This window comes from Dyella flava, assembly GCF_016904955.1.
GTDB classification, from domain to species: domain Bacteria; phylum Pseudomonadota; class Gammaproteobacteria; order Xanthomonadales; family Rhodanobacteraceae; genus Dyella_B; species Dyella_B flava.
Map to the genome: position 1 here is coordinate 1 of NZ_JADIKE010000030.1, position 57,054 is coordinate 57,054.

52 protein-coding genes and 1 pseudogene (1 of these 53 only partly in view) are annotated in these 57,054 nt (G+C 60.6%); 31 read left to right on the forward strand and 22 right to left on the reverse strand.

The features are described 5' to 3' along the window. Positions 1–461: 461 nt before the first annotated feature. The 3 genes from ISP19_RS05770 to ISP19_RS05780 all read right to left on the reverse strand — a co-directional run bounded on the left by ISP19_RS05770 (position 462) and on the right by ISP19_RS05780 (position 5,358). A complete protein-coding gene (locus ISP19_RS05770) occupies positions 462–671 on the reverse strand; it encodes a hypothetical protein (protein ID WP_204680410.1) in 210 nt (69 codons plus the stop codon). 420 nt (positions 672–1,091) lie between these two features. Further along, positions 1,092–2,540, reverse strand: coding sequence for a glycoside hydrolase family 125 protein (locus ISP19_RS05775; protein WP_204680411.1), 1,449 nt, complete (start codon positions 2,538–2,540; stop codon positions 1,092–1,094). 148 nt (positions 2,541–2,688) lie between these two features. Next, positions 2,689–5,358: a beta-mannosidase gene (locus ISP19_RS05780; RefSeq protein ID WP_204680412.1), complete on the reverse strand. Its 2,670-nt coding sequence runs from the start codon at positions 5,356–5,358 to the stop codon at positions 2,689–2,691. A 499-nt stretch (positions 5,359–5,857) separates the two neighbouring features. Between ISP19_RS05780 and ISP19_RS05785 the strand changes: the two genes are divergently transcribed. From ISP19_RS05785 to ISP19_RS05800, 4 genes are all read left to right on the forward strand, one after another. Next, on the forward strand, positions 5,858–6,232 hold the full coding sequence (locus tag ISP19_RS05785) for a BlaI/MecI/CopY family transcriptional regulator (RefSeq protein WP_204680413.1): 375 nt from the start codon (positions 5,858–5,860) through the stop codon (positions 6,230–6,232). Next, complete coding sequence (locus tag ISP19_RS05790) at positions 6,232–7,773, forward strand: M56 family metallopeptidase (protein WP_204680414.1); 1,542 nt, start codon at positions 6,232–6,234, stop codon at positions 7,771–7,773. The genes ISP19_RS05785 and ISP19_RS05790 overlap by 1 nt, the downstream gene beginning before the upstream one ends. A gap of 83 nt (positions 7,774–7,856) precedes the next feature. Then, positions 7,857–8,603, forward strand: a complete 747-nt coding sequence (locus ISP19_RS05795) for a dienelactone hydrolase family protein (RefSeq protein ID WP_204680415.1) — start codon at positions 7,857–7,859, stop codon at positions 8,601–8,603. 108 nt (positions 8,604–8,711) lie between these two features. Beyond that, entirely contained in the window at positions 8,712–9,098 is a 387-nt protein-coding gene (locus ISP19_RS05800; RefSeq protein WP_204680416.1) for a hypothetical protein, read from the forward strand. Positions 9,099–9,172: 74 nt separating this feature from the next. Here ISP19_RS05800 and ISP19_RS05805 read toward each other — a convergent pair whose 3' ends face one another. Then, a complete protein-coding gene (locus ISP19_RS05805; RefSeq protein ID WP_204680417.1) occupies positions 9,173–9,364 on the reverse strand; it encodes a DUF1737 domain-containing protein in 192 nt (63 codons plus the stop codon). A gap of 65 nt (positions 9,365–9,429) precedes the next feature. Continuing rightward, positions 9,430–10,044 carry a TetR/AcrR family transcriptional regulator gene (locus ISP19_RS05810; RefSeq protein ID WP_204680418.1) on the reverse strand — a complete coding sequence of 205 codons (615 nt, stop codon included), beginning with the start codon at positions 10,042–10,044 and terminating at the stop codon, positions 9,430–9,432. A gap of 85 nt (positions 10,045–10,129) precedes the next feature. Between ISP19_RS05810 and ISP19_RS05815 the strand changes: the two genes are divergently transcribed. The 6 genes from ISP19_RS05815 (at position 10,130) to ISP19_RS05840 (ending at position 19,898) form a co-directional block, all read left to right on the forward strand. Beyond that, on the forward strand, positions 10,130–11,209 hold the full coding sequence (locus tag ISP19_RS05815) for an MBL fold metallo-hydrolase (RefSeq protein WP_204680419.1): 1,080 nt from the start codon (positions 10,130–10,132) through the stop codon (positions 11,207–11,209). Between the two features lie 161 nt (positions 11,210–11,370). Beyond that, entirely contained in the window at positions 11,371–13,575 is a 2,205-nt protein-coding gene (locus ISP19_RS05820; RefSeq protein WP_204680420.1) for a sensor domain-containing diguanylate cyclase, read from the forward strand. A gap of 199 nt (positions 13,576–13,774) precedes the next feature. Beyond that, positions 13,775–14,866: an aromatic ring-hydroxylating oxygenase subunit alpha gene (locus ISP19_RS05825; protein WP_204680421.1), complete on the forward strand. Its 1,092-nt coding sequence runs from the start codon at positions 13,775–13,777 to the stop codon at positions 14,864–14,866. A gap of 272 nt (positions 14,867–15,138) precedes the next feature. Next, complete coding sequence (gene ahpC, locus ISP19_RS05830) at positions 15,139–15,702, forward strand: alkyl hydroperoxide reductase subunit C (protein ID WP_204680422.1); 564 nt, start codon at positions 15,139–15,141, stop codon at positions 15,700–15,702. Positions 15,703–15,854: 152 nt separating this feature from the next. Beyond that, positions 15,855–17,441 (forward strand): alkyl hydroperoxide reductase subunit F, encoded by a 1,587-nt coding sequence (gene ahpF / locus ISP19_RS05835; RefSeq protein ID WP_204680423.1) that lies wholly within the window; start codon positions 15,855–15,857, stop codon positions 17,439–17,441. A gap of 144 nt (positions 17,442–17,585) precedes the next feature. Then, positions 17,586–19,898 (forward strand): FdhF/YdeP family oxidoreductase, encoded by a 2,313-nt coding sequence (locus tag ISP19_RS05840; RefSeq protein WP_204680424.1) that lies wholly within the window; start codon positions 17,586–17,588, stop codon positions 19,896–19,898. Between the two features lie 5 nt (positions 19,899–19,903). Here ISP19_RS05840 and ISP19_RS05845 read toward each other — a convergent pair whose 3' ends face one another. The 3 genes from ISP19_RS05845 to ISP19_RS05855 form a co-directional block, all read right to left on the reverse strand. Continuing rightward, complete coding sequence (locus ISP19_RS05845; protein ID WP_204680425.1) at positions 19,904–20,269, reverse strand: cupin domain-containing protein; 366 nt, start codon at positions 20,267–20,269, stop codon at positions 19,904–19,906. 40 nt (positions 20,270–20,309) lie between these two features. After that, positions 20,310–20,855: a hypothetical protein gene (locus ISP19_RS05850; protein WP_204680426.1), complete on the reverse strand. Its 546-nt coding sequence runs from the start codon at positions 20,853–20,855 to the stop codon at positions 20,310–20,312. Positions 20,856–21,033: 178 nt separating this feature from the next. After that, entirely contained in the window at positions 21,034–21,942 is a 909-nt protein-coding gene (locus ISP19_RS05855) for a LysR family transcriptional regulator (protein ID WP_204680427.1), read from the reverse strand. Between the two features lie 85 nt (positions 21,943–22,027). On the opposite strand from ISP19_RS05855, the gene ISP19_RS05860 reads away from it, so the two are divergent. Then, positions 22,028–22,819, forward strand: coding sequence for an NAD(P)H-dependent oxidoreductase (locus tag ISP19_RS05860; protein ID WP_204680428.1), 792 nt, complete (start codon positions 22,028–22,030; stop codon positions 22,817–22,819). Positions 22,820–23,088: 269 nt separating this feature from the next. Continuing rightward, positions 23,089–24,192, forward strand: coding sequence for an aldose epimerase family protein (locus ISP19_RS05865; protein WP_204680429.1), 1,104 nt, complete (start codon positions 23,089–23,091; stop codon positions 24,190–24,192). Positions 24,193–24,259: 67 nt separating this feature from the next. Here ISP19_RS05865 and ISP19_RS05870 read toward each other — a convergent pair whose 3' ends face one another. From ISP19_RS05870 to ISP19_RS05880, 3 genes are all read right to left on the reverse strand, one after another. Then, a complete protein-coding gene (locus tag ISP19_RS05870; RefSeq protein ID WP_239556575.1) occupies positions 24,260–25,054 on the reverse strand; it encodes a FadR/GntR family transcriptional regulator in 795 nt (264 codons plus the stop codon). A gap of 238 nt (positions 25,055–25,292) precedes the next feature. Next, the gene (locus ISP19_RS05875) at positions 25,293–26,051 is read right to left on the reverse strand and encodes a hypothetical protein (RefSeq protein WP_204680430.1); all 759 of its coding nucleotides are present in this window, start codon (positions 26,049–26,051) and stop codon (positions 25,293–25,295) included. 331 nt (positions 26,052–26,382) lie between these two features. Next, a complete protein-coding gene (locus tag ISP19_RS05880) occupies positions 26,383–27,018 on the reverse strand; it encodes a CGNR zinc finger domain-containing protein (RefSeq protein WP_204680431.1) in 636 nt (211 codons plus the stop codon). Between the two features lie 155 nt (positions 27,019–27,173). Between ISP19_RS05880 and ISP19_RS05885 the strand changes: the two genes are divergently transcribed. The 3 genes from ISP19_RS05885 to ISP19_RS05895 all read left to right on the forward strand — a co-directional run bounded on the left by ISP19_RS05885 (position 27,174) and on the right by ISP19_RS05895 (position 29,588). Next, positions 27,174–27,866, forward strand: coding sequence for an alpha/beta fold hydrolase (locus tag ISP19_RS05885; RefSeq protein WP_204680432.1), 693 nt, complete (start codon positions 27,174–27,176; stop codon positions 27,864–27,866). Between the two features lie 64 nt (positions 27,867–27,930). Further along, positions 27,931–28,785, forward strand: a complete 855-nt coding sequence (locus ISP19_RS05890) for an alpha/beta fold hydrolase (RefSeq protein WP_204680433.1) — start codon at positions 27,931–27,933, stop codon at positions 28,783–28,785. Between the two features lie 32 nt (positions 28,786–28,817). Then, positions 28,818–29,588, forward strand: a complete 771-nt coding sequence (locus tag ISP19_RS05895) for an SDR family oxidoreductase (protein WP_204680434.1) — start codon at positions 28,818–28,820, stop codon at positions 29,586–29,588. Positions 29,589–29,700: 112 nt separating this feature from the next. Here the strand turns inward: ISP19_RS05895 and ISP19_RS05900 are convergent, their stop codons facing one another. After that, positions 29,701–30,501, reverse strand: a complete 801-nt coding sequence (locus ISP19_RS05900; RefSeq protein ID WP_204680435.1) for an SDR family NAD(P)-dependent oxidoreductase — start codon at positions 30,499–30,501, stop codon at positions 29,701–29,703. Positions 30,502–30,621: 120 nt separating this feature from the next. Here ISP19_RS05900 and ISP19_RS05905 point away from each other — a divergent pair, with 120 nt between their 5' ends. The 3 genes from ISP19_RS05905 (at position 30,622) to ISP19_RS05915 (ending at position 32,739) form a co-directional block, all read left to right on the forward strand. Continuing rightward, positions 30,622–31,584 (forward strand): GlxA family transcriptional regulator, encoded by a 963-nt coding sequence (locus ISP19_RS05905; RefSeq protein ID WP_204680436.1) that lies wholly within the window; start codon positions 30,622–30,624, stop codon positions 31,582–31,584. A gap of 60 nt (positions 31,585–31,644) precedes the next feature. Continuing rightward, on the forward strand, positions 31,645–31,860 hold the full coding sequence (locus ISP19_RS05910) for a hypothetical protein (RefSeq protein ID WP_204680437.1): 216 nt from the start codon (positions 31,645–31,647) through the stop codon (positions 31,858–31,860). A 99-nt stretch (positions 31,861–31,959) separates the two neighbouring features. Further along, positions 31,960–32,739, forward strand: coding sequence for a DoxX family membrane protein (locus tag ISP19_RS05915; protein ID WP_204680438.1), 780 nt, complete (start codon positions 31,960–31,962; stop codon positions 32,737–32,739). Positions 32,740–32,776: 37 nt separating this feature from the next. On the opposite strand, the gene ISP19_RS05920 is transcribed toward ISP19_RS05915, so the two are convergent. Together ISP19_RS05920 and ISP19_RS05925 are read right to left on the reverse strand one after the other, a co-directional pair. Beyond that, complete coding sequence (locus ISP19_RS05920; RefSeq protein ID WP_204680439.1) at positions 32,777–33,718, reverse strand: alpha/beta fold hydrolase; 942 nt, start codon at positions 33,716–33,718, stop codon at positions 32,777–32,779. Positions 33,719–34,157: 439 nt separating this feature from the next. Further along, complete coding sequence (locus ISP19_RS05925; protein ID WP_204680440.1) at positions 34,158–34,787, reverse strand: TetR/AcrR family transcriptional regulator; 630 nt, start codon at positions 34,785–34,787, stop codon at positions 34,158–34,160. Positions 34,788–34,879: 92 nt separating this feature from the next. Between ISP19_RS05925 and ISP19_RS05930 the strand changes: the two genes are divergently transcribed. Continuing rightward, on the forward strand, positions 34,880–35,545 hold the full coding sequence (locus tag ISP19_RS05930) for an O-methyltransferase (RefSeq protein ID WP_204680441.1): 666 nt from the start codon (positions 34,880–34,882) through the stop codon (positions 35,543–35,545). Between the two features lie 103 nt (positions 35,546–35,648). Beyond that, positions 35,649–36,845, forward strand: a complete 1,197-nt coding sequence (locus tag ISP19_RS05935) for an acyltransferase family protein (RefSeq protein ID WP_204680442.1) — start codon at positions 35,649–35,651, stop codon at positions 36,843–36,845. Positions 36,846–36,847: 2 nt separating this feature from the next. Here ISP19_RS05935 and ISP19_RS05940 read toward each other — a convergent pair whose 3' ends face one another. Continuing rightward, complete coding sequence (locus tag ISP19_RS05940; RefSeq protein ID WP_204680443.1) at positions 36,848–37,741, reverse strand: helix-turn-helix domain-containing protein; 894 nt, start codon at positions 37,739–37,741, stop codon at positions 36,848–36,850. A gap of 733 nt (positions 37,742–38,474) precedes the next feature. Between ISP19_RS05940 and ISP19_RS05945 the strand changes: the two genes are divergently transcribed. The 3 genes from ISP19_RS05945 (at position 38,475) to ISP19_RS05955 (ending at position 40,417) form a co-directional block, all read left to right on the forward strand. Beyond that, the gene (locus ISP19_RS05945; RefSeq protein WP_204680410.1) at positions 38,475–38,684 is read left to right on the forward strand and encodes a hypothetical protein; all 210 of its coding nucleotides are present in this window, start codon (positions 38,475–38,477) and stop codon (positions 38,682–38,684) included. Positions 38,685–39,346: 662 nt separating this feature from the next. Further along, entirely contained in the window at positions 39,347–39,811 is a 465-nt protein-coding gene (locus ISP19_RS05950) for a mobile mystery protein A (RefSeq protein ID WP_275577103.1), read from the forward strand. 6 nt (positions 39,812–39,817) lie between these two features. Continuing rightward, entirely contained in the window at positions 39,818–40,417 is a 600-nt protein-coding gene (locus tag ISP19_RS05955) for a mobile mystery protein B (protein WP_204680445.1), read from the forward strand. Positions 40,418–40,484: 67 nt separating this feature from the next. Here ISP19_RS05955 and ISP19_RS05960 read toward each other — a convergent pair whose 3' ends face one another. Next, entirely contained in the window at positions 40,485–41,318 is an 834-nt protein-coding gene (locus ISP19_RS05960) for a helix-turn-helix domain-containing protein (RefSeq protein ID WP_204680446.1), read from the reverse strand. Between the two features lie 44 nt (positions 41,319–41,362). Then, complete coding sequence (locus ISP19_RS05965) at positions 41,363–41,914, reverse strand: carboxymuconolactone decarboxylase family protein (RefSeq protein ID WP_204680447.1); 552 nt, start codon at positions 41,912–41,914, stop codon at positions 41,363–41,365. A 438-nt stretch (positions 41,915–42,352) separates the two neighbouring features. Between ISP19_RS05965 and ISP19_RS05970 the strand changes: the two genes are divergently transcribed. Genes ISP19_RS05970 through ISP19_RS05980 form a run of 3 tightly spaced genes read left to right on the forward strand, consistent with a single transcriptional unit; the run spans position 42,353 to position 45,262 of the window. Continuing rightward, positions 42,353–42,985, forward strand: coding sequence for a thymidylate synthase (locus ISP19_RS05970; RefSeq protein WP_204680448.1), 633 nt, complete (start codon positions 42,353–42,355; stop codon positions 42,983–42,985). Further along, complete coding sequence (locus ISP19_RS05975) at positions 42,966–43,667, forward strand: non-canonical purine NTP pyrophosphatase (RefSeq protein ID WP_204680449.1); 702 nt, start codon at positions 42,966–42,968, stop codon at positions 43,665–43,667. Before ISP19_RS05970 ends, ISP19_RS05975 begins: the two co-directional genes overlap by 20 nt. 32 nt (positions 43,668–43,699) lie before the next feature. Beyond that, positions 43,700–45,262, forward strand: a complete 1,563-nt coding sequence (locus ISP19_RS05980; protein WP_204680450.1) for an asparagine synthetase B family protein — start codon at positions 43,700–43,702, stop codon at positions 45,260–45,262. A gap of 227 nt (positions 45,263–45,489) precedes the next feature. On the opposite strand, the gene ISP19_RS05985 is transcribed toward ISP19_RS05980, so the two are convergent. The 4 genes and pseudogenes from ISP19_RS05985 to ISP19_RS06000 all read right to left on the reverse strand — a co-directional run. Beyond that, entirely contained in the window at positions 45,490–47,163 is a 1,674-nt protein-coding gene (locus ISP19_RS05985; protein ID WP_204680451.1) for an EAL domain-containing response regulator, read from the reverse strand. Beyond that, entirely contained in the window at positions 47,160–47,549 is a 390-nt protein-coding gene (locus ISP19_RS05990) for a response regulator (protein WP_204680452.1), read from the reverse strand. The genes ISP19_RS05985 and ISP19_RS05990 overlap by 4 nt, the downstream gene beginning before the upstream one ends. After that, complete coding sequence (locus ISP19_RS05995) at positions 47,546–50,506, reverse strand: response regulator (RefSeq protein WP_204680453.1); 2,961 nt, start codon at positions 50,504–50,506, stop codon at positions 47,546–47,548. Before ISP19_RS05995 ends, ISP19_RS05990 begins: the two co-directional genes overlap by 4 nt. A 293-nt stretch (positions 50,507–50,799) precedes the next feature. Further along, a pseudogene (locus tag ISP19_RS06000) lies at positions 50,800–51,201 on the reverse strand (class I SAM-dependent methyltransferase); the annotation flags it as partial. A gap of 21 nt (positions 51,202–51,222) precedes the next feature. On the opposite strand from ISP19_RS06000, the gene ISP19_RS06005 reads away from it, so the two are divergent. Beyond that, complete coding sequence (locus ISP19_RS06005; RefSeq protein WP_275577104.1) at positions 51,223–51,717, forward strand: carbonic anhydrase; 495 nt, start codon at positions 51,223–51,225, stop codon at positions 51,715–51,717. A 56-nt stretch (positions 51,718–51,773) separates the two neighbouring features. Here ISP19_RS06005 and ISP19_RS06010 read toward each other — a convergent pair whose 3' ends face one another. Beyond that, positions 51,774–52,631 (reverse strand): LysR family transcriptional regulator, encoded by an 858-nt coding sequence (locus ISP19_RS06010; protein ID WP_204680454.1) that lies wholly within the window; start codon positions 52,629–52,631, stop codon positions 51,774–51,776. Between the two features lie 247 nt (positions 52,632–52,878). Between ISP19_RS06010 and ISP19_RS06015 the strand changes: the two genes are divergently transcribed. The 4 genes in view from ISP19_RS06015 to ISP19_RS06030 are tightly spaced (each overlapping or abutting the next) and all read left to right on the forward strand, a layout consistent with a single transcriptional unit that may run on beyond the window. Continuing rightward, entirely contained in the window at positions 52,879–54,954 is a 2,076-nt protein-coding gene (locus ISP19_RS06015) for an FUSC family protein (RefSeq protein WP_204680455.1), read from the forward strand. Beyond that, the gene (locus ISP19_RS06020; protein ID WP_204680456.1) at positions 54,947–55,162 is read left to right on the forward strand and encodes a DUF1656 domain-containing protein; all 216 of its coding nucleotides are present in this window, start codon (positions 54,947–54,949) and stop codon (positions 55,160–55,162) included. Before ISP19_RS06015 ends, ISP19_RS06020 begins: the two co-directional genes overlap by 8 nt. Then, the gene (locus ISP19_RS06025) at positions 55,155–56,063 is read left to right on the forward strand and encodes an efflux RND transporter periplasmic adaptor subunit (protein ID WP_204680457.1); all 909 of its coding nucleotides are present in this window, start codon (positions 55,155–55,157) and stop codon (positions 56,061–56,063) included. The genes ISP19_RS06020 and ISP19_RS06025 overlap by 8 nt, the downstream gene beginning before the upstream one ends. After that, positions 56,057–57,054 carry the 5' portion of an efflux transporter outer membrane subunit gene (locus tag ISP19_RS06030; protein WP_204680458.1) on the forward strand. Its footprint extends 427 nt past the window's final position, so only the first 998 of its 1,425 coding nucleotides appear in the window; its start codon is at positions 56,057–56,059; its stop codon lies beyond the right edge, outside the window. Before ISP19_RS06025 ends, ISP19_RS06030 begins: the two co-directional genes overlap by 7 nt.

Below are 57,054 nucleotides of genomic sequence, written 5' to 3' on the forward strand. Positions count from 1 at the left end.
CGGTGGTGGTGGAGTCGCCGTGCTTGCCGATGTTCGACATTGTTTTTGTTCCCCGATTTGGCGAGGCAAGGCCTCTTGCGCGATCGGTTAAGCAAACAACGTAAGCGCTTGGAAGTCATCCGAAATGGTCTTCCATTGCTGTAGGTGGGCGCCGATTTTTTGTCGGGTCGTTGTGAGAAACCGGGTAGCCACTATTTGCATGCCGGTCGCGGCATTGGCGACTGGATCTAGTTCTGTAACCACCGACGCCCACACCAGGCGCCGGGCATGAAGACGCCTGCTGAAGCTTCATTAGCGGCATGACCTGCGCAGAAACCGCTGGGTCATTACAACTGATCACCTCGCGACCAACCACCTTCCTTCCAAAAAAACCGGCACGCTGTTCCTACGCAACGTGCCGAAAAAGGCGCAGTGTTGGTACCCAATGCACCAATGGCCACCCTCACACGAACACACGTGTCTTATCCACCCCGCGGTGGGGCGAGCGTGTCGACGTATTGACGCAGGAAGTAGAGGGCGGCGCTGAGGCCGTTGTATTGCATCAGGCTAAGCGGCACGCGGCCGCGGTGTTCGCCGATGGGGTCCGACGTGAGCGTGCTGCGTGAGTTCAGCACGTCTTCGATCGCCTGCATGGCGAGCTTGATGCCGGCCCGTTGGGGGGAGTGGAACAACCGCCTTTCCTGATCCGAACTCCGCAAAGGGAGCATGTCGTCGGTTGGCGGGGTGGATGGGGAAGCTCCGGTGCGAACCGAAGGGCACGGCTGTGCCGTATGATTTGGGGAGGCCATCATCAACTCCGTATAAGTTGGTTTTGGTTTAGCGGGTCGTGGGAGTTCCAGCTCTCACGATCCGCGCCTTCAAGCATTGCTGCCTGGGTCATCGACGTTCCGCAGTTCACGAGTGACGTTGATGACGGGGCCATACTAATGAGCGGTGCCACTCCGGCGTGTAGGATTTCTATGACATTTGGTGTGGGCCATGATGCTGTTGGATGCGAAGTGTGTTCTATATCGCAAAGACGCTGGGCCCCGGCCTGCGCCGGGGCGACGGTGATGTGGGCATCTCTGGGTGAGATTGCTGCGCGGGTGATGTCAGCGTAGAGCGCCGGGTCGCAGCAAATCGGGGTGCTGGTGCTGCACGTCCACGATTAATTCACCAAATAGCGAATTGGCCCAGGCAAACCAGCTGCGGGTGAAGTGCGTGGGATTGTCCTGATCGAAGGTTTCGTGCATGAAGCCGCTGCCGGCGTCGGTATCGCGCAGCCACTTCAGGCATTGGCGAATCTGCGCGGGATCGCTGCTGGTTTGCGCGTACATCATGATCGACATCGGCCAGATCATGCGCAGGCCTTCATGGGGGCCGCCGATGCCGTCGGCGGCGCGGCCGTGGAAGAAGTAGGGGTTGTGCGCGCTCCACACGCGGTTACGGGTGTTCTGGTAGAGCGGATCGTTGCGATCGCAGCAGCCGAGGTAGGGCAGGCCGAGCAGGCTGGGGATGTTGGCGTCGTCCATGAAGAGCTGGTTGCCGATGCCGTCGATTTCGTAGGCCCAGAATTCGCGGCCGTCGGCGTCGCGCATGCGGGCGTCGCGGTTGACGGCCTGTTCGACTTCGCTGGCGAGCGCTTCGCAGTCGGCGGCGAAGGCGTCGTCGTGATGGATGGCGCGGCTCATCTGTGCAAGCCGGCGCAGGCTCAACACGGCAAACAGGTTGGCCGGCACGAACAGCGGATAGACGCAAGCATCGTCGGACGGCCGGAACATGGAATGGATCATGCCGTTCGGACGGGTCGGGTTGCCGTAGCCGCCGAGCATCTGTGTTTCGGTGGGTACGTCGGAGGTGCGCTGGAAGTGATATGGCCCGTGGTCGTATTTGCGTTGCTGTTCGCGGAAGGTCTTCAGCACCAGATGCATGGCGGCGCGCCAATCATCGTCGTACGGCGCGGTGTCGCCGGTGGCTTGCCAATAACCGTGGGCGAGGCGGATCGGATAGCACAGCGAATCGATTTCCCATTTGCGCTCGCCGACGCCGGGTTTCATGTCGGTCACGTCATGACGCGCCCAGACCAGCGGCGGCGCATGCGGGTCGGGCATGAAGGCGTTGGCGTAGGGATCGATGCGGATGCAGCGCGCGTGGCGCTGGATCAGGCCGTGGAACAGCCGTTGCAGTTTGGGATCGTTTTTCGCCAGTGGGATGTACGGCACCACTTGCGCGGAAGAATCGCGCAGCCACATGGCGTCGATATCGCCGGTGATGACGAAGGTATCCGGCTTACCGTCGAGCGTGCCGAGTTCAACCGTGGTGTCGAGGGTGTTGGGGTAGCAGTTCTCGAACATCCAGGCGAGCTTGGGATCGCCGATCGCGGCTTTGACGCTGGCGAGTTGGCGTTCGACCGCCTCACTGACGAACTTGCGCTTGGCGAGGGGCGGGCGCTTGCTGATGTAGTTGCTCTGTGCCGAGGCGTTGCGCGGCAGCGCTGCACTGAACACGCTTGCACTGGCGGCGAGGCCAGACCATTTCAGGAAATCACGGCGCGTCGGCATGGTGCAAAGTTTCTCCTGCAATGGGACGTTCGGTCTCGCCGATATCCATCGTAGGCTGGGTTAGCGCAGCGTAACCCAGCAAATAGTGGTTCAAGGCAGGTGGTGGTTTCGTTGGGTTACGCTGCGCTAACCCAACCTACGGTTCGCATTACGGGTTGGTCATGACTTCGGCCAGGTTTTGCACTTGCATTGCGTGCTGTAACTGCTGGAGCGATGCCTTGCTGTGGATGGTCAAGGTGATGGTCTGGCCTGGCAGCAGATTGAACGCGTTATCCGACAGGTCTGCATCCAGTGCGCCGAAGGAAACCCAGACGTCACGTGCGAGTTGGTCGGTGCTGAGGGTTAGCGTGTAGCCATCGGCGCCTGCTTCCAGCTTGGCCTGGATATGCGGTGTCGGCAGTTGCAGGTTCTTGGCATCGTCGAAGAACACCAGATTCCGCGAGACGACCTGGTTGCCATCCAGCAGTTCGAACACGGCGAAGGTCGCGTGCGGATCAGCGCCGTTGAGCAACTGGGCGTCGGTATAGGTCGCGACCTTGTCGCTGCTGAGTGCTGGCACGGCGGCGGTTTCGCTGCGTTCGCTCAGTGTCTTGCCGGCGAAATCCATCACGCGCATGCGCCAGCTCAGGTTCGCCGGAGCGGTGCGGTCCGATACCAGCGACACGGTGGTCTGGCCGTTGCTGCGCAGCGCGGCGATCAACAGTGGCGCATAGAAACGGCGTGCGTGGAATTGCAGGGCTTTCCAGCGGCCGAAGTAATCGATGCTGGCCCAGGATGCGCCGGGCCACACATCGTTGAGCTGCCAATACAGCGAGCCCATAGCCTGCGGGCGCGAGGCGCGCAGATGTTCGGCGGCGAGCTGGATGCCGTGGGCCTGCATCACCTGGCTCAGATAGACAAACGACGAGAAATCCTTCGGCTGGCCGTAGCTGCGCGTGATGTACAGCAGCAGGCGCTTGTTGCCGTTGCCGCTGTCGTATTTCTGGTGCGCACGCATCACCGGCGACTCCGGCTGCATGTCGCCTGGTTCGGCGAAGGCGCGGATGGTGCGCATGTCCGGGAACGATTGCAGGCCGTATTCGGATTGGAAGCGCGGGGTGATGTTGAGGTATTCCTCGACCGGCTTGGCTTCGCCGGACCACACGTTCCAGTAGTGATAGTCGCCGTTATCCAGCACGTTGGCCGGACCTTCGTAATCGGTGCTGGGCGTGCTGGCCCAGTACGGCACGCCGTTGTCGTATTGGGTGACGACGTTGCGCAGCACGTTGCCGAACAGGTTGACCATGCCGGTGACGATGCGCTCGCGCTCATCCGGCGCAATGCCGGCTTTGAACGCTTCGCGATCCGACCAGGATTCCCAGCCGGTCTGCACTTCGTTGTTGCCGCACCAGAGCACGATGCTGGGATGATCGCGCAGGCGCTTCACTTGTTCGATCGCTTCCTGGCGGGTGTTGTCGACAAAGGCGGCATCGCTGGGCGGGATCGCGCCGCCGAACATGAAGTCCTGCCAGACCATGATGCCGAGCCGGTCGGCCATCTCGTAGAACGCATCGGGGAAGTAATAACCGCCTCCCCACAGCCGCACCATGTTCATGTTGGCATCGTGGGCCGATTGCAGGATGTGCTGCATCTGCGCATCGTCCACGCGGGTGGGGAAGCTGTCGAACGGAATCATGTCGGCGCCCTTGGCGAACACCGGGATGCCGTTGACCACGAAGGCGAAGCTGGTGCCCCATGCATCCTTCTCGCGGCGAAGCTCGACGGTACGCAGGCCGATCGCATGCTGGGCGCTGTACAGCTCGCCGCTGTCATCGCGGATGCTGGCTTTGAAGGTGTACATGTCCGGCGCGCCGTAGCCGGCCGGGAACCAACGTTTTGGATGAGCGATGCGCAGCGGCAGGCTGATGGTCTGCTTGCCGCTGTCAACGGTGACATCCTGTTCGACGTGCGCGGCGCTTTGCCCGTCCGGGCCGATCGCATCGACGCTGACGTGCACGGTCTCGCTGGTGTCGGCGTTGATCTCCAGCTGCGCGGCCACTTGTGCCGCTTCGCTGCTCAAGTAGGTTTGCTCGATGTGGAAATCGTCGACGCGCAGCGCGTTCCAGCTATCCAGGTGGACGTGCTGCCAGATGCCTTCGGTGACGATGCGCGGGCCCCAGTCCCAGCCGTATTGATAAGCGGCCTTGCGCACGTAGTTGGCGGTCTGCTTGCCCTTGGGTTCGTCGCCGAAGGCGGAGTCGAACTCGCCGGGCAAGGCATAGGGCTGTTTCAGCAACCAGGGTTGCAGCTTTTCAATCGGCGAATATAGACGCACTTCCAGCGTGTTCTGGCCTGCATGCAACACGCCTTTCACCGGCACCGACCAGCGCCGGAACATGTTGTCGGCGCTGATGACTTTATTGCCGTTGAGATAGACGTCGGCGAAGGTGTCGAGGCCGTCGAACACGAGATCGACATGACCGCGCTGCAAGGTGGCCACGTCGACGGTGAAGCTGGTCTGGTACTGCCAGTTGGACAGGCCGACCCATTGCACCTTGGCTTCGTTGTCGCGATAGAACGGATCGGGCAGCAGCTTGGCGGCGAGCAGGTCGGTTTGCACCGTGCCCGGGATGGTGGCGGTGTGCCAGTGCGTCGCGTCGCGATGATCCTTGGCGTGGGTGTCGCCATCGGCAAGCCGGAAACGCCAGTTACCGTCGAGCGATTGCGAGGTGGTCTGCGCCAGGGCGGTGTTCAGGGCAAGTGGCAGCAACAAGAGCGCGGCGATTTTCAGCGGGCGTAATGGATGGCGTGCGCCGATCAAGCTGATTCGTTCAAGCATGCTGCTGAGCCGTATGGAATGGATGGATGTTGATCGCGTCGTGGCTTGCACAGCCAGGGCGCGCCCCCGAGGATCGATGGCGGACATTTAGATCGATCTATATCGGGCCGACACTAACAGCAGGCATAGGGGATGCGCATGCCGCACTGCAATAGCTCAGCGTGTTGGCCACCAAGGATATCGAGCCGTTGGTCACGGCGCGTCGCGAAAGGCCAGGGCGCCTAGCTGGCGATGATGCGTTCCACTTTTGTGTGGTCACGTTGAGTTGGCATGCAGTCTTATTGCGAGATGCCTCACCGTCGTCCCGGCGAAGGCCGGGACCCAGTGACTTGATGCGGCAAAGACGCTGGGCCCCGGCCTTCGCCGGGGCGACGATCCACAAAAATGTAGAGATACCGCTGAGACCCAAACTTCCTTCCTACTAAAGTCATAGTTGACAACCCGCCCGATCACGCTACCATCTACTAAATCCATAGTAGTTGGCAGGAAGGCCGGTGCGATGAAGATCTCCCTTACTGATCGTGAGGCGGACGTCATGCAGGTGCTGTGGGATCACGGCCCTTCGGTCGTCGCCGAAGTGCGCGAGCGGCTGGACGATAAGCTTGCTTACACCACCGTGCTTACCGTGCTGCGCACGCTGGAAGCCAAAGGCTATGTGGGTCACGACGAAGAAGGCCGTGGCCACCGCTATTTCGCGAGCGTGAAGCAACAGGCGGCGCGCAAGAACGCTCTGCAACATCTGACCGACAAGTTGTTCAAGGGTTCGGCGGAGCTGTTGTTTTCGCATCTGGTCTCGGACCAGAAGCTCAGCCCCGAGCAGATCAAGCGCATGCGCGAATTACTGGCCGAACGATCGGACAAGGAGAAGCCGTAATGCTTGCCATGATGATCTATGTGTTGGTGGTGGGTGTCTTGCTCAGCATCGCGGCACTGATTGCCGAATACGCTGCCAGGCAGCGGGGCGGATCCCGGCGTTGGATATGGATGGTGACGATTGTCGCGTCGATCGCGCTGCCGCTGATTATTCCGTCGGTCACAGTCCAGGTGCCGGAACTGATCAAGCCGACGAACTCACCGCAGTCCATCGCGCTGCGCCAAGCCACCTCGGTAAAGATGCCGCCCGCCTTGCTGGATCTGGGCATGCCGCAACTGGATGCGACGCCACACCGGTTTGACGTGCTGTTTCATCGCATCTGGCTCGGCGCTTCGCTGGCCATGCTGGCGGCGCTGATCCTCAGCGGCGGCTTGTTGTACTCGCGCAAGCGCAGCTGGGCGACCGGCGCGCTTTGCAATACGCCGGTATTTATCGCGCCGGACGTGGGCCCGGCGGTGGTCGGCCTGTTGCGGCCACGCATCGTGGTGCCCGCGTGGCTGTTGCAGGAATCGGCCGCGCGCCAGCAGTTTGTATTGGCGCACGAGCAGTCGCATCTGGATGCGCGCGATCCGCAGATGCTCACCATCGCTCTGTGTCTGCTGCTTGCCATGCCGTGGAACCTGCCGTTGTGGTGGCAGCTGCGTCGTCTGCGCCGCGCGATTGAAGTGGATTGCGATGCGCGTGTCCTGCGCAGCGGACGGGACATGACGGGGTACTGCGAAACGCTGATTCAAGTCGGCCAGAACCAGTCCAGCTATATCGGTGCCGTGGCTGCCATGTCGGAGTCCGGATCGTTTCTTGAGCAGAGGATCAAAATCATGTTGCTGAAACCAGGGAAGTGGGCGCGTCTTTCGGCGCTGGCGATGGTTGTGGTGTCGGTCGGCACGGCGGCATTCGCTGCGCAAGTGACGCCTCCGGATAACACCGGCGCGACGGTGAGCGTAAGCCCTGCGGTGCTCACCAACTATGTGGGCTTCTACAAGTTCATGGGCCCGTATGCGGTGATGTCGATTACGCTGGATGGCTCTCAGCTTTCTGCGCAGCTGACCGGGCAGCGGGCTGTTCCGATCTATCCCAGCAGCAATACCGCGTTCTTCTACAAGGCGGTCAATGCGCATCTGGATTTTGTGGTGGATGCGCAAGGTCATCCTACTGCCCTGGTGTTGCATCAGAATGGTCGAGACGTCACGGCTCCGCGCATCGACGCGGCCGCCGCGCAGCAGATCCAGAACGCACTCGATAAGCGGGTGAGCGCGCAGCAGCCGTTGCCCGATAGCGAACAGGTTCTACAGATCGTGCTCTCGCCCAATGACGACTCGCCGCGCCTGGGCCCGGGGCTTGCAAAGGCGAGACGCGAGCAGCAAGCCGCCATCAGCGCCATGGATGCCAAGCTCGGCCCGGTGACGTCGCACGAGTTCATTGGAGTCAACCCCCAGGGATGGGACAAATATGTGGTGCGCCACGAAAATGGCACGGAGGAAGTGAGTTTTGTGCTCGACTCCGATGGCACCATCGTCGGCGCGTGGCGCAGCCAACAATAAGTACGGCCGGGTCTTCTTGTATATGAGGCCATCCTCATATATGGTGCGGGGCTGTTCTGTTCCCCGCATCTGGAGACCCCGCCATGCCCCGCATCGACGTAAGCATCAAGACCCGTGATGGAAGCTGCCCGGCTTCGCTGTTCACACCGGCCGGCGGCACGGGACCGTGGCCGGGCGTGATTTTGTATATGGATGCGCTGGGCATCCGTCCGGCCATGTGGGAGATGGCGCAGCGCCTGGCCGATGATGGTTATGCGGTGTTGCTGCCAGATCTTTTTTACCGCAGCGGTCCGTACGAAGTGATGGACCCGGCGCAGACCTTCGCCGATCCGGTCAAGCGCGAAAACCTGATGAAGCTGGTCGGCAGCCTCGATCGCGAGCGCACGGTCTCGGATGCCAAAGCCTTCATGGCTTTTCTTGCTTCGCGCTCGGAGGTGAAGGGTGATCGTTTCGGCGCCACCGGTTATTGCATGGGCGGCAAGCTCGCCTTGACCGCAGCGGGCGCTTATCCGGATCGCTTTGCGGCGATCGGTTCGTTCCATGCCGGTGGCTTGGTCACCGACCAGGCTGATAGCCCGCATCGTTTCGTCAAAGGCATCACCGGCCGCGTTTATGTGGCGGGTGCGGACCAGGATTCGCATTTCACCGACGAACAGAAAAAGCAGCTCGAAGCCACCCTGACGGAAGCGAAGGTGGATCACCTGGTGGAAACCTATCCCGGCGCACTGCATGGCTATGCGGTGCCGGATCATCCGGTGTTCAACCCGCAGGCCGCCGAACGCCATTGGCAGGCTTTGTCGAAACTGTTTGGCGAAAAGTTGGTTGCATGAAGCGCGCCTAACCAGGCCCAAGCCCCAGGCCGGTCTGGTCACAGCCATTTCAGGTTTCGCAGCAGACGATGGCTCCGCACTCCCACCCATCACCAGGAGGGTTCGCCCATGAAAAGCATGGCAAGTCTCGGTCTCGCAGCGGTTGTAGCCATGTTGCTTGCAGTGGCTGCACCGCGTGCAGAAGCGCAAGTGGCAGTTGGCGTAAACATCGGCCCGGCGCCGATTTGTCCGTACGGCTATTTCGATTACGCGCCTTACGCGTGTGCGCCGTATGGCTATTACGGTCCGGAATGGTTTGCCGGCGGCGTGTTTATCGGTGCGGGCCCGTGGTATCGCGGCCCGGCGCATTTCCGTGGCCACGTCGACAATCGCTTTGATGCGCGTGGCGGTTATCACGGGCCGTACCCGCAGCATGGCGAGGCGCCGGCACCGCATCCGGGCGGTTCGTTCCACGGCAACGAAATGCGCGATGGACGCGGCAACGTCGTGCATTGATGTCGTCTGCGTGATGTAAGCAAAGGGACCTGTGTTGCGCACAGGTCCCTTTTTTCTTGGCGCGTCGGCAGACGTCAGGACCCTTGTTCGGGCCAGACGATCGCTTGCGCGACCACGACATGCTCGCCGTTGAAGGTCGCGGCAGGCGATCCATACAGCTGATAGCCCAGATCCAGCGCTTCGGAGACACGACGACAAAATGCAGCATCATCCTTGCCGGTCAGCAGGCGATAACGCGGCAGGCCGTCAGGCGGTGACTTCGACATGGGAGTGTCCTGATGGGAAAGATCGCGGGCAGTGCATTCGGTACGCGGCAAGCCCGGATATTTGATCAGCTGTAGTACGCCAGGAACATATCCACCGTCGATTCGGCCACTTGCTTCTGCATGGCGGCGTCCAGCGGCGGCTGGCCCAGCATGATCTGCGGCCAGAGTCCAAAACCCTTGATCAGTGCCTGCAACTGCTGCGAGGCGAAGACGGGGTCGCTTACCTTCAGGCGTCCCGCCGCCGCGGCGGCACGAATCCATGCGGTGAGACCTGCTTCGCGCGCGCTCATGCGCATCATCATCTCGCGCGCTCGCTCAGGCGAATGAATACCGGCGGCGATTGCCACGCGGGCCAGCGATACAAAGGCTTCGTCGTTGATCAGGCGAAACTTTTGCATGGCGAGCGCCAGCAACTGGTCGCGCAGCGGGCGATCGGCGCGGTAAGCGAGGTCCTCGCCTCCGCCCACGGCTTCCCAAAGCTGATGCAGGATTTCCGCGAACAACACTTCTTTGCTGGGAAAGTGGTTGTAGACCGTGCGCTTGGAGGTGCCGGCACGGGCAGCGATCCGGTCCATGCTGGTGGCTTCGTAGCCACTGGCGCGGAATTCATCGATGGCGGCCTCGATGATCGCGCTGCGCTTGCGGTCGGTCAGGCGAAGGGGCTTGGAAAGCTCGGACATGCCTCGATTTTACACTGACGGTTTACTTTTGAACGAAAGAAACTACACTGTGTAGTTTACAAAGATGCCCCCTCCGGAGGCCGTCATGTTCGCCCGCCGCTCCAAGCTGCCCCGGTCATCGATGGCCGACCCCTATCAGGCCTCGCCGCAGCGCCACGGCGACCGGTTCCAGAATCCCGCGCAGCGTCCGGTGCAGAGCCTGGGCAAGACCCTCGGCATTATCTGGAACGCGCTTTTCCACAAGCCCGCTCAAACCCGGCCTACGGGGTCGCTACCGGTACAAGCGATCACCCGCGCGCAACTGGACGCCGCGCCGGATCGCAGCCTGTTCCGGCTTGGCCACTCCACCATGCTGATCAAGCTGCGTGGCGCCTACTGGCTTACCGATCCGGTGTTTGCCGAGCGCGCCTCGCCGTTCCGCTGGATGGGCCCCAAGCGCTTCCATCAACCCCCGATGGCCTTGCATGAGCTGCCGCCGATCCGCGGGGTGATCCTGTCGCACGATCATTACGACCACCTCGACCGCGACACGATCGCCTACCTGGCTGACACTACGGATCTGTTTCTGACGCCATTGGGCGTCGGCGACCGCCTGATCGAGTGGGGCGTGGCAGCGGCGAAGGTGCATCAATTGGACTGGTGGGACAGCATCGAGATCGACGGCCTGCGCATGACCGCCACGCCGGCCCAGCACTTTTCCGGCCGCACACCGTTTGATGGCAACCGTACTCTGTGGGCGTCGTGGGTGATCGCCGATGCGGAGCTGCGCGTGTTCTTCAGCGGCGACACCGGCTATTTCGATGGCTTCAAGACCATCGGCGAACGGCTGGGACCGTTCGATATCACGCTGATGGAAACCGGCGCCTACGATGCACAGTGGCCGTATGTGCACATGCAGCCGGAACAGACCGTGCAGGCGCATATCGATCTAGAAGGCCGTTGGCTGATGCCGATCCACAACGGCACGTTCGACCTGGCCATGCATGCCTGGCAGGAACCGTTCGAACGCGTCCTCGCGCTGGCCGCCGAACGCAGCATTCCCTTGGCCACGCCACGGATGGGCGAACGGCTGGATCTGGCCGCACCGCGCGCCGGCGAGCGCTGGTGGCAAAACGCCGAAGCGGTCACGCATACCGAGTGGGGAAGCGCGCCCCTGCTGAAATAAGTGTCAGAAAAATGACGTAGCGCATCAGCCGATGCTGTTGTATCTATAAGTCAGGCGCTTGCCACGGCGCCTGGCGTGCTATTGGCAGGAGTCTTGCTTAGCTGGGCCTGTGGAGACGCTACGTACTGCGTCAGCTCGGGTCTGGACTCAGGGGTCTCAAAATGCCGTTCCGGCGCTATCCGGAAATCGTGTGGCAATGCATCGGCCTGTTCGTGCTGACGGGCGGCTTGTCGTTGTATTCGATCAGCCTGGCGCGCGCGACCCATACGCCAACCTCGTTGTGGCTGGTCGACGGCGTCATGGTCGGCGTGCTCACGCGCAGGCCGCTGGTCCAGGCGCGGTCGCTGCTGCTCGCCGGTTTTCTTGGCTTCGTAGTGGCCAAGCAAATCCTTGGCGATCCTTTTCTCTCCTCGTTGTTGCTCGGCATGGTCAACATGCTGGAAGCATTGATGGTCAGCGTGGCGATCCGCAGCCGCTTTCCCAGGATCACTTCCTCAACGCGCTTTCTGGAGGTGGCGCGGGTGGGGCTGATCAGTGCCTTGATCGCCTGTGGCTTGTGCACCTTCGGCACGGCCCTGGTGCTGCATTTCTGGCCGATGCGCGAATTCCTTTACAGCTTCAACACGCTGTTCCGCTCGCATTTCCTGGGCATGGTGATCGCCGGCAGCACCTCGTTGATCGTGGTGACCAGGGACTGGCGGCTGTCCGAACCGGGCGGTCGGCCGTGGCGGTTGATCCGGGATTTGCTGCTGCTGGCGGTCATCACCGTCGCGGTGTTTTCCGCGAAGCGCTTCCCGCTGCTGTTCATGGTCTACCCGCCGTTGTTGTTGCTGGTGTTTCGCCATCGCTTCGCCGGCCTGGTCATCGGCATGGCGATCATTGCCTTGATCACCACGGGTGCCACGATGCTGGATGTCGGGCCCTTCAACATGGTCGCGGGCGCCACGGCGGATCTGCGGGTGATGATGGCGCAGGTGTTTATCGGCGTGTCCTGCCTGGTCGCCTTGCCGGTGGTGCTGGCGCTGGCCGAGCAGGACCGCTTGCAGGCGCGCGCGCGCGACAGCGAGCTGCGCTATCGCATGCTGGCGGACAACAGCGGTGACCTGGTGATGCGCATCCAGTCCAACGGCGATCGTCAGTATGTGTCGCCGTCGGTCAAGGAACTGCTCGGTTGGGAGGTGGAAGACTTCATGGTGCCGCGGCCGGACCTGATCCATCCGGACGACCGTGAGCGCATCGCGGACGTCGTCAGGAGCTTGCGCACCCACGGCGGCACGGTCACGGCGACTTATCGGCTGCAGCACAAGGATGGCCATTACCTGTGGATCGAGGCATTCGCGCGGCTGGTCGCCAGCCCCGACAGCGATGGCAGCATGGACATCATCTACACCGGGCGCGACGTCACCCAGCGCGTGCTGGCCGAGCAGGCGCTGGTGGAAAGCCAGAACCACCTGCGCACCATTGCCGACAACGTGCCGGCGGTGATTGCACGCTTCGACATGTCCGAGCGCTATACCTACGTCAATCGCTTCGTCGAGCAGGTGTCGGGAGAAATTCCGGCGCAGATGGTCGGCAGGACGATGAAGGAAGTGCGCGGTGAGCTGATCTACGAACGGCTCAAGCCTTATCTCAAGCGTGCCTATGCCGGCGAGTCGGTGATGTTCGAATACGAGGCCAGCTACCGCGGGCGTCTGCTGCAATTCCAGGCGCACTACGTGCCGGACCGGGACGCCGAGGGGCGCATCCGGGGCTTGTACGCGCTCACCACCGAAATCACCCACATCAAGAATGTCGAGCGGGAATTGCTGCGCCTGGCGCACCAGGACTCGTTGACGGGCCTGTCGAACCGCCGCTATTTCAACGAACGCGTGTCGTCCGTGCTGCGTCAGGCAGCCCAATTGGACAAGCCGGTGCTGCTGGCCCTGGTGGATATCGACAACTTCAAATCCATCAACGATTCCTATGGCCACGCCACCGGCGATCTGGTGCTGGCCGAAGTAGGTCAGTGCCTGCAGCGGATGGTGCGGGAAGGTGAAGTGGTCGCGCGCATCGGCGGCGATGAATTCGTGGTGCTGTGCGACAACATCATCGACGAAAACAGCGCCAAAGCCTTCGTGCATTCTTTATGGGAGCGCCTGCATATGGCCGTTGCCGTGGGCGCCGGCAATGTGGAGGTGCGCATGAGCATCGGCGCCGTAATCTGCAAAGGCAACGTGTCGGACGATGTGCTGATGAAACTGGCCGATGAAGCCTTGTACATGGCCAAGGCGGCGGGCAGGGATACTTACCAGCTGCTGATCAGAACGCTACAAGGCAGTGAGTCTGTGGAACGCAGCGTGCTGCAGCCGGGGCGGGTCGAATCCTGAAAAACTGCGAGGAAGGTGCCGATGGAGCCGGCCGTGTTGGCAGGCTTGATGATGTTCGCAATAAATGTGCATGCGACGGACGCCAGGCCGGTGGATCGTGTTTTCACGGCAACCGGGAATATCACCGGCGATGGCTCCGCCCCTACCCATCGGCGCCCTTTCGCGGAATACTCGGCCATCATCGCTGTGAGATTGCGTCATGACCGAGCTGCTTTCCGCCGACACCCTCAGCCCGCAACAGCTCGATCATGCATTGACCCTGCCTGCGCGTTTCTACACCGATGCGCGTATGCCGGCGCTGGATGCCGCGGCGATCTTCGCGCGCAGCTGGCAGCTGGTCTGCCACCAATCGCAATTGGCCGGCGTGGGCGATCACGTGGTGACCGAGATCGCGGGGCTGCCCTTGCTGGTCGTGCGCAGCGACGAAGCGGCGATTCGCGCCTTCCACAACGTATGTCGGCATCGCGCCGGGCCGATCGCCAGCTGCGACGGCAAGGGCGCGCAGAACCTGCGTTGCCGTTATCACGGCTGGACCTACGGTCTGGATGGCGTGTTGCGTGGCGCGCCGGAAATGGGCCGGACCCCGGATTTCAATCCGGCGGATATCCGGTTGCCTGAAGTCCGCGTGCACGTCTGGCAGGGATTGGTGTTTGTCGCGATCGGTGCCGCGCCGCCGTTCGGTGCGTTTGTGGCCGGCATCGATGCGCGCCTTGGTCCGCAGCGCTCGCTGCACGGCTATGAATTCCATCATCGCGTCAGTTACAACGTCGCCTGCAACTGGAAGGTCTACGTGGACAACTACCTGGAGGGTTACCACGTACCGCACATCCATCCCGGCTTGAACAGCCTGCTCGATTACCGCAGCTACATCACCGAAACGGCCGAATGGTATTCCTACCAGTACAGCCCGCTGGAAAGTGCGTCCGATCTCTACGGCAGCGGCGAGGCGCTGTATTACTTCCTGTATCCGAACGCGATGCTCAACATCCTGCCCGGGCGCTTGCAGACCAATCGCGTGCTGCCGGTGGGGGTGGATCGCTGCCGGGTCGAATTCGATTTCTACTACGCGCCCGATAGCAGTAACGAAGCCCAGGCACGGCGTGCGAAAGACATCCAATTCAGCGATGAAGTGCAGGACGAGGATGTAACCATTTGCGAAGACGTGCAGCGTGGACTGGCTTCCGGATCGTATGAGGCCGGCCGCTTGAATCCGCTGCGCGAGAACGCCGTGCACCACTTCCACGAAATCATTCGCCGCGCCTATCGCGAGTCGCTCGCCGCCTCGACGTGAAGGCATCCGGCTTTCGTGGCCGGTGTGTAACGGGTAGATGACTTGAATCAGGTCGCGCATGGCGGCCGCGGCCGGCCAATCGGCGCGTCCGCGCCGCAGAAAATTCTTTGAAATCAAACGCGTGTCATCCATTGCGCGCTGCCACGGGGTGTGACCGCCGTCTTACTTTCGATAGGCCTGGCCAATGAAAGCCATCCTGTCTATCAATTGGCTCTTTCACGCCAAACACTCTAATCTTCGTGGCTTCATTCACAACAGCACGGAAGATATAGATGTCGCTGATCAACACCGAAATCAAACCGTTCAAGGCCACCGCTTACAAGGACGGCAAGTTCATTGAAGTCACCGATGCCGCATTGAAGGGCAAGTGGTCCGTAGTAGTGTTCTACCCGGCTGATTTCACCTTCGTTTGCCCGACCGAACTGGAAGATCTCGCCGATCATTACGCCGAATTCCAGAAGCTGGGCGTTGAGATCTACGGCGTCTCCACCGACACGCACTTCTCGCACAAGGCGTGGCACGACACCTCCGATGCGATCAAGAAGGTCAAGTACCCGCTGGTCGGCGACCCGACCGGCACGATCACCCGCAACTTCGACGTGATGATCGAAGAAGAGGGCCTCGCCCTGCGCGGCACCTTCGTGATCAATCCGGAAGGCCAGATCAAGCTGTGCGAAATCCACGACAACGGCATCGGCCGTGACGCCAGCGAACTGCTGCGCAAGGTGAAGGCCGCTCAGTACGTCGCCTCCCACCCGGGTGAAGTGTGCCCGGCCAAGTGGAAGGAAGGCGCCTCCACGCTGAAGCCGTCGCTTGAGCTGGTCGGCAAGATCTAAGTTTTTCTGCTTCGCTTTGCGGTTCTATCCCCTGCGGAACCGCCGGGCCCGCCGCCCCCTCCGGCGGGCCCCCCTTATTCCGAGTCGTCGCCCATTCGCCGTGTGCGGGTGCGGCGGCGCTCACCTAAAAACATCCCAAGGAGCCATCACGTATGTTGGATAACGACCTGAAAACCCAGCTCAAGGCCTACCTCGAGAAGGTGGTCCATCCGATCGAACTGGTGGCCTCTCTCGACAGTGGCGACGCCGCGCAGGAAATGCTGGCCTTGCTGCAGGACATCCAATCGCTGTCCGAGCGCATTTCGCTGCGCCTCAACGGCGACGATGCGCGCAAGCCCTCGTTCGCGATCAACCGCATCGGCACCGATGTCGGCGTGCGCTTCGCCGGCATTCCGATGGGACACGAATTCACCTCGCTGGTGCTGGCGCTGCTGCAGGTCGGCGGTCATCCGCCCAAGGTAGAACAGGAAGTGATCGACCAAGTGCGCCATCTCGAAGGCGAATACGTGTTCGAAACCTTCATGTCGCTGTCCTGCCATAGCTGCCCCGATACGGTGCAGGCGCTCAACCTGATGAGCGTGCTCAATCCCAACATCAAGCACGTGGCGATCGATGGCGCGCTGTTTCAGGACGAAGTGGAGCAGCGTCAGGTGATGGCCGTACCCACCGTCTTTCTCAACGGCGAACCGTTCGACCAGGGCCGCATGTCGATCGAACAGATCGCCGCCCGCCTCGACAGCGGCGCTGTCCAGCGTGCCGCGGACAAGATCAAGACCAAGGCCGCGTTCGACGTACTGGTGGTCGGCGGTGGTCCGGCCGGCGCGGCGGCAGCGATCTATGCCGCACGCAAAGGCATCCGCACCGGCATGGCCGCGGAGCGCTTCGGCGGCCAGGTGCTGGATACGATGTCGATCGAGAACTTCATCTCGGTCCCCTACACCGAAGGTCCGAAGCTGGTGACCGCGCTGGAGCAACATGTACACGAATACGACGTGGACATCATGAACCTGCAGCGCGCCGAGCAGCTGATACCGGCCGCTGAGCCGGGCGGCTTGATCGAAGTGAAGCTGGCCAATGGCGCTTCGCTGAAAGCGAAATCCGTGGTGCTCTCCACTGGTGCACGCTGGCGCAACATCAACGTGCCCGGCGAGCACGACTATCGCAACAAGGGCGTTACCTACTGCCCGCACTGCGACGGTCCGCTGTTCAAGGGCAAGCGCGTTGCGGTGATCGGCGGCGGCAACTCTGGCGTGGAAGCGGCGATCGATCTGGCCGGCATCGTCGGTCATGTCACCTTGCTGGAATTCGACGGCAAGCTGCGCGCGGACGAAGTGTTGCAGCGCAAGTTGCGCAGCCTGCATAACGTCAGCGTGATTGTCCGCGCACAAACCACCGAAGTGCTCGGCGACGGCCAGAAAGTCACCGGCCTGACATATACCGACCGCAGCAGCGGCGCCAGCCATCGCGTGGAGCTGGAAGGCGTCTTCGTGCAGATCGGCCTGCTGCCGAACACCGAATGGCTGAAAGGCACGGTGAAGCTGTCACCGCACGGCGAGATCGAAGTCGATGCGCGCGGTGAAACGTCGGTGCACGGGGTGTTTGCCGCCGGCGACGTGACGACCGTGCCGTACAAGCAGATCGTGATCGCGATGGGTGAAGGCGCGAAGGCGTCGCTCAGCGCGTTCGACTACCTGATCCGCCTGCCAGTCGAAGAAAAAGAAGAAGCCATCGCTGCGTAACCAGGCAGCGACGCAGCGGCTTGTCCTGGATCGAATCCGGGGCAAGCTCGGCGCGGAGCGGCAGCCAGTCCGTAACGCCGGGTAAACCTCTAGCCCTGCATGAAGGTGTAGCCTACTTGTCTCGATTCAGGCAGGAGCCTCGCCATGAGTGACAAGCGCGACATCGAAGGTGTCAGCACCTACGAAGGCCCCGCCGGTGGATGGGGTGCGCTGGGTGCGGTAGCGAAAGCGCTGAGCGGGCAGATGGCGATCGGCCGCGAGAGCCTGGCATTGCGCCGCATGAATCAGCCGGAAGGTTTCGATTGCCCCGGTTGCGCGTGGCCTGATCCGAAGCACACCAGCTCATTCGAGTTTTGCGAAAACGGCGCCAAGGCGGTGTCGTGGGAAGCGACGGGCAAGCGCGTGCGTCCGGAATTTTTCGCCGCCAATCCTGTGTCGTCGCTGTGGCAATTGAGCGACTATGCCTTGGAAGGTCTTGGTCGGCTCACGCACCCCTTGGCGTACGACGCGGCGACCGACACCTACGTCGCCATCGAGTGGGATGAAGCCATGCGCCGGATCGGCGCGGCGCTCAATGCGCTGCCGCATCCGGATGCCGCCGAGTTCTACACCTCCGGACGTGCTTCCAACGAAGCGGCGTTTCTGTATCAGGTGTTCGTGCGCGAATTCGGTTCGAACAATTTTCCCGATTGCTCGAACATGTGCCACGAGGCGACCAGTGTCGGCCTGCCGCAATCCATCGGCGTCGGTAAAGGTACGGTGACGCTGGAGGATTTCGATCACTGCGATGCGCTGTTCTGCATCGGCCACAACCCCGGCACCAACCATCCGCGCATGCTGGCGACGCTGCGTGAAGTGTCCAAGCGCGGCGTGCCGATCGTGGCGATCAATCCGCTGCCCGAGCGCGGACTGGAACGTTTCACCTCGCCGCAGGATCCGGTCGAGATGGTGGCCGGCCGCGCCACGCCGCTGGCGTCCACGTATTACAAGATCAAATGCGGCGGCGACACTGCCATGCTCAAGGGCATGATGAAGTGGTTGCTGGAGCTGGATGCCAGCGACCTTTCGCACGGCGGCAAGGGCCTGCTGGATCGCGCCTTCATTGCCGAGCATACGGTGGGTGTGGAGGCGTTGATCGCCGACCTGCAGGCCACCAGCTGGGATGCGATCACCGCGAAATCGGGCTTGTCGCGCGATGAAATCATTCATCTGGCGGAGATCTACGCCAAGGCCGAGCGCGTGATCATCTGCTACGGCATGGGCATCACCCAGCACTCGCATGGCACGCAGAACGTGCATCAGCTCGCCAATCTGCTGCTGTTGCGCGGAAACATGGGCAAGCCGGGTGCCGGCATCTGTCCGTTGCGCGGGCATTCCAATGTGCAAGGCAATCGCACCGTCGGCATTACCGAGAAGCCGGACGACAATCTCGTTCAAGGCATCGAGAAGGCCTTCGGCTTCACCTTCCCCAAGAAGCACGGTCATGACGCGGTGGCCGCGATCAGGGCGATTCGCGATGGTCAATCCAAGGCGCTGATCTGCCTGGGCGGCAATCTGGCGGTGGCGATGTCCGATCCGGATGCGACCTTCGCGGCGATGCGCAAGCTGGACCTGGCGGTGCATATCGCCACCAAGCTCAACCGTTCGCATCTGATTCTGGCCAAGCAATCGTTCATCCTGCCGTGCCTCGGGCGCACCGAGCTGGATCTGCAGGCCACAGGCGCACAGTCGGTTACCGTGGAAGATTCGATGTCGATGGTGCACGCCTCGGAAGGCAGCCTTGAGCCTGCATCGGAGCATTTGCGTTCCGAGCCGTGGATCGTCGCCCACATGGCCAAGGCCACGCTGCCCAACACGCGCGTGGATTGGGATGGGCTGGTCGCCAACTACGACCGCATCCGCGAAAAAATCGAGGTGGTGTATCCCGCCTTCGCCAACTACAACGAGCAGATTCGTCAGCCCGGCGGATTTCGCCTGTTTATCGGCGCTTCCGAACGTAAATGGCTGACCCCCGATGGCAAGGCCCATTTCCTGATCGGCCGGGGCCTGGATGAAGATCCGCTGCTGAACACCGAGCACCTGACCCTCACCACCATCCGTTCGCACGACCAGTACAACACCACCATCTATAGCCTCAACGACCGTTATCGCGGCATCACGGGGCGGCGTGACGTGGTGTTTATCAATGCGGCGGATCTGGCGACTTACGGTTTGCGCCACGGCGACCGCATCGACGTCGAAGTGGTGGGGCCGACGGCTAATCGCGATGACGGACAGGTACGCGCCGTGCGTGGTTTCACCGCGGTCGAATATCCGATCGCGCAAGGCACTGTGGCGATGTATTACCCCGAAGGCAACGGCCTGGTCAGCCTGGACAGCCACGATGAGCAATCGGGCACGCCATGCTACAAGTCGATTCCGGTGGCATTGAAAGCATCAGGGGCCCGGGCCGCCTGATGCTTTCAGGAAAGCTGTTCTGCCAGGCTGCGCGTCAAGGGCGTGATCTCATCGCCGGTGTGCTTGGTTGATGCAGGCTCGATCAGCAGCAGCCAGCATTCTTCGTCGGCGACCGGATTGTGGCGCACGCCTTTGGGAATGGTGAGGGTATCGCCCTCGCGCAAGTGAACGACGCCATCTTCCAGTTCCATGCGCAGCTCGCCTTTGACGATATGAAACAGTTCGTCTTCAAGGTCATGCGCATGCCAGACCAGTTGACCTTTGACCTTGGCGACCTTGAGCAGCTGATCGTTGACCTTGCCGATGACTTTCGGCGACCAGTATTCGGTCACGCGGTCAAAGGCGGAAAGCAGGTTTTGTGCGACGAGCATGGCAGACCTCGATAAGCTTGCCGGGGGTACGCAAGCGCGGTTACGGACTTGGCACCTTCAAGCCGTGCCGCTTGAGCACGTCATTCATCGCGGCCTGCATTTTCTCCGCGCTGGAGGCCATGCCTTGCATCATGGCGCGCTGCGTATCCGGGCTGGCCATCGTATGCTGAAACTTGATCAGTACGGGATCGGTCAACAACGCATCCAGATGTTGCAGTTCCTGCACGGAAAGCTGACTGAGCGATTGCTCCATCGCCGCGGTGATGCTGCTGTCGGGTCCAAACAGCACTTCGGTCATCGCCGCCGCCGTTTCGGTGCGCACCGCGGTCCAGGTATCGGCCGGTACGTTGGGATTGGCCGTTTTGGCCGGCGCCAGCATATTGTCCAGCAGCGGCGAATCCGGCGTGAAAACGGTATTCCTCATCGAATCGATCGTCACCTTTTGAATCAGCGCCTGCTTGCTGGTATCGGTGGCGTTGGCAGCGAACGAGAAGCCGGCCGCGCCGGCAAGCAGCATGAAGGAAGCTTTCAGCAGCAGGTGACGATATCTCGCTGAAGTCGTGCGTGGGGTGAGCGAACGTTGCATGGTATGGATCCCCTGTGGATTCAATATGTAACAAGCGCGGATTCAACATATTCCAAGCCCACAGCGGGCAGCAAGCAGTTCTCCGCGCTGCGCGGTTACTTGTCGTGGCAGGGTTCGGATATGGGGCGGCGGGATTCGATTTAAAGTCCGCCCTGCCGCGCTGAGCATCCGTTTTGCGTCAGCGCGGCGTGGATACCGCGTTGACGACTTGCTCGCGCAACCATGCCTGCGCCGGGTCGGCATGCACGCGTTCATGCCAGGCCATCATCATGTCGAAGCGGGGCGGCTGCACTGGGGCTTCCCATATCTGCAGGCCTTGCAGGTGTCCGCGCAGCAGGCGTGAGGGCAACAGTGCCACCATGTCGGATTGGCGCACCAGGTCCGGCACCAGCAGGAAGTGCGGCACGGAAAGCACTACCCGGCGCTTGCGCCCGCGCGCTTCCAGCAAGATGTCAGTGGGTCCCTTGAAGCCACCGCCTTCCGGCGACACCACGATATGTTCGAGCTGGCAAAACGCTGCCAGGGTTAGCGGCCCCTGCAACCGCGGATGTCCTTTGCGCGCCAACATGCAGTAATGCTCGGTGTACAGCTTGGTGCTGCGCAGGCTTTCCGGCACCATGTCGGCGCTCATCAGCACCGCGTCGATATCGCCGCGCTCGGTCAGGCCGGCGACGGCATTCGGCACCAGCGCGTGCACGGCGACACAAATGCCGGGTGCAAAACGGCGCAGGCGCCGCATGGTGGGTGCCAGGACCGCGTATTGCGCGTTGTCAGAAGCGGCGACCCGCCAGGTGAAGACGGCCGTAGCCGGATCGAATGGCGTCTGGGTGTTGAGCATGCGTTGCACGCCGCCCAATGCATCCTGCAAGTGCGGCAATAGCCCCAAGCCGCGCCGCGTGGGCTGCATGCCGCGCGGACCGGACACCAGCAGGGGATCGTCGAACAGCCGCCGCAGCTTGCCCAGCCGCACGCTGACCGTCGGCTGGCTCAGATGCAGCCGTCGCGCCACCCGCGTGACATTGCACTCGGTGAGCAGCGCCTCCAGCGTGACCAGCAATTCCAGATCGATGCCGCGGATATTACGCATGACTATACCTGGCATAGTGTCTATTCATTTCCATTATGCCCCGAGCGCGCCTAGCCTGTTCGCATCTTTTCCTGGAGCAACAGGTATGAACGTCTTGCTGGTCTATGCTCATCCCGAACCGCGTTCACTCAATGGCGGCATGCGCGATTTCATCGTCGAGCGTCTGCGTAGCGCCGGTCATGAGGTGAAAGTCAGCGATCTGTATGCCATGCGCTGGAAGGCTACCCTGGATGCGGAGGATTTCCCGCAGCGCAATGCCGCCGAGCGTTTCAATCCAAGCGCCGACTCGAAGCTCGCCTTCCTTGAAGGCACGCAGACGTCGGATGTCGCGGCGGAACAGGACAAGCTGCGCTGGGCCGATCTGGTGATCTTCCAGTTTCCGATGTGGTGGTATTCCATGCCGGCGATTCTCAAAGGCTGGTTCGAACGCGTGTATGCCTACGGCTTTGCCTATGGCGTCGGCGAACATTCGGATCGTCGCTGGGGCGAGCGCTTCGGCGAGGGCGTGTTCAAGGGCAAGCGCGCCATGCTGATCGTCACCACCGGCGGCTGGGAAGAGCATTACAGCGAACGCGGCATCAATGGCCCGATCGATGATGTGCTGTTCCCGATCCAGCACGGCATGCTGTTCTACCCGGGCTTCGATGTGCTGCCGCCGTTCCTGGTCTACCGCACCAGCAAGATGAACGAGCAGCGCTACGGCGAAACGCTGGCGGCACTCGGCACGCGCCTGGATCGGGCCATGCTGGATCAGCCGATCGCCTACCGCCGCCAGAACCACGGCGACTACGAGATTCCATCCTTGACCCTGAAGCCCGAACTCGCCGAGCAACGCACTGGATTTGCGCTGCATCTGCAAGCGGAGTTCGCGGCGTGATCAGTTGAGCACACGCGCTCCCGTGCGCCGCCGATAGAACAACAGCCCGACCCCGATTGGCAGCCTCAGCTCGCAAAGCGAAAGCTTTTACGCCCGTCCATAACGCTGACATGCATCCATGGCGCAGGTCGGCCAATCTGTTTGTCATATCTTTTGCGTATATCACCTGACCTCGGTGCAGTGCCGATCAGGCTTTGCGTTTATATGTCCATAATGGGTGCAAAGGCGATGGTGCGCGTCATCGCCGGACCGTATAAGGGGTTCCTTTGATGAAACATGCTGTCCTGCTTGGCGCCATCGGCATGGCGAGCGCAGTGATGTTGCCGGTGACGGCGATGGCCACCCAGGCGACGCGCGCACCGTTCGGCCAGACCGCCGACGGCAGGAAGGTGGAGATCGTGACGCTGACCAACGATCGCGGTGTGCAGGCCCGGGTGATGAGCTACGGTGCGTCGCTGCAGTCCCTGCTGGTGCCGGATCGCAACGGCAAGCTTGCCGATATCGTACTCGGCTACGACAACCTGCAGGGCTACCTCGCACGCCGCCAGTATGCCGGTGCCACCGTCGGCCGCTACGCGAACCGCATTGCGCACGGCAAGTTCACGCTCGATGGCAAGACCTACAGCCTTACGGGCTCGTTGAACGGCGGCGCAAAAGGACTGGATCAGCAGGTGTGGAGCGTGGTCGAAGTCAAACACCAAGGCTCCACCGCCAGCGTCACCTTGCAATATGTCAGTCCAGATGGCGACCAGGGTTACCTGGGCACGTTGACGGTCACGGCGACGTACACCCTCGGCGATGACAACCAGCTCAAGATCGTCTATGTCGCCACCACCGACAAGCCGACCATCGTCAATCTCTCCAATCACACCTACTGGAATCTTGCTGGCGAAGGCGCAGGCAGTGTGAAGGATCAGGTGCTGACCATTCCCGGAAACGCCATCACTGCCGTCGATGCGCATTTGAATCCGACCGGGGACATCGTGCCGGTGGCCGGAACACCGTATGACTTCCGCTCCGGCAGGCTCATCGGCGGCCACGGCTATGACATGAACTGGGTGAGCAGCCGCAAGGCAGTCGAATCGCGCATGGTGGCGCGCGTGATGGATCCGCACTCTGGGCGGGTGATGAGCCTATGGTCTACCGAGCCGGGCTTGCAGTTCTGCTCGGGCAACGTCCTCGACGGCACTCCCGTTGGCAAGGATCATCACGTTTACCGGAAGGGTGATGCGTTTGTGCTGGAGCCGCAGCTGTTTCCAGATACACCCAATCATCCGGACTTCGGCTCCGCCCGCTTGGCGCCTGGTGAGACCTATCGCAATACGATCGTCTACCGTTTTGCGACCGATAGTGGGCGTAATGTGAAGTCTTGAGTGACACCGCTTTGCTCCCTCTCCCCTCCGGGGCACGCGGGGAGAGGGAGAAAAGCTTGGGAGCAACTCAGCGTGCTTTTTCATTCTGTGGCTTGCTACTCAAACTAGCCCGAGCATCAGCAATCACCTTCAACATCGCCTTGCGCGCCGCCTCAGGCTCCTTGTCACGAATGGCGTGAAGCACCGCACGATGTTGCGGCAGCGAATACTTGAAATTGCTCGCGGTATGCGCCGACATGGTGAAGTAACTGTTGAGCGCGCCCTCGATCACCGAAAACAGCGAGATCAGCAGTTCATTACCTGTCGCCACCAGAATGGCCTCATGAAAATCAAGATCGGCACTGGTCCATGATTCCGGATCAGCCGCCGCTTCCATCGCATCCAACGTGACTTGCATGCGTTTCAGTTGCGCCGCGGAGCGACGGTGCGCCGCGCTGGCGGCCGCTGCCGGCTCAATGATTTCGCGCATTTCGGAAAGCTTTTCCACGAAGTCCATGGTCGGCATCGAGCTGCAGCGCCAGGCCAGTACATCGGCATCCAGTTGATTCCAGAAACGCGCATCGCGCACGCGCGTGCCGACTTTCGGGCGGGCTTCCACCAGTCCCTTGGATGACAACACTTTCATGGCTTCGCGCAGCGAGGTGCGGCTTACAGCCATCTCTTCGGCGATTACCGCTTCCGGCGGCAAGACCTCGCCCGGCTGCAGCTTTCCGCTGACGATGCGCTGCCCCAACAGCTGGACCACATGCCCATGCAGGTTGCGTGAGGCCATCGGGCCCGTGCCCGTGCGAAGCCGCCGTGCGAACGCGGTGCGCGCCGGCTTTGCGCCGTCGCTGTCGCGGTCGCTTTGAAAAGATGCCATTCCGTTGATCTCCTGCGATGTCGTGATGCTCTCCGGGCGTGGTGCGGATCCTCACCCAGCCGGGTCATCATGCCACGAATCGGCCGGTGTTCTTTTATCGAGAAGCACGAGCCGTGGTGCGCATTCGCATGCGTTCTATGCAGTGTTGACGCGGACAAATGTTGCCATGCTGGATCAACGCAATGCCAATCTGCGCGAAGACCTTCAGCTCGCGCGATACGCCAGGGGCCGCTCACGCCTAGCTCCTGGGCGTATCGCTGCCCGCGTCAGCATCCATTTCCATGTGCATGCCCGCCCACACCTTGCTGGGATCGTCGGCGTTCGGATAGACATGGGTCATCCAGCCGAACACCACCGGAATCCACAGGCCTTGCGCGGCACTGCAGGCTTGCTCGGTATGGATGCTGCCTTGTGGGCCGAACTGTGCTTGCGGGCCCCATTTTTCGGTGAAGGGGGCGCTGCGCGGAGCACCGCAGAAGTCCACGTGCCGATGCCAGGTCGCAATGCTGAGCGGGACGATCGCGTTCAATTGCTGCGGCGTTGAATCTTGCGGGGCGCTGTACATCACGCCCACGGCTTGCATGCCCTGCGGGGTACGTTTGTAAAGGATCGATCCGGGGTGATCGTAGTCAATGTGCTGCTTTTCCAACTGCGCGTAGTGGCGGCTGGTGTAATGAACTTCCTCGCCCATCTTGCCGCTAGGGTGGAATGGCTTGTAGCCATCGGCGAGCGCGGTATTCACATCCGCGTAGTGCGCCACGACTTTTTTTGCGGTGGCAACGATCGCCTCCGCGCGTTGCTGGTCACCCGGCTGCGCATCGCCCTTCAGTGACATCTGCATGTGATTGCCCATCTTCATCGAGGGCACCGGCGTTTCGTCGGTCTTGCCGCCGTAATCGTGGAGCAGACGTTCCCAAAACGGAAATTGCTGGGCCATTACAGGTGTCAGTACGCACAGCGCGCAAACACCAAGCAGGCTTGAAAGACGTTTCGCCATGGTGACCCCCGATACGCGACGGCTTGCGCTTGTATTGTCAAAGTTGAGCGACGGAATGCAAGCGGGAAGTGCCGCGTCATCTCAGCGCCGTTGTTCCCCGTTACCTCCGCATCGTCGTTCCCTGTCACCTCAGCCCGTCGTTCCCTGTCACCTCAGCCCGTCGTTCCCCGTCACCTCAGCCCCGTCATCCCCGCGAAAGCGGGGACCCATTTTGCTTTCCGCCGAAGATCAACATGGATCCCCGCTTTCGCGGGGATGACGGCGTTGAAGATGGCGGAATTACGGCGCGAACTTAGGTGTGTCGCTTTGAGCGTCAAACACAACCGTTTTTTCAAGCATGATCCGCCGCTTCACCCTTGAGCCGGCGCCTATGCGCCGCCTGCTTCGCACGATTGCCGCACAGCGACATGCTGCACCACCGGCGCGCATGCCCACGCGTGTGATCAGCAAACAGCAAGGTGCAAGTCGGACCTTCGCAAGCCTTCACATACGAAAAGTCTTCATCGCAAACCAGCTGAGCCAAGGATTCCGCGATCGGAATCAGCAAGGTTTCCGGCGAGGTCCAGCGCCGCGACCGCAACAAGCGAAAACCGGACGATGCATCGTCTGCGCCGGCGACAACCTGATGGAATTCGTCATCGCGCTTGAGCAGCTCATTAAGCGGTTCAAGCTCAGACAGATCCGCGGCTTTCAGCGGGCGGCCCTTGTGGCTGCGCACAAAGGTCCGGAACCACTCGCGCAGGCTGCGTGCCTGCGCGGCCAGGCGATCGATTTCGCCGGGAATCGCGCGCGCGCGGATTGTCCCCAGCACGTCTTCGGGCACCAGGCGCGCCTGGCCGAGCCAGCTCAACAGGCCTTCTCCGTCGTCCAGCCAATCGACCGGGGTGTCCACCGGGGTAGCCAGGGAATTGAGGAAGTCCAGGCCGGGGGAATCGGCGAGGAAAAGGGCGGGCATCGGCTGGGTCATGGGTGTCTCCTTGTCTTCACAGTAACCGCCTAAAAAGTGCTTGACAAGTTACCTTGCTGGCAATAACCTCCAAATCAACGTTGAGGCAGTTACTTTGAATTTCAAGCCCGTGACCGCCTCCCACCCAGGGGTCCGACTAGCCAAGTGAGGGTAATATGAGCAAGAAATCCGCAACCGTCGTCCTGGCCCATGGTGCATGGGCGGCCGAGGCCAGCTGGGGCAAGGTGGTCAATCTCCTCCAGTCTGATGGCATCAAGACAGTTACCTTCCCGTTACCGCTCTCGTCCCTGGCCGACGATGTGGCAGCACTGGACGGCGTCCTCGCCAAGGTGGATGGTCCGGTGGTTCTGGTTGGCCACGCTTACGCGGGTGCGGTGATCGCCGCGACGCAGAGCGCCAAGGTGCGCGCCCTGGTCTATGTCGCTGGGTTGGCGCCGGACGAGGGCGAGACCGTGGCCGAGGTGTTCAATCGCTACGAGCACGACAACAAGGCGCCGCAGCTCGCGCCGGGTGCCGACGGTTTGATCCGCCTGCCGCAGGACGCATTCAGCAGCGCGTTTGCACAACATGCTTCGCCGGAAGAACAGCAAGTACTGGCCGCTACGCAGCCGCCGATTTCCCCCGCATGCATCACCGTTCCGGTTGGGCGTCCGCGCTGGAAGGATCTGCCGTCCTGGTACCTGCTGGCCGGGCACGATCACATGATCCCCGCGCAGACCCAGCGCTTCATGGCCGAGCGCATGCAGGCACGCATCAGTGTGCATCCCGTTGATCACGTTCCGAGCATCAGCGCCCCTGAGCTGGTGCAGCAGTTGATCGTCGACGCCGTACAGCAGATCAAAGGCTGATCACAACCGCTTCCTGACCCTCTTCATTGCCCCATTCATTTCTCACCCTACGGAGACAACGATCATGTCCGCTATCCACTACCGCTATGCCAACGTCGATGGTTTCAAGGTCCATTACCGCGAAGCCGGCTCGCCGGGTAAGCCCAAGCTGCTGCTGCTGCACGGTTTCCCCAGCTCCGGTCACATGTTCCGTGATCTGATCCCGCTGCTGAGCGACAGCTTCCACATCATCGCGCCCGACCTGCCGGGATTCGGTCTCTCCGACATGCCCTCGCGCGACCAGTTCACCTACACCTTCGACAACATCGCGAACGTGATCGACCGCTTTACCGACGTCGTGGGTTTTGATCGCTTCGCCGTCTACGTGTTCGACTACGGCGCGCCCACCGGTTTTCGTCTCGCCGTCAAGCATCCGGAGCGGATCACCGCGATCATTTCGCAGAACGGTAATGCTTACCTGGAGGGACTGAGCGAGGGATGGAATCCGATTCAGGCCTATTGGGAAAATCCGACAGCGGCCAACCGGGAAGCCTTGCGCGGTTTCCTGTCGCCGGAGACAACGCGCTGGCAGTACACGCACGGTGTCGCGGATGAATCACTGGTTTCACCCGATGGCATTGCGCTGGACAATTACTACCTCGCGCGCAAGGGCGCCGATGACGTGCAGCTGGATCTGTTCCTGAACTATCAGAGCAACGTCGCGCTCTATCCGACCTTCCAGGCTTATTTCCGTAGCCATCGCCCGCGTTTTCTCGCCGTGTGGGGGAAAAACGATCCGTTCTTCCTGCCGCCGGGTGCGGAAGCCTTCAAGCGCGACATTCCCGAGGCACAGGTTCGCTTCTTCGATACCGGGCACTTTGCGCTGGAGACCCATGCGAAAGACATCGCCGACGCCATCCGCGATTTCCTCGCTAACTGAGATCCCTCTCCCACGCCCATCCGGAGCATCCCATGTCACAGTCAACCGTCATCGTCACTGGCGCGAGTCAAGGCATCGGCCGCGCCACGGCCATCCGTCTGTCGAAGGATTTCGGTGCGGTAGTGCTGGTTGCGAGAAATCGTGAGCATCTGCTGGAAACAGCCGAAGCGGTCAAGGCCAACGGTGCGAAGACCCTGGTCCTGGATCTGGATCTCGCAGACAAAGCAGCAGCCAGACAGGTGGTGGAGCAGACTCTCGCTGCATTCGGACGCATTGATGCCTTGGTCAATATCGCGGGAGCGGTGCCGCAGATTGATCTGTTCGAGATGACCGACGAGCAGTGGGATGCGGGCATGGCGCTGAAGCTGCACGGCGCCAGGCGCCTTACCATCGAGGCGTGGCCGGCGCTCAAGCAGGCGAAGGGATCGGTGGTGCTGACCTCGGGCAATTCGGGAATTTTTCCGAAGGCACCTTATGCCGCGGTCGGCACCATCAATGCCGCCATCGTCGCCTTGGCCAAGGCCTTTGCCGATCGCGGCATTACCGACGGTGTGCAGGTGAACAGCGTGTTGCCCGGCCCGGTGATGACCGGACGCCGGCGCTCCTATCTGGAGCACTGGGCACCGCTGCACAACATGACGGTGGCCGAAGCGACCGAGCATTTTCCGCAGGAGGCGGGCATCGCGCGCTATGGCGAACCGGAAGAAATCGCCGAACTGATGGCTTTCCTGGTGTCGCCCGGCGCGCGCTGGATGACCGGTTCGGCACTGCGCATGGATGGTGGGGAAGTCAAATCGGTTTGATCGGCGCTAACCCGGTTCCGCAGCGATGGAAGAAGTCGGCCTGCGGAAGGAATGGGTGCTCGTAACAGGCACCCATTCCCCGATCCGGCTGCAACGCCGTCCAGTAGCCGCATCAACCCGCTACGCGATAGCGTGCCGCCGGCTGCGAACGTGAAAGATTGGGCGACAGCTTTTGCCGCGCACTCTCGAATGCCTGCCAATCCGCCGCTTCCGGTAGCGCGGGGATCGTCACCAGTTCGCCCTGGTCAAACCCGGCCAGCGCAGCGTCCACCATGTCCTGCGCAGGCATCACGATCTGCGCCGGCAACGCGGTGATCGGCACGCCAGCGACATCCCAGAATTCCGTGGCGGTCGCGCCCGGCAGCACCGCCTGCACGCGCACACCCTTGTCGGCAAGTTCGTGATGCAGCGATTGCGTAAAGGCGAGCACGAACGCCTTGGTGCCGGAGTACACGCCGTTGAGCAGCTCCGGCGCAATGGCCACGATCGACGCGATGTTGATGATGGTGCCGCGGCCGCGTTCGACAAAGCCCGGAGCCGCCGCATAGGTGAGGCGGGTAAGCGCGCTCACATTGAGCGAAATCATCTCGTCCATCCTGCCGATGTCCGAACCCAGCAGGGGCGTGGCTGCGCCGAAGCCCGCATTGTTCACCAGTGCGGTGATGCTCTTGTCCGTGCGCAGCAATTGCTCGACGGCGGTGACACCGGCGGCGCTGCTCAGGTCAGCGGGGAAGGTCTGCACGGCGCGGCCCGTGGCATCCGACAGACGGCGGGCGAGTTGGTCGAGCCGTTCGCGATTGCGCGCCACCAGGATCAGATCGTAGCCGCGGCGTGCCAGGCGGTCGGCGTAAATGGCGCCGATGCCGCTGGAAGCACCGGTAATCAGGGCGGTGCCCTTGGAAGAGGTGTTCATGTCGTTATCTCCGAGATCATGCGCCGGCGGTGTGCTGGCGCCTTGAGATAGTTGTACGTCGGCCACACGTAGACTGAAATGTCATAGATGCCACCTTTTAGGCCATGCCCGGAGGCTGTCATGCAACGCATGGGTTTCGTGGTTTTTCCCGGTTTCCAGTCCATGAGCCTGGCCGCCGCGTCCGCCTTCGAATTCGCCAACCTGGTGGCGGAGGAGACCGTTTATGAGGTGGGCTACTTTTCCGAAACAGGCGGCGCGGTGGCCGGTTCGTTCGGCATGAGCATGCAAACGCAGCCCTTCGACCGGCAGCCGTTCGATACCGTGCTGGTCTGCGGAGGTGTGGGCGTTCCGCCGTCGACGCCCGCGTTGCTGGATTACGTGCGCGAAGCGCCGCAATCATCGCGACGCGTCGCTTCGATCTGCACCGGTGCGTTCGTGCTTGCCGAAGCGGGCCTGCTCGACGGCCGCCGCGTCACCACGCATTGGCTGCTTGCGCGGCAACTGCAACAGCGCTTTCCCAAGGTAAAGATGGAAGAAGACCGCATCTTTATCATCGATGGACAGATCTGGACCTCGGCCGGCATGAGTGCCGGCATCGATCTGGCACTGGCCATGGTCGAGAAAGATCTTGGCGCGCAAGTGGTGCACGAGGTGGCGCAGAAGCTGGTGCTGTATCACCGGCGCTCCGGCGGGCAGTCGCAATTTTCCGCATTGCTGGAGCTTGAACCGAAATCGGATCGCATCCAGAACGCGCTGACTTATGCCAAGAGTCATCTGCGCTCATCGCTGACGGTAGAGGAACTGGCGGCGGCGGCGAATCTCAGCCCACGCCAATTCAGCCGCGCTTTTCGCGCCGAAACCGGCCAGTCGCCGGCCAAAGCCGTGGAGAACCTGCGCCTGGAAGCGGCGCGCCTGATGATGGAACAAACGCGGCATCCAATCGAAGTGGTGGCCAGGGAATCCGGCTTCGCCGATCGCGAACGCATGCGCAGGGCATTCCTGCGCGCGTTCGGACAACCGCCGCAGGCGCTGCGCCGTCATCTGCGCAGCGAGGAACTTGTTGTTTCATCGGATGAAGCGTAGATATAGCCGCCACGCACGCCTGATAACGCAATGGAGGCAGCTATGCCCGGGTTTTGGGGAATGCTCGTCGTTACCGGTCTGGGCCTCACGGTGATGGCTCAGATCATCGCCTCCGCGCTTTGCTTTGGCCTCAATCCGATGAAGGGTGTCGCATCGCTGGTCGTGCCGGGTTACCTGCTGGTGGGCATCAAGCAGACGCCCTACTACCTGCGCGTGATCGGCCTGTGGGCCTGCGGTATCACGGCGATCGTTGCGGGCACCATTGCGCTGTCCTGAGGCATGCATCTGCGTGTGTTGATGGTTGTGTTGCACCCATCCCATGAATCAAGACCAATAAACACAGCGCACTGAGCAACACAACCGGAGGGCAGGGTGATGCGCATCGCAAGCCTGGGTCATGCGGTTTTCGCTGCAACGGTGATCGCGCTCGGTGTGCTGGGTTTGATCCAAGGCCAATTCGCGCCGCTATGGTGGCCAATACCCGTAGGTGCGCCCGCGATCAAGGCACTGGCTTATCTGTGTGCGCTGATTTCGTTGTTCTCGGGGCTGGGTCTGCTCTGGCAACGCGCCATGGCTGCACGCGTGCTACTGGTCTATTTTCTGGTCTGGCTGCTGGTGCTCAGAGTGCCCACGCTTTACCTTGCGCCCACGACGCAAGATGCGTGGTCGGGCTGTGGCGAGGATGCCGTGTATCTGGCCGGCGCCTGGGTGCTGTTTGCCTGGTTCGCCAATGATCAGGACCGGCGCTACGTCCTTCGTTTCGCGACCGGTGAGCAAGGCGTGCATATCGCACGAGTGATCTATGGCCTGGCCATGATTCCATTCGGCATCGGCCACTTCACCTATCTCAAGGAAACGGTCGCGCTGGTGCCCGATTGGTTGCCGTGGCATCTGGCGTGGGCGTACTTCACTGGCTGCGCGTACCTCGTCGCGGGCGTGGCGATACTTGCGGGCGTATGTGCGCGGTTGGCCGCCGCGCTCTCCGCATTACAGATGGGTGCCTTCACCCTGCTGGTGTGGGGACCGATCGTGCTGGCCGGTCCCACCGGCTTCCAGTGGAGCGAGAGTGTCGTTTCCTGGACGTTGACGGCAAGCGGCTGGGTCGTGGCCGATTCCTATCGCGGCATACGCTGGTTCGCCGTAGGCCGCCGCTAATTACGAGCATGCAAATACAGCCGTCTGTTTCCATCCATCAGTCGGGATGTCTGGCCATAAAGTCGAGGATAAGACTGGCCATCTCGTCGTTCTTCTCATCCATGGCGAAGTGACCAGCATCGAGCATATGGATCTCCGCGTTCGGCACATCGCGCTTGAACGCCTCTCCACCCGGCGCAATGAACGAAGGATCGTTCCGTCCCCACACCACCAGCGTCGGCGGCTGATGCTGGCGCAGCCATGCTTGCCAGCTCGGGTAGGCCGCCACATTGGTTCGGTAGTCATAGAGCAGCGTTGTCTGAATCTCGTGCTGCCCTGGTTGCGACAAATGGTTGAATTCGTCAGTCCAGGTGTCCGGGTTGTAGCGCTCCGGATGTGAGGTGCCGCCGGTATGGCGCTGCTCGGTCGCCGCGAACGAGAGGAAGGCAGCCGGGACCTCCGGATGTGCCTTGGGATCAGCCCAGTACTCGGCGATTTTCGTCCATTTGGCACCAAGGCCTTCCTTATAGACATTCGCATTCGAAACGATCAGCGCGTGCACCCGCTCCGGATGCGCCAACATGATGCGGAAGCCGATCGGTCCGCCGTAGTCATGCAGGAACAGGGTGTAGTGCCTGATTTGCAGCTGCTCAAGCAGAGCATTGGTCGTCTGCGCGAGGTGATCGAACGTATACGTATAGGTCGACGGCGATGGTGTGTCGCTCTGGCCGAAACTCGGAAAATCCGGCGCGACGAGGTGATAACGGGTGGCGAGCAGGGGAATGAGCGTGTCGAATTCGCGCGACGACGAAGGGAATCCATGCAGCAGCACAATCGTTGGCGCATCCTTCGGACCTGCTTCGCGATAGAACATTCCCACGCCATCCACCGTTACACGATGGTAGGTGGTCGTTGCAGAGGTCGATGGCACTGGAGCCGCCTGTGCAGCGTGTCCGATGATCATCGCGGATGCCAGTGTAAGGAAAGTGGGGGTTTTCATTGTTCTCTTCCTCTTGCGTCAGCTTGATGGCGCTTGAATTCGTGCTCGACCGCGCTCAACGAGGTGCCCGGTGAGCGCTGTAACGCAAAGATGGTTCTTTCTGAGGGTCAGCCATAGCCGCTGAATCTGCAATTCTGACTTCCGCTACGTGGAAGACTCTATGTTTCATTCCACGCCGACACCGCATTACTTCCTCTCCCCTCCGGGGAGAGAGCCTGCCCCGGACTTGATCCGGGGGTTGGGGTGAGGGGCTGCGCTTGCCGGAACATTCACAACTTCCTAGATGCCTCTTTGGATATTCGCCGCGAGGTTGCCCCCCCACCTCAGTCCTCTCCTCGCTCCTCAGAGCCGAGCACATCCATGTGCTCTCCCCGCGTGCCCCTCCGGGGAGAGGAAGAAAAGCGTGGCCACTCATACGAAACAGCCATCGCGCGTTACCTCAACGATCAAGCTCCCTAAGATAAGCACAAAACATATCGCTGATGGCATCGCCGTAGATTTCAATCTCCCTGGCCGTGTGAGCACTTTCCGAAAACCCCTTTCCTACGGCACTGAGCGTCGCAGTGATCAGCTCACCCGCCAAGGCACGTATCGCTTCCGAGGCATTGGGCAGCACCTCCCGCATAAACACGCGCACCGTAGGACCGGCCGCCGCCTTCGCCTCACGCGCTTCATGTGTATCGCGATAGAGCGGCGCAGCGTCATTAAGCGCCACCCGCATCCGCGCCTCCTCGCATTCCGAGCGGATAAACGCATGCACCAGGATGCGCAGCCGCTCAAGCGGCGGCTGGCCGGCGTCCTCCAGAATGCCGCGCAGCAGGTCGGTGGTCTGCCGCCATTCGTCGCTTTGCAGCCGGAACAGGATCGCCGCCTTGTTGGGGAAATACTGATACACCGATCCAACGCTGACCCCGGCCTTCTCCGCCACCCGCGCGGTGGTGAACCGTTGCGCGCCTTCCTTCGCCAAAACCTGAGTAGCGGCCTGCAGAATCGCTGCGACCAGTTCGGTCGAGCGCGCCTGTTTAGGCTGTTTTCGCACGGAAATTCTAGGATTTCGGTACTCGGTCATAAGGGGCCTGAGAACGCGAATAGAAAACGTGATCAATTGGTCGCAATCTAATCCGGCTTGAAGACATACGCAATTTTTTGCCGGAGCCACGCATGACCACCCTGACCACCACCCCACTTGCACCCTTGCTGGATCGCTTGTTTGAAGAGGCCGCCGCGGCGTCGCCGGTGACGAGCCCGGCCATGGCCGATCTCTCGGCCGAAGAGCGGGCGCGCCTGATGCAAAGCAAGACCGACTACCTTGGTTACTACGCACGCCTGAAGGATTTTGCGCTCCCCGTATCGCGCGAAACCGGCACGCTGCTGTACATGCTGGCGCGCAACAGCAAGGCGCGGACGATCGTCGAGTTTGGCACCTCGTTCGGCATCTCGACCCTGCACCTCGCCGCAGCGCTGCGCGACAACGGCGGCGGCCGCCTGATTACCAGCGAGTTCGAACCTTCCAAGTTGGTGCGTGCGCGCAAGAATCTGACCGATGGCGGCCTTATCGACCTGGTCGAGATCCGTGAGGGCGATGCGCTGCAAACGCTGCGCACCGATCTTCCCGAAACGATCGACCTGCTGCTGCTCGACGGTGCCAAGGCGCTCTATCCAGACATCCTGAGCCTGGTGGAAAGCCGGCTCAGGCCGAGTGCGTGGATCGTCGCCGACAACGCCGACTTCAGCCCCGAGTACCTGGCGCGCGTGCGCGAGCCGGCGAACGGCTACCTATCCACCCCGTTTGCTGAAGACGTCGAGCTGTCCATGCGAATCGGCTGAGGCCTGCGACGCCGGCGGTAAATGCGTGGGTGAATCGGTATCATCGTTGCAAGCGGGCACAGCGAATGGCCCTGTTCAATGCCAGGCAAGGAACGAACACGCGATGCATCCACGCATTGTTGCGCGTATCGAAGGTGAAGGCCGTAATCTTTATATCGACATGTTGCGCGGCGCCTGCATCCTGCTCGTGATGCTGCTGCACTACAGCCTGGCCTACCGGCTGCAAACCAGTCCGCTGCAAGCATGGATGTCGGTACCGACCCTGCGTGCGATCTTCTACAACGGTAACTACGGCGTCGACATCTTCTTCGTGATATCAGGGTTTCTGATCACGTCCAACATGCTCGCCCGCTACGGATCGCTCGCCGGCATTGATGTCATGCACTTCTACAAGCTGCGTTTCTTCCGGCTCTATCCGCTGGTCGTGCTTGCCCTGGCCGTGATTACGGTATTGGGCCTCACCGGTTTCTCCCATTTTTCCAACATCGCACACCAGACGAATCTCGGCAGTGGGTTCTTCCTGATCGCGGATCTGTCGGTACTCACGTTCTGGCATAACCTGCTGATGGAGAGCGTTGGTTATTTCAACTACGCCATGAATATCTACTGGTCGTTGTCGGTGGAAGAGGTGTTTTACCTGCTATATCCCCTGGTGCTGGTGATGGCGCGCCGGCGTTGGCAGCTGGTGTTGCTGGCCTGCATCTGCGCGGTGATCGCGCCCATCTATCGCGGCATACACCAGGACGACGAACTGTTTTTCATGTACGGCAACCTGGCTTGCGTGGATATGCTCGCGTACGGTTGCGTCGCGGCCGTGCTGGTCAACAGAGTTAGGCTGACGAATGCGCCGCGCTACCTGCTTGCCGCACTGGCGTGCATCGCGATGGCCTGGGTTTACATGCAAGGCATCCACGACCATGAAGCGCTCGGTGCGACGTTTCTCGGCCTCGCCGCCGCGATCTTCCTGGTAGTCGTCTCGCGCTTATCGGCAAGCGCTGCCATCCGCCGATTGGGAGCCCCCCTGGCATGGCTGGGTTCACATAGCTACGAGCTATACCTGTTCCATATCGTGGTGCTGGGAATCATGGTCGAACTGGTGCGGAGGTCAGCGATGCCGGTCACGCACAAGCTGCCCATGCTTGCGATCTTTCTCGTGCTATCCGCCGCGCTGGCATGGGCGACTGCCCGATGCTTCGGCGATCCGCTGAATCAATGGTTACGCCGCCGGTATGCGTGCCGAGATGTAAACGCGTTACCGGCCACCTCCGCACTTGCCACGGATGCCGTTCGGTCCGATTGAGGCTAGTCGGCGATGGCTTTGCTTATCCACTCAGCACGAACCTGGCTCGCCGTCATGCCGAAGCGCGCCCGAAACGCCCGCTGGAATTGCCGCTCGGTGGAAAAGCCACAGTGTTCGATGATTTCAGTGATGCTTCGCTGCGGTTCGTTGCACAGGTCGTGCAGCACGGCCTGCAGGCGTTTGTTGCGAATGTAGTGCTGGATGCCGCCCAGTTCGGCGAATTGCCGGTAGAGCTGGGAGCGCGACACGCCGAACACCTTTTGTAGCCGGACCACACCAAGGTCGCTTTCGCCCAGATGCAGGTCGATGTAGTGCACGACGCGCTCCCTGGTGTCATCGAAGGCATGGGACGCGCCATGGGGCGTTTCATCGGTGCGCAGGCAGAAGCGCAGCAACTCCATCGTCACCTTGACCATTTCCTTGACGTCGTCCGCGCGGCAATGGCGCAAGACCTCGACGAAGTTGAGCAGGTGCTCACGCAGCATGCGGCAGGGCAGCCACTCGGCGCGCAGGATGCGTCCGTGCAGCGGCACATCGCGGACCTGCTCGCGGGGCAGCATCACACTGATGTGCTTGCTTTCCTCCTGCACCCACAATTCCGATGTGTTTGCCAGATCGGCCAGATAGATATCGCCCGGCTTGATGTCGACCTTGCCGGCGTCGAACCGGGCGTTCACGCTGCCTTCCAGCAGCAGACGCAGCAGCAGGCAGTCATTGAATCGGCTTTTCGCGATGATGCGCGCGTCACGCAGGTAATGCGCCACGCCCGAAGTCGATTGGGTCAGCGTCATCTGGCCCAGGCTATAGGCGACGACCGAGGCGTCCAAAGGCTCGTTATGGCAAGGCTCGATCAGTGCGATGGAGCGAAGCCAGCGTCGGTAGGCGGTGGTTCTCATCCCCGGTTCAATCAGGGATGTAGCGAACACACTATCTGGAAACCTCTGCGTAGCTCTCTCCATCTGTGCCTCTCTTGCCGAAGCGCCAGAGTTGGCACAAGCCGTGCCAAAGCGCGTCTACCTCTCGAAGCTGCTGTCGTGCGGCCAGTATCGGAAGCAAGGTGTCGAAGTCAGGTATAGCGGGGGTGCGTAAAAAGTGTCGGAGTGACGCGTGTTGGGACGATTCGTCGGTGCCTCAGGCGGACAAAACGTCGTCTCCGCGTGAAAACGTCTTCGCGCGTCGACGTTGAATTGACGCGCATCGGGACGAAATGACGGGTTCGGATGGATGGGATCCGTATGTCGTTCTAAGCAAAAGGCGCGATGGTGTCGGAGTTGGCGGCATCCTGTTACGCACCCACCGATCCCGAATTGCAGTGCTTTGCGCACAGCAAAAGTCATCCAATCCCTACATACAACAAACGGCGCCAACCATTAATGTGTGCCCCGTCATCAGCGTCATTCGTAAACGCGTCAGCGCCGATGACCCAGGCCGCAGTGCTTGGAAAAGCGCGGGCCGTGAGAGCGGACACTCCCACGACCCGCTAAACCAAAACCAACTCTAGGACAGTTGATGATGGCCTCCCCAAATCATACGGCACAGCCGTGCCCTTCGGTTCGCACCGGAGCTTCCCCATCCACCCCGCCAATCGACGACATGCTCCCCTCGCGGAGTTCGGATCAGGAAAGGCGGTTGTTCCACTCCCCCCAGCGGGCCGGCATCAAGCTCGCCATGCAGGCGATCGAAGACGTGCTGAACTCACGCAGCACGCTCACGTCGGACCCCATCGGCGAACACCGCGGCCGCGTGCCGCTTAGCCTGATGCAATACAACGGCCTCAGCGCCGCCCTCTACTTCCTGCGTCAATACGTCGACACGCTCGCCCCACCGCGGGGTGGATAAGACACGCGTGTTCGTGTGAGGGTGGCCATTGGCGCATTGCGTCAGAACAGTGCGCCTCTTTTCGGCACGTTGCGTAGGAACAGCGTGCCGGTTTTTTCGGGAAAGTTTGAAGCTGGATGTGGGCCGATGCTTACGCGTCGCGCGGCATCGTGGACGTGACCCTACGCCGTAATCGGCGGCGCACCCATACTCGATGCGATGGTTTGCACAGGCACATCCAATACTTCCAGGTCACATTGAAAAACACTTCGTGCCTTCTTTACGCACACTCACCAAGTGCCGGTGATGTGGGACTAGGCGAAAGTCCTCATCACCAACGCTGATGCATGCCACCTCGATCAGAGGATTCGGCGCATGCCCGTTCACGCCTGTATCGGCCGCAACACCATCGCCGGAGCCGTCAGAGCGCCGGTCGCGTAGCAGTCCTGCCAAACAGCGGGATGTTCAGGGTCATTGCTCTTGCGTGGACGTGAGGCGGCCCATTACCGGCCAATCCTGATCGCCATCCCGGGAAGATCCGAGCCCGTCGGAAGGGCCACCGCCGGCAATTATATTGACCATCTTCGATAAAAACATGCAAATTAATTGATCATTTTCGATCAAATATTGAAATTTAATCGAAGATGATCAATATTAATCTTGAAAATTATTGAGTAAACTCGATGGAAACCTCAGCGACCAGGGCCGCCAAGGCCCGAAAACACTTGGATCCCCGGTTGATCGACCTCAGTGCGGGCCGCCGGAAGCTGGCGCGTCCGAACCACGGGTGGGTTCGTGCGATCCGCCAGGCCTTGGGTATGACCACAACGCAGTTAGGGCGGCGCATGGGCATCACCCAAAGCACGCTGAGCTCGCTGGAGCGCTCTGAAATCAACGGCTCGGTCCGGCTGGCCACGCTGCAAAGGGCGGCGGAGGCGATGAATTGCACGTTGGTCTATGCCATCGTTCCCAACACCTCTCTGGAAGATATCGTTCAAGAGCAAGCCAAAAAAGTCGCTGCCGAACAGCTCGCGCCGGTCGAACATACGATGTCATTGGAGAACCAGTCACTCGACAAGGCCGCACGCGACGCATTCCTGAAGAGCTACATCGAAAACGAACTCGATCTCTCCAAACTGTGGCGATAGGGGCCAATGACTGATCTGTTCGACGCGGAGGAGGGTCAAACGCTATTGACCCCCGAGGAAAGGAAGGGGCTGAAGCCCACCTACATCACCTACCGCTCCGAGCTGAATGAGGCGGAGCAAGCGAATATCCTCAAAGCGGAGCGGTGGCTATTTGGCGGAAGGCGGAAACTGGCGCCACAGGATCTCGCGGATCAAGGGTTCATTTGCGACATGCATAAGCGGATGTATGGAGACGTGTGGAATTGGGCCGGCACGTTTCGGAAAAGCGACCGCAACATCGGGGTGGATTTCTATCAGATCCACCCCGCGATGCGTTCCTTTCTGGATGACATCCGCTATTGGATTGAACATTCAACCTATGTGCCCGATGAGCTTGCCGTGCGATTTCATCATCGCCTGGTTTTCATCCACCCATTTCCAAACGGCAACGGCAGGTTGTCTCGCTTGATGGCTGATTGCTTGGCAATGAGCCTGGGTCAACCACGGTTTACCTGGGGTCGTACCCAATTGGTCCGCGCGAGCGAATTGCGGACCAGCTATATCCAGGCGTTGCGCAAGGCTGACGGACATGACCTGACGACCCTGTTGGCGTTTGCCAGATCATGACAAGGCTTGATTGCAGGTAGAGCGAGGACAGGGCGGACCTGGCGTACAGGCAATATGTCGGCGCCAGCTAACCACTCGACATCCACGTCGCATGGAACGCTTCTGTTCCGTCATCCGCGGGAAACAGCGATTCGACGCGTAGTTCCTGCGCAGCAACGCTTTGCGGCGCACCCACGCTGGTCACCATCGAAAAATAATTGAGAGTCTTCCCGTCCTTCTTGAATCCCAGCGGGATCATCGGCAGGTTCGGCGCAACAGCGACCGATCCGCGCAACCGCCAAGACGCATCAACGTCAGGGTACGCAAACAACTCATCGAGCAGGGCCTGCGTGGGTTGGTCCATCACGCGCCCGACCGTTTCACGATAGACGCGCTGTACCAGGCTCCTGGCTACCGATTCCCAGTCCACCACGAATGGCCGCATGCCGGTGGGATCGAAGATCAGATGCAGCATATTGCGCGGCCCTTTGCGCGCCGCCATGTCGATAAACGATCCGAAAAAGCGCGGCGATGACGCATTGGCACTCACCACGTTCCAATAGCGATCCATGACGACAGCGGGAAACGGATCGTGCTGCCGCAGCATGCGCTCGAGCGCCCGCGTAATGCCTTGCATCTCCTTGGCATTCCAGGCGGACTCTGAATAAACCGGTGCATAGCCGGCCGCCAGGAACGCCGCGTTTCTCTCGCGCAGCGGCACATCCAGCGCCTGCATGATGCTGGTCAAGGTCGGGCGACTTGGCACACTCCGGCCACTTTCAATAAAACTCAAATGTCGTTGCGAAATGCCGGCATCCAGCGCCAGCCCCAATTGGCTGGCGCTCCGCACTTCTCGCCAATGACGCAGCAGCGATCCCAAACCGTCACCAGAACGCCCCCGATCGGTACCCACAGCAGTCATGTGACTCTCCTGCGTCCATCCCGTCATCGATACTGGCGATGATGTTACGCCGCGCGCCACTCATGCGCCTGGAAGGCCTCTTCCAGCGGCGGACGGGTGACATTGCCGGTGTAGTTGGTGATGGTCGACGCGGCCACGATGCCGATGACTTCAAGCAGAAGATCCTGGCCGTATCCGGCGGCCAGGAAGACCGATACATCCTGGTCGTCGAGATTCCCTCGCTTCTCGATCAGCGTCCGTGCAAGGTTGGATAGCGCGGCATGCTTCGCATTCCTGGGCAGCCGGCATTCGCGAATCGCGTTGACGTCGGAAGCATCGATGCCTTCCTGCAGCGCGAGAAAGGAATGAAACGCTACCGCCCAGGAACATCGGTTGGTCACCGCGTTGGTGAGCAAGACAATTTGGACCTCCGGCTCGGAAAAACTGCCGCCATGCACCTTGCCGAACAGTCCTACCAGGCTGGCGATCAGCACCGGGGAGGTCGCCATGGCGGCGACGAGATTCGGAATCACACCGAACGTCTGATGCAGGGCTTCAAGTGACGGCTTCGACTGCGCCGGCGCGGATTCGATCGTATGGATAGGGAAGGTCGCCATGGCGGTGTCCTCGTTGAATAAGCATCGGAATGGATGACTTGAAACGAAGCTTATGCGCGCGAGTACAGCCGGCCAATTACCTCTGAGGTAATCAAAACAGGCTGATTTTCATTGGGCTAGAGCATTCGAAAGCGGGCTGTGCCTGCCTGAGGTTTTTGCGGTGCAGCAAGGCGAAACAGAAGCGCTCGCATGGGTTTTCTTATTAGATCAAGTAAAGCCGCGCACAACGTTTGCCGGATAACGCCTACATACGTCGATGGCGCTGAGCATTAAGTTGATGACGTCGTCGGCACACTCGCGCATCCGCCAATGTCGATGGCATCCGCAGCAATGCTTGCAGAACTTTTTCTTCGAACGATGTGAACTTTCGTCGTGACAGCTCCATCGACACCGAAGCAAAGGCTCCCACAAACGCACCCGCAGCGAATGGAGAAGCATATGTATCAGGTCCAAACCAAATCCATCTTTGAAGCCTGGGTCCAGACCGTGAAAGCCTGCGTGCTGGATGGTCAACAGTGGCATGACGGCGAAGTAAAAATCAGGGAGGCCGGCGGCGTCGCTTTTTCAATCAGCCAGCCACGACTCGACGACGAAGGAATTCGTCGCCACGGAAGTGAAGAAATGATCGCCGCCATGATCAAGAACTTCACCACCGATCAGCCCCAGTTCGGTTTCAGGTTCAGCTACGGCGCGCGGATTTTTTGCGCAGATGAGCATGCCGGTCTGGCGAGTCTCATATCAATTCTGCGCAGGAAACCGGAAACAAAGAGCGCAACCATGTCGCTGTTACGCTCGGGCGATCACCTTGGTTCACACGTCCCCTGCATCACGACAATTGATTTCAAACTCCGCAACGGTCGTTTGGACACGCATTACTTCGCCAGAAGCCAGGATGCATTCAATAAGAATTACGCCGATAACCTGGCGATCCTGGCCATTGCGCGGCACGCAGCCAGAGAGCTCGACGTCGGCATTGGTTCGCTATCCGGATATATAGCATCCGCGCATATCTACGAAACCGACGCGGATAAGGCTCAAGAACTTCTGGATCTTGAAGTCGTTTCTGCATAAGGCAAGCGCTGGCGCTGCCTGGCAGCGCCAGCATCCCATTGAATCCGACAACACAAGCCATCCCTTCATCGGAGGGATCATTGAACGTGGAGAAAATATGGCTAGCACCATCTACTTTTGCACGACATCAGCATCCAAGCTGGCGCAATTCAAAGCCTTTTTTGCCGGCCACGGCTTTGCCGTCGAGCAGGTGGTTTTGGATATACCAGAAATCCAATCCATCGATGTGGAGGAGGTTGTCAAACAGAAACTGGCAATTGCGGCGGAGCGATGCGCGCATCGCCCGCTCATCGTCGATGACGCGGGATTGGAAGTCGATGGGCTTGATGGCTTCCCTGGCGCGCTGTTGAAACCCATCCTTGAGAAAGGTGGTGTCGGCTTGCTGAAGGCGCTGTCATCCTCGGTGAGTTTCAATGAACAGTCACGATCGACCATGGTTGCCGCTGTCGCGGTGGCACTGAAATCCTGCACGCTGACCGCCAAGGGCGAGCTGAATGGCGTCATGGACTTCAGCGAAAACGCGCGGCTTGCCGACAAGACCTGTAGCGCGAGCTTTTATCCGGAACACCACGACAAAAGCCTCGCCGCCATGCAGGTCGAAATCGGCGAACGTGCGTTTTCTCACCGCTGGCGGGCGCTTGAGCTGATGGTCCAGCACATTCAAGCGGAGGGACGCCTCTAATGTGCGCAATTACCGGTGGATTTGGCCCTGGATTGAAGGAACTGTCCGGTTTTCGCAACCTCATGGCGGGTCGTGGCCCGGATGCTTTTGCTACGCGTGTAGGCGAGAATTTCTCCGTATGCCATAGCCGGCTGGCGGTCGTAGGCACCGGTGCGCTCGACGTTGCGCAACCGTTCTTCGATAGCGGCGTGTCGCTTCTCGTCAATGGCTTCATATCGAATTACAAGGAGATTCGTGCGTCGCATGGATGGGCGGCGCGCCCATCAGACTGCTCGGTCATTCTTTCGCTGTATCTAAAAGGCGGGACCGCGGCACTCGGCCAGTTGCGGGGACAATTCGCCGGTGTCCTGATCGATGAAAATAAAAACAAGGCAATCCTTTTCCGGGACGCGAGTGGCATCACTCCGCTTTACTATGCGTCTGTTGGGGAGCACGTCCTGTTTTCATCGCAGGCTTCGTGGCTCCCGGCTCTGGCCGATTATTTTGAAATACCGTACTCACCATCGTTGAATCGCGCTGCATTGGCGGAATGGCGTTCCTGCGGCTATTCCGTTGGCCCCAAAACGCTGCTCAACGGCATTCAGTCCGTTCAGCCGGGAACAACGGTAGAGGTCAACCTCGGCAATGGCGTCGTGCGTTCGCGCAAACCGTTCTTCGACTGGCGCCATCCCGAGCTGGATGAGTCGTATCTGGAGGCCGCCAAACGGCTCGTCAAACAGGCCGTTCGACGAAATTTACAAGCGGATAAGCCGCCGTTTTTACTCTTTTCCGGCGGGGTGGACAGCACGCTGATTCTTCACTGTGCCGTCGAAGCCGGCAAACGCCCACGCCTGGTCACTCTGGCTTACCCGGATGGGGAGAACGAAGCGGAGCTGGCGCACGCCGCGGAGGTTGCCGATCACTACGGTTGCCCGCTCGATGTCGTGAAATTTGTCATGCCCAACCGGGCAGAACTGCAAAAGCTCTTTGCTGAGCGCATCGATTGGCCCCTGGATGGCGGGAGCTTGCTGCCCAAGATTGCACTGGCCGACTATTGCAGGTCCGAGGGAGCCGTTACCGTCCTCGGCGGCTCCGGCGCCGATGAATTATTCGGCGGTTACCGGCGCCATTCCGCACGGTTGGAGCTTTATCGCAGGGGAGCGTTGTCGAATGTCGTGCTGGAGCGGAATTACTTCTGCGAGTGGATAGGCAAGCATGACGATAATGGTCTGGGCCCGTATCGGCTCTTTATTCAATGCGCGCGGGATGCACGGTATGCCGACCCGGGCTTTGTCTATGATTTATGCGAGCTCAGCCAACTCCACAATCCAAGGCTGGATTCCTGTTTCTCAAATATCGGCATCGAGTACCGGCCGGTCTTCCAGGACCAGGATCTCGTCAGATTTGCCGCCTCCCTGCGGCTTGATACAAAGATGGTGGACGGGACGACCAAGGGGATGCTGCGGGACGCGTTCGCCGATGAGGTTCCCGCTCACTTTCTAAGCGTCCCAAAAATGCCGCTGAGATTTGCCGAGATGGGGCCATCCTTGAAGTGGCGCGAGCGGGTCATGGCGGCGTGGATTTGCTCGAAAGACCTGGCCTCGTCGGCGGCGTGACGCCATGTGAAAGCGGGAACGACGGCTTCATCGCGGTACACCTATGTCTGGTGCTGTTTATCGCTTATCCAAGCGTAGGCGTACCGCTCGCCGTCATCCCGCTGCACGTCACCGGCACGCTCGGTTCTGGGAAATCTCGGCCGGGACGATCATGAGCCTGCGGTTTCTGGCCATGCAACAGTCCGCCGGTTCAACCAGCGGATTCGATGCTTGCAAGCCCGTCAAATTCAATGCAGATAACGCAGAAATTCCGCCTCGCGCCGCGGCTCACTCAGCAGATAGCCTTGTACCAGCGGGCAGCCGACCTCGCGCAGTACCGTAAGCTCGCCGTTTTGTTCCACGCCTTCCACGATCACTGTCAGCCCAAGCGACTTGGCCATGCCGATCAGCGATTCGAGCAGGCAGCGCATGCTCGCGTCATGGTCGACCCCGCTGACGAAGCTGCGGTCGATCTTCATCGTATCGCAGGGAAGCAAACTCACATGGCTGAGTGATGAGAACCCCGTGCCGAAGTCATCCAGAGCCACATGGATTCCCAGCTCACGCAGACAACGCAACGCAGCCGCGCAGGCAGGCATATCCGGCACGTGCATGCGTTCGGTGAGCTCCACGGCCAGATGCTTGCGTAATGCTTTGGGCAGGCCGTTGATAAGGATTTCCGTCAGCCGGCCCGACGCCAGGCTGCGCGCCGTGACGTTCACATGCAGGCGGAACGCCGGGGGCAGGCCGTCACCCCACGCGATCAGGCTGGCAATGGCTTGTTCCACCACCCATGCATCGAGGCGGTGCATCAGCGGGGTGTGCTCGACCGCGCCGAGGAACGCCCCAGGACCAAGCAGCCCGCGCTCGGGATGGTTCCAGCGCAGCAGCGCTTCGGCGCCGACCGGACACAAATCGCCGGCGACCGCGAAAATCGGCTGGAAATACAGCTCCAGCTCACCGCGATCAAGCCCGTGTTCCAATTGTTGATGGACGGCTAGCGACTCACGCGCACGCGTGCGCAGCGACGGATCGGCCAGGATCACGCGCTCATCACCCAGCGGATCGATGCGCGCCGCTTCGCTCATCGCAAGCCGCAGCAATTCCGCCGATTCCACCGGCGCGCCATCGCCGGCCGGCCACATCGCGATAGCGGCGGTAAGCGCACGCACCGAGCCCAGCATGCGTGACGAATCACGCGCGGACATGCCCAGGGCTGCCTGCATCTCCATGACGATTTGCCGGCTGTCGCGTGTTTCCGGTATCAGCCAGCCCAGCATGTCTTCGGCGATACGCGCCACGGTGTCGACCTGTGCCCAGCGCGCCTGCACGTAAGCGGCCAGCTTGCGCAGGGAGTCGGCGGCTTCGTCTTCATCGGTGCCGAGCGCGATATTGGCATGATTGCTACACGCCACGACCACCAAGGCAAGAGGACGGCCCGATGCCATCAGGCGCTCGGTACGCTCAAGCAGCGCGATGCGGTTGGGCAACTCGGTTTCCGCGTCGAAACGGGAGAGAAAGGCGCGCTCCACCGCACGCAGGCGACGACGCTCCAGCACGGAAGCGATACGGGCGTTCAGCATCGGCATGAGCACCGGCTTGCCCAGATAATCTTCGGCGCCGAGCTCAATACAGTGGGCGGCCAGATCCATCTTGTCGTTGGCCGAGACCATGATCACCGCCACGTCACGCAGATATTCGTCAGCGCGCATGGCACACAACACCGTCAAGCCGTCGGTGCCGGGCATCATGACATCCAGCAGCATGATATCCGGCAGCTGCCGGCGCGCCTCGATCAGCGCGGTCGCGCCATCGTGGGCCTCACCCAGATTTAGAAAGCCAAGTTGCTTCAGTCGTCGGCGCAGCATGAAGCGGCTGCCTTCGTCGTCGTCGACGATGAGGATGCGCGCGTCCTGGGTCATGATGCACTACTCCTTTCGCTGTTGTTCTTGATCACGCGCTGCAAGGCGTCAAGCAAGGACGGGAACTCGATCGGCTTGGGCACGAAGGCATTGGCGCCGGCTTCCATCGCCTTCAGGATGTCGTGCTCCATCACGTGCGCGGAGAGCACGATCACCGGTATGTCGTGTGTTTGCGGATTGCCGCGCAATCGCTGCAACACATCCAGGCCATTGATGCCCGGCAGGTTGATGTCCAACAGCACGGCATCGGGGCGCTTCCAGACGGCAGCGATAAGCGCTTTCTCGCCATCCTCGACGTGGCGCACCTGGATACCGTGTCGCCCCAATCGACGGGTGAGCATGAAGGCATTGTTGTCGTCATCTTCGACGTAAAGCACGCTATTCATGTCGCCTCCTTCACCTCGCTCATCGGCAGCTGCAACCGGTCCAGCAAGTGATGTACCTGCCGCACCACATCGGTAAGGTCCGCTTCGCCTTTGCGCACGAGCAGCGCGGCGCGTTCGTACAAAGTGCGGCTCATCTCCGGCGTAATGTCCGCCGCCGTCACCAGCATGATCGGCACCAGCGCAAGCGCCTGCTCGGCGCGCATCGCCTCGACCACCGCCACCCCGTCCATGCCGGGCATGACCATGTCCAGCAGCAACAGGTCAGGTGCTTGTTCGCGCATCACGCTCAGCGCGTGCTGACCGTTCGGCGCGGTCTCCACCTGATAACCTTCCTCGCGCAACTCGGCCGCAATCTTGTTGCGATAAAAATCATCGTCGTCCACCACCAGCAACCGGCCGCGTTTCACCTTGCCCACGAAGCGCTGCACCAGCCGGGTGAGGTGATCGCGATCGAACGGCTTGGTGAGATGCTCGATCACGCCGAGTACGCCCGTGCGCTGTTCCGGATCGGTGACCGTGCATAAAATCACCGGGAGTTCGGCGTGCTCGGGATCCGCCCTCAGCGCAGCCAGCACATCCCAGCCGGTCATATCGCCCAACATGATGTCCAGGACCATCACCGCGGGCCGCAGCGAGCGGGTGAGCGCCAGCGCTTCTCGTCCGGAGGAAGCGCTGACCACATTGATGCCATTGCGCTCGAGTGCATTGCGCACCAGCTCGCAGGCATCCGAATCATCATCCACGACCAGCACGACCGGGCGGCGCCGGTGCGCAAACGAGCCTTCGCCCATCACCGGCGGGGCAGGTGGCTCAAAGCCGTCGATATCGCCCAGCGGTAGCGACACGGTGAATACGCTGCCGCAGTGGATATCGCTGGTGGCTTTGATCTGGCCTCCCATCAGGTCTACCAGTTGCCGTGAGATGGTGAGACCCAGTCCCGAGCCGCCAAAGCGGCGCGCAATCGAACGGTCGGCTTGTTCGAACGGTTCAAACACGCGCTGCAGCTGTTCCGGGGTCATGCCGATGCCGGTGTCGGACACCACGATCTGCAAGCGGTCGTCGTCGCAGGACAGGGCGACCTTCACCTCGCCATTGCGGGTGAACTTGATCGCGTTGCCGATCAGATTGAGCATGATCTGCCGCAATCGGGTGACGTCGGTACACACCAGACCCACGTCGGGCGCCACCTCGAGCAGCAGCTTGTTGGCGTGGGCACTGGCCAGCGGCTGCATCGCGTTGATCACGCTCTCGACCAGCGTATCCGCCCTTGCAACTTCGTTGTGCAGCTCGATCCGGCCGGATTCGACGCGCGAGATATCCAGCACATCGTTGATCAAGGACAGCAGATGCCGCCCGGCATTGACGACACGCTGCATGACTTCGGCGGTTTCGTTGTCCTCGCGATCGTAGGCCTGTTCGAGGGTGAGTTCGCTCAGGCCGATGATGCTGTTGAGCGGTGTGCGCAATTCATGGCTCATGTTCGCCAGGAACAGCGACTTGGCGCGGTTGGCGGACTCGGCCTCCAGCTTCGCCACCCGCAGCACCTGTTCCATATGGATACGCTGCGTAATGTCCATCGAGATCACGCCGACGCCGGCAATCTCGCCAAGTGCATCGGTGACCGGAAAGCGCCTGGTAAGCAAGGTGTGGAAACCGCCCAGGTAATTGACCTGTTCTTCGTAGGCAGTGACGCTGCGCTTGGTGATCACTTCGCGGTCGTGCTCGCGCACCATCGCCGCGCTCTCTGCCGTGGCGATGCTCTCCACATCCTTGCCGATCAACTCTTCAGGAGGGCGGCCTATCAGTTCGGCGGCAGTTTTGTTGATGCGCACGATCCGACCGTCGGTATCTTTCACTTTAATCGCCACGCTGGAGTGCTGAAGAATGTTTTCCAGCAGACGCGCATTCGTTCGCATCTCTTCATGGATCGCGCGGTAGCCGATGCGCAGGCGGGTAAGCCACGCCGCCAGTATCAGCATCGGTGCAAGCAGGAGCAGCAGGCAAAGGAGGTAGCCGCGACTCAGCAGGGTGCCCGTCACCGTAGGCATCTTGGTCACGGAAATAATCCGCAGCTGTGGCGAGTCGGGTCCCGCATCGGGATTCAAGTCGATCGTATCGAACACCACATAGCCGAAGCTGCCCTGTTCCTGGCCCTTAACCTGGGTTTGGACGGCCTTCCAGACCAAGGGCATGTCAGTGGCCACGGTCGCCTGCGCCGCATCCGGCTGCATGAAGCGCCACTCCCGATCGGGATCGGGACCGATCAGCCAGTTGCCGCCCCGGTCGACCAGCCACATGGAGCCTTGCGAGAGCCTGGCATCCATCCCGAACTGGTTAAGCAACTGGTTGCCGTCGAGGTTGATGATGATCATGCCCAGACGGCTTCCGTCGTTGCCGAACACCGGTGTGCCGACGCGCAAGGTACGCACGAAAGGTCGCTCGATCTGACCGTGCTCGATATTCAGATCCAGCGGTGACACGTAAAAGGCCCCGACCGGTAGATTCGCCGTCGCAATGAAATACGGGCGTGACGCCTTGTTCTGCAGCTTGTCCATCGGCGTAGTACGCACGCCCTGCGTGGTGTGATTGATCCGCAGCACTTCCATGCCGTGGTTATCGATCAGCCGGGCTTGTAGATAATCGCCACGCGTAGCCACCAGCGTCGTAAGAAGGTGCTCGACCGATTCACGCGATGCGGGCGTTGGCGAGGACATGAACTGGCTGACGAGCGGAATCGAGCGGAGCAGGCTGGCATCGCCCTTTGCCGTGTCAACGTCCGCGCGCAACGTGTTGCCGGCCACGGTCACGGCATTCGCATTGACTTGATCGAGCCGGTGTTCGGCGAATTGCCGCTCGACGATGGCGACGATGACGAGCACCAGTGCACCCAGGGCGAACAGAACAAAGAACGTTCCCAGGAACCTGGCCAGATCTCCGGCCAGAACAGGTCGCTTCATACGCTTGCCCCCTTGATTGCCCGCGTAGTTCACTTCCGAATGAACGGGCGCGGCAAAGTATTGCACCGCGGTGTTGGGCGTGTCAGCTGACAGAACCGCGCATGTCCGTAATGTTTTGCATGTTTGTAAAGATGTATACGTCTAGACGTCTGTGGCTTGACGTAGCGTTGACGAAGCCTTCACAAAATCAAACGGTCCGGCGACTGCCCGTCGACGATTTGTATCGGCGTCGGTCCCGCTGAAGGGGAACGAAGTCATCGGCCAGGCAACGCTCGGATTCGAACCGCTACACCCTAGCGTGGCGAACGATAGCCACCGGAAACCCCGTTCGGCGACAGGACAATCCGCCAAAGTTGATCGCGGCGGGCGCGGAAGGTTGCTGCGGAAGCGGCGAGATAAAAACGCCACATGCGGCGAAATGACTCGTCGTAATCTTTGGCGAGGGACGGCCGGGCGTTATCAAAATTGTCCAGCCATGCAAGCAGGGTTCGTTCGTAGTCGGCACCGAAGTTATGCCAATCCTCAACCACGAAGCGGCGCTCCAGCGCGTCGGCCACCTGGCTCATCGCCGGCACCTGTGAATTGGGGAAAATGCAACGCTCGATCCTCGGATCGGGACGGTTCGGTGCGTGATTCGTGCCGATGGTGTGCAGCAGTGACAGGCCGCCGCGAGCCAGGCGCCGACCACCTTCTTCATTTCCTGCCAGGACAGCCGGATGGTTCCGGAACTGGTAACCCAGAGCGAGCCAGGTAATCTGTTCGTCATTCGTAATGCCGGCAACATCGTGCCTTCATTTGGTCCCGAGCCCGGCGGGGTATATGCCACCATCGAATACGTGTTGGCCGCCTTGGGTGTCACCGACATCGTTATTTGCGGCCATTCGGATTGTGGCGCGATGACTCCGATTGCAGCGTGCAAATGCCTCGACCATATGCCGGCGGTCAAGAGCTGGTTGCGCTACGCGGACTCGGCAAAGCTGGTCAATGAAACGCATGAACACGTGTCGGAGTGCGCGCGCCCGGATGCGCTTATCCGCGAAAACGTCGTCGCTCGGCTCAATAACCTCAAGACGCATCCGTCCGTTGCGCGTGCCCTTGCGCAGGTCAGCTGGATCTGCACGGATGGGTGTATGACATTGGGTCAGGCCGCATCGATGCCTTCGATAGCGCGAGGCCGCAGTTCGTGGCGCTGTCAGAGCATCCCGGCGTGACTGCAACGCCGATCGCCGACGCCGCGGCGGGTTGACGGCCTTATATCTCGGGCTTGCTATGACGACGCCTTGGGTGAGGCGGTCCGCAAACCGACGCGGATGCGGTCCATCAATGCCGTGTCAGCGGATGTCGAATGAACGACATACGCGGAATAGGAAAACTCGGGACTGCCAGGCACGAGCTCGAGTTTTCCACTGTCGATATAGCGCTGCACGAAACTCTTGCGGAAATAACCACTTCCGCCCAACGCCAGAATGTAGTCGAGCGCAAGCGGACCGTAACTGATCGAAATGGCAGGATTCGGCTGATCAGGGAAGGCGGCCTGGTGACTGGCGGCAAACGCATCACCCCAATCGATACGGATGTGGTCCTCGGGATGCGAGGGCGGCTTTCCATCCGAAGACGTGGCGCGCGCCATGACGAGCTTATCTTCATAGAGCAATTCGACGATCAAACCAGGACGTTGGGGCGCCAGATAGACGATAGCGATATCGAGAACACCTTCCTGCACTCGCTCTATCAACTGTCTGGCGTCATCAATCCTTGCACTGACCACAAACTCGGGACAATTCTCACGCATCCATACCAGCCAGTTACGCAAAAACGGATCCCATAGATTGAACTCGGCACCTACCGTGACGACTGTTTCTCTTCCCTGCGGAAGCGCCACGGACTTTCGTGCGCGCTCCCATGTTTGAACCATGGTGGTAGCGAAACGAAAGAACTGCTCGCCGGCGGGGGTCAGTCGCGCGCCGGTTTTACCGCGAACAAAAAGAGGTTGATTAAGTTCATCCTCAAGCACGCGTATGCGTGCGCTCACCGCCGTCTGGGTGAGATTTAGGTTGGAGGCGGCGCTGACAAAGCTGCCAGTCTTGACTATTTCCAGAAATGTGCGTGCTTGAGCGATATCCATAAAGCAAATTTTCTTATCGGATCTATAAAGAATTTGATTGTAGTCTGCCAGTACCTACCACGACTTTGACGACTAGTCACGTTGTATAGGCCTGATCTCAAGCGTACTTATATTGCTGTCAACCAACAATATTTTGAATTCATCAATTGCCGAGTCGTCTTGCATAATTGTCGTCGTTAGACGGGGCGGCGCGATTTACCGCACCGCCCACATCGTCTAATGCATCCACTTCTGGTAACCACGTGTCATGAGCCCCATTAGCAAGGCGGCTACGGTAAGTCGTCCCCTGTTTCTGCCGGAACCGCGAAAATTGCTATTTTCCTTCAGCAATTTTCTCGCGGCGGCGTTAACCCTGGTTATTTCATTCGAAGCGAGTTTGCCGCGTCCCTGGTACGCATTGTTGACGGTCTATATTGCGGCACAACCCATGGCCGGTGCATTTCGGCCGAAGTTGTTTCACCGCTTGTGCGGCATTCTCCTGGGGGCATCCGTGTCCGTCGCGCTGGTGCCCAATTTCCAGCATGCGCCGGAACTGCTGGTACTGATGCTGGCCTCATGGACGGGCTTCTGCATCTATCTGGCCGTGCTGGATCGGACACCACGCGCGTTCCTGTTCCAAATGGCGGCATTCAGCTCGGTGATCAGCAGTTTTCCCTTTCTCGACGATCCCGGTCATATCTTCATCATTGATATGGCGCGCGTCGAAGAGATGACGCTCGGCATTGTGTGCGTAAGTGTCGTGCATATGATCCTGCAGCCATGGAGCGTCACACCGGTCATACGTGATCGCGCGGAAGCCTTTCTGGCCGATGCAGGTCGGTGGATGAGCGATGTGCTCAGCCAAAGCCATAGCCGAAAAGTGCACGAGCATCGGCGCAAGCTGGCGGCGGATATTGCCGAACTCGGCACGATGGCCATTCATCTCCCCAGTGACCAGCCATCGGCGATAGTCGGACGCAAGACCGTGAGATGCCTGCAGCGGCAGATGGCCAATATGATTCCGCTTACGTCAGCCGTCGCTGATCGGCTGGGTATGCTCGATGCCGGCACTTTGAAAGATCCGGTGCTGGTTCAACTGATGCGTGACACGCGTGCCTGGCTGGACAGGACCTCGATTGATGAGCAGCACTGTGCAAGCGGCTACGCGCTGGTGGAGCGCAGTAGAAAAATGGCCGCCAACCGGACTTTCTATCCGTCCTGGAGCGACCTGCTCGTCGCAAGCGTCGGCATCCGCGTAGCGGAATTTCTTGATTCGTATGTCGAATGCTGCCGCCTGGTCAGCACCATGGGTGGCAAGGAACTTCGCGCCCCAGCACGTGGCAACCGCGTACAGCACAGCACTTTTCCTTTCGCACGCGATCACGGCGTGGCTGCGCTGGCGGGTTTGGCCACCGCGGCGGCGATTTTCCTGCATTGCTTCGTTTGGATATCGCTTGAGTGGCCGGCCGGTGCAGCCACCACGGCCTTTGCCACGCTGATTAGCTGTTCCTTCAGCGCGCTGGATGATCCTTTTCCGATGCTCCGGCGCTATCTGATCGCTACCTTGGTGACATTTCCCCTCGGGGCCTTTTATCTATTCTCCGTGCAGCCGCGCGTGGACGGCTACGCCATGTTCGTGATCACCCTAGCGCCGGCGCTGATCTTTCTTGGGTATTTGCAAGCCATGCCAGCGTACACCGCGCGTGCGCTGCCCATGCTCTCCTGTCTGATTGTCGCCATCATGGTGGTAGATCGATACGACGCGGACTTTGCCTCATTCGTCAACGTGGGTCTTGCACAACTCAGCGGCGTGGTGACGTCCATCACCATTGCCAAGCTGTTCCGTTCCGTGAATGTGCAATGGACTTCCCGGCGCATGATCCGCAGCAATTGGAGCGATATCGGAAAGCTTGCAAAGTTGGGCAGCCCGTCGCATGCCCTGCACTGGACGGAAATGGCCATAGACCGCCTCGGGCAGATTGCCGCTCGCATGGCGACCATGCACGACAGCGACCCGTTGCACGAGACCGATGGACTGGGTGAGCTACGGCTGGGAAGAAACATCATCGCGCTGCGCCGGTCGCTCAAAACGGCGCCCCTTGCCGTTCAGGCAATCCTGCACGACATGCTCGATCAAACGTCGACGCTGTTTGCAACACAGGCTGCAAAAGGTTCGTCCTTGCTGCCACCCGCCGCATTGCTCAATTCGCTGGATATGGCGCTGGTAGGCCTATGCACATCCGAGGGTGTCCAGGCGACCCATCCAACCTTAATGGCCTTAGTAAGCATGCGCTGCAATCTCTTTCCAAACGCACGACCACCGGGAGGGATACGCGTTGCTTGAAGAACTGCACATCGTTGGCGTGTATATGCCTGCCGCGCTGGTGTGGGCCGTTCTGGCCGGCATCGCCGCGCACGTCATCTGCAGTTACTTGCGGCGTTTCAGGTGGTTTGTCCTGTTTGGGCACCCGGGCATTTTTGAGCTTGCGCTGTTGAGTGCACTTTGGTGGTTGATCACCATCCTTGCCGATATGTATCCGCAACATGGGTAACTTATTCTCAAACCACAGGCTATCGAGCCTGGCTCGGTCACTGTTCACGTTGCTGGCGATCGGCACGCTGCTGTATTTCACACGCGCGCTGTGGGTTCGCTATCAGGTGGATCCCGTCACGCGAGACGGCAAGGTGGTTGCGGACATTGTTCCGGTTTCGACGGACGTCGCCGGACTCATTGTCCAAGTCTGCGTCAAGGACAACCAGTACGTTAAAAAGGGGCAAGTGCTGCTTGTTGTGGATCCGTCCCGTTACCTGATTGCGTTGCGGCAAGCACAGGCCAATCTCGGCGGCTTGCAGGCAGATCTGACCGAGGCAGTACGCGAATATCAGCGCAGCTTGTCCATGCCGGACGTGGTAGCCACCGAGCTGACCCAGCAAGAGCAAACGAGGGTAGAGCATCTACGCATGGCCGTAGCGGATGCAGCGGCCGCGCTGGATCTGGCCAAGCTAAACCTGGATCGCACAAAGCTCCGTGCTCCGGTGGATGGCAAGGTCACCGACATGACATTGCAGCCGGACATTTACTTGACGACCGGCAAGCCAGCGTTCGCGCTGGTCGATGTCCCGTCGATGCGCGTCGAAGGTTACTTTGAAGAGACGAAGCTCCAGAAAATCCACGTCAACGATCCAGTCAGCATCCATCTGATGGGCGTTCCCGAGGAACTGCATGGGCACGTGGAAAGCATTGCCGGCGCGATCGAAGATCGCGAACGAACCGGGGACATGGCTAAGCTCGCGGGTGTTGATCCGGTATTCACATGGGTGCGGCTTGCCCAGCGCATTCCCGTGCGCATAAAACTTGACCACGTACCACCGGATGTACTCCTCGTGCCGGGGCAGACCGCCACGGTGGTCGTGCAGCCCGCTAAAATGCCATGGGGTGTTTTCCTATGGTGAAACTCAGACCCCTGCTCATCGTCGGCATTTGCGCTTCGATGCCGGCGTGCATGACGGTTGGCCCCAACTACCACGTGCCGGCTGCGGCGCTGGTTAATGCGCCGGATGCCCAACGCAACTTCACTTTCGCCGGTGCAAACATCAGCTCGACCCCGGCGGCTGATCAATGGTGGCGTCTTTACGATGACCCCGTGCTCAATCGCCTGGTCAAAAATGCATTGAACGAAAATATTCAATTGCGTGTGGCAGCAGCCAATCTCCAGCGCAGTCAGGCGATGGTGATCGAGGCCGAGGCTCAGCATTTCAGCGGGTCGATCAACGCCGCGGAAGGCTGGCAACATCCGTCCGAAGAAGCGGTATTGCAACGGACGGGTATCACGCCATTTCAGGGCTATGCGGTCGGAACTTCAATAAGTTATGACCTGGATCTGTTCGGCGCCATTCGTCGAGGCATCGAGGCCGCCAAGGCCGATGATGCGGCGGTCGTTGCTGCACGCGACTTGGTCCGCATCAATGTCGTTGCGCAGACGGCGTCCGCGTATGCGGATGTTTGCAATGCGGGGCACGAAATCGCCTTGATGAAACAAAAAATCGCGATCGAGGAAAAGTTCACGCGTTTTACGAGCGAGACGGTTTCGCGCGGCCGCGTTTCGCCTACGGAGAATGCGCGACAGCAGGACGTTGTGGCTTCATTGAAAGCAAAGCTTCCCATGCTGGAGTCATCGCAGCGCAACGCCGCGATTCGCATAGCTGTTCTACAGGGAAAAGTAGCGGAGGACTACGATCCATCGCTATTGACGTGTGACGCGCCGCTGCATTTGGATCAAGAGCTTCCCGTTGGAAGCGGACAAGACATGCTCCGGCGCCGTCCGGACGTGAGAATGGCTGAGCGCCGTCTGGCAGCCGCTACTGCGCAAATAGGCGTAGCGACCGCAGCCCTCTACCCAGACATCCAATTCGGTGTTTCGTTAGGTTCAACCGGTGTAGTCGG

Coding starts and splice junctions, on each gene's coding strand:
- ISP19_RS05775 (WP_204680411.1), bottom strand. CDS start 2,540: ATGCCGACGCGCCGTGATTTCCTGAAATGGTCTGGCCTCGCCGCCAGT.
- ISP19_RS05780 (WP_204680412.1), bottom strand. CDS start 5,358: ATGCTTGAACGAATCAGCTTGATCGGCGCACGCCATCCATTACGCCCG.
- ISP19_RS05785 (WP_204680413.1), top strand. CDS start 5,858: ATGAAGATCTCCCTTACTGATCGTGAGGCGGACGTCATGCAGGTGCTG.
- ISP19_RS05790 (WP_204680414.1), top strand. CDS start 6,232: ATGCTTGCCATGATGATCTATGTGTTGGTGGTGGGTGTCTTGCTCAGC.
- ISP19_RS05795 (WP_204680415.1), top strand. CDS start 7,857: ATGCCCCGCATCGACGTAAGCATCAAGACCCGTGATGGAAGCTGCCCG.
- ISP19_RS05800 (WP_204680416.1), top strand. CDS start 8,712: ATGAAAAGCATGGCAAGTCTCGGTCTCGCAGCGGTTGTAGCCATGTTG.
- ISP19_RS05805 (WP_204680417.1), bottom strand. CDS start 9,364: ATGTCGAAGTCACCGCCTGACGGCCTGCCGCGTTATCGCCTGCTGACC.
- ISP19_RS05810 (WP_204680418.1), bottom strand. CDS start 10,044: ATGTCCGAGCTTTCCAAGCCCCTTCGCCTGACCGACCGCAAGCGCAGC.
- ISP19_RS05815 (WP_204680419.1), top strand. CDS start 10,130: ATGTTCGCCCGCCGCTCCAAGCTGCCCCGGTCATCGATGGCCGACCCC.
- ISP19_RS05820 (WP_204680420.1), top strand. CDS start 11,371: ATGCCGTTCCGGCGCTATCCGGAAATCGTGTGGCAATGCATCGGCCTG.
- ISP19_RS05825 (WP_204680421.1), top strand. CDS start 13,775: ATGACCGAGCTGCTTTCCGCCGACACCCTCAGCCCGCAACAGCTCGAT.
- ahpC (WP_204680422.1), top strand. CDS start 15,139: ATGTCGCTGATCAACACCGAAATCAAACCGTTCAAGGCCACCGCTTAC.
- ahpF (WP_204680423.1), top strand. CDS start 15,855: ATGTTGGATAACGACCTGAAAACCCAGCTCAAGGCCTACCTCGAGAAG.
- ISP19_RS05840 (WP_204680424.1), top strand. CDS start 17,586: ATGAGTGACAAGCGCGACATCGAAGGTGTCAGCACCTACGAAGGCCCC.
- ISP19_RS05845 (WP_204680425.1), bottom strand. CDS start 20,269: ATGCTCGTCGCACAAAACCTGCTTTCCGCCTTTGACCGCGTGACCGAA.
- ISP19_RS05850 (WP_204680426.1), bottom strand. CDS start 20,855: ATGCAACGTTCGCTCACCCCACGCACGACTTCAGCGAGATATCGTCAC.
- ISP19_RS05855 (WP_204680427.1), bottom strand. CDS start 21,942: ATGCGTAATATCCGCGGCATCGATCTGGAATTGCTGGTCACGCTGGAG.
- ISP19_RS05860 (WP_204680428.1), top strand. CDS start 22,028: ATGAACGTCTTGCTGGTCTATGCTCATCCCGAACCGCGTTCACTCAAT.
- ISP19_RS05865 (WP_204680429.1), top strand. CDS start 23,089: ATGAAACATGCTGTCCTGCTTGGCGCCATCGGCATGGCGAGCGCAGTG.
- ISP19_RS05870 (WP_239556575.1), bottom strand. CDS start 25,054: ATGGCATCTTTTCAAAGCGACCGCGACAGCGACGGCGCAAAGCCGGCG.
- ISP19_RS05875 (WP_204680430.1), bottom strand. CDS start 26,051: ATGGCGAAACGTCTTTCAAGCCTGCTTGGTGTTTGCGCGCTGTGCGTA.
- ISP19_RS05880 (WP_204680431.1), bottom strand. CDS start 27,018: ATGACCCAGCCGATGCCCGCCCTTTTCCTCGCCGATTCCCCCGGCCTG.
- ISP19_RS05885 (WP_204680432.1), top strand. CDS start 27,174: ATGAGCAAGAAATCCGCAACCGTCGTCCTGGCCCATGGTGCATGGGCG.
- ISP19_RS05890 (WP_204680433.1), top strand. CDS start 27,931: ATGTCCGCTATCCACTACCGCTATGCCAACGTCGATGGTTTCAAGGTC.
- ISP19_RS05895 (WP_204680434.1), top strand. CDS start 28,818: ATGTCACAGTCAACCGTCATCGTCACTGGCGCGAGTCAAGGCATCGGC.
- ISP19_RS05900 (WP_204680435.1), bottom strand. CDS start 30,501: ATGAACACCTCTTCCAAGGGCACCGCCCTGATTACCGGTGCTTCCAGC.
- ISP19_RS05905 (WP_204680436.1), top strand. CDS start 30,622: ATGCAACGCATGGGTTTCGTGGTTTTTCCCGGTTTCCAGTCCATGAGC.
- ISP19_RS05910 (WP_204680437.1), top strand. CDS start 31,645: ATGCTCGTCGTTACCGGTCTGGGCCTCACGGTGATGGCTCAGATCATC.
- ISP19_RS05915 (WP_204680438.1), top strand. CDS start 31,960: ATGCGCATCGCAAGCCTGGGTCATGCGGTTTTCGCTGCAACGGTGATC.
- ISP19_RS05920 (WP_204680439.1), bottom strand. CDS start 33,718: ATGAAAACCCCCACTTTCCTTACACTGGCATCCGCGATGATCATCGGA.
- ISP19_RS05925 (WP_204680440.1), bottom strand. CDS start 34,787: ATGACCGAGTACCGAAATCCTAGAATTTCCGTGCGAAAACAGCCTAAA.
- ISP19_RS05930 (WP_204680441.1), top strand. CDS start 34,880: ATGACCACCCTGACCACCACCCCACTTGCACCCTTGCTGGATCGCTTG.
- ISP19_RS05935 (WP_204680442.1), top strand. CDS start 35,649: ATGCATCCACGCATTGTTGCGCGTATCGAAGGTGAAGGCCGTAATCTT.
- ISP19_RS05940 (WP_204680443.1), bottom strand. CDS start 37,741: ATGAGAACCACCGCCTACCGACGCTGGCTTCGCTCCATCGCACTGATC.
- ISP19_RS05950 (WP_275577103.1), top strand. CDS start 39,347: ATGGAAACCTCAGCGACCAGGGCCGCCAAGGCCCGAAAACACTTGGAT.
- ISP19_RS05955 (WP_204680445.1), top strand. CDS start 39,818: ATGACTGATCTGTTCGACGCGGAGGAGGGTCAAACGCTATTGACCCCC.
- ISP19_RS05960 (WP_204680446.1), bottom strand. CDS start 41,318: ATGACTGCTGTGGGTACCGATCGGGGGCGTTCTGGTGACGGTTTGGGA.
- ISP19_RS05965 (WP_204680447.1), bottom strand. CDS start 41,914: ATGGCGACCTTCCCTATCCATACGATCGAATCCGCGCCGGCGCAGTCG.
- ISP19_RS05970 (WP_204680448.1), top strand. CDS start 42,353: ATGTATCAGGTCCAAACCAAATCCATCTTTGAAGCCTGGGTCCAGACC.
- ISP19_RS05985 (WP_204680451.1), bottom strand. CDS start 47,163: ATGACCCAGGACGCGCGCATCCTCATCGTCGACGACGACGAAGGCAGC.
- ISP19_RS05990 (WP_204680452.1), bottom strand. CDS start 47,549: ATGAATAGCGTGCTTTACGTCGAAGATGACGACAACAATGCCTTCATG.
- ISP19_RS05995 (WP_204680453.1), bottom strand. CDS start 50,506: ATGAAGCGACCTGTTCTGGCCGGAGATCTGGCCAGGTTCCTGGGAACG.
- ISP19_RS06005 (WP_275577104.1), top strand. CDS start 51,223: ATGGTTCCGGAACTGGTAACCCAGAGCGAGCCAGGTAATCTGTTCGTC.
- ISP19_RS06010 (WP_204680454.1), bottom strand. CDS start 52,631: ATGGATATCGCTCAAGCACGCACATTTCTGGAAATAGTCAAGACTGGC.
- ISP19_RS06015 (WP_204680455.1), top strand. CDS start 52,879: ATGAGCCCCATTAGCAAGGCGGCTACGGTAAGTCGTCCCCTGTTTCTG.
- ISP19_RS06025 (WP_204680457.1), top strand. CDS start 55,155: ATGGGTAACTTATTCTCAAACCACAGGCTATCGAGCCTGGCTCGGTCA.